Annotated in this window: 47 protein-coding genes and 1 pseudogene (2 of these 48 running past the window's edge); 12 read left to right on the top strand and 36 right to left on the bottom strand. The window is 52.0% G+C overall.

All coding sequences use genetic code 11. The features are described 5' to 3' along the window. Positions 1-1,491, top strand: the 3' portion of a protein-coding gene (locus tag B7989_RS06895) for a sodium-translocating pyrophosphatase (protein WP_088627806.1). It extends 873 nt beyond the left edge of the window; the window shows 1,491 of its 2,364 coding nt (coding positions 874-2,364); its start codon lies beyond the left edge, outside the window; it ends in the stop codon at positions 1,489-1,491. A 17-nt stretch (positions 1,492-1,508) separates the two neighbouring features. On the opposite strand, the gene B7989_RS06890 is transcribed toward B7989_RS06895, so the two are convergent. Genes B7989_RS06890 through smc form a run of 3 tightly spaced genes read right to left on the bottom strand, consistent with a single transcriptional unit; the run spans position 1,509 to position 6,272 of the window. Next, positions 1,509-1,775 carry a hypothetical protein gene (locus B7989_RS06890; protein ID WP_144264987.1) on the bottom strand — a complete coding sequence of 89 codons (267 nt, stop codon included), beginning with the start codon at positions 1,773-1,775 and terminating at the stop codon, positions 1,509-1,511. Positions 1,776-1,807: 32 nt separating this feature from the next. After that, positions 1,808-2,716 (bottom strand): DMT family transporter, encoded by a 909-nt coding sequence (locus tag B7989_RS06885; RefSeq protein ID WP_088627804.1) that lies wholly within the window; start codon positions 2,714-2,716, stop codon positions 1,808-1,810. Position 2,717: 1 nt separating this feature from the next. Then, the gene (gene smc, locus B7989_RS06880; RefSeq protein WP_088627896.1) at positions 2,718-6,272 is read right to left on the bottom strand and encodes a chromosome segregation protein SMC; all 3,555 of its coding nucleotides are present in this window, start codon (positions 6,270-6,272) and stop codon (positions 2,718-2,720) included. A gap of 171 nt (positions 6,273-6,443) precedes the next feature. On the opposite strand from smc, the gene B7989_RS06875 reads away from it, so the two are divergent. Further along, entirely contained in the window at positions 6,444-8,723 is a 2,280-nt protein-coding gene (locus B7989_RS06875) for an EAL domain-containing protein (protein WP_088627803.1), read from the top strand. A gap of 140 nt (positions 8,724-8,863) precedes the next feature. After that, a complete protein-coding gene (locus B7989_RS06870) occupies positions 8,864-10,324 on the top strand; it encodes a bifunctional diguanylate cyclase/phosphodiesterase (RefSeq protein WP_088627802.1) in 1,461 nt (486 codons plus the stop codon). Between the two features lie 3 nt (positions 10,325-10,327). On the opposite strand, the gene B7989_RS06865 is transcribed toward B7989_RS06870, so the two are convergent. Beyond that, entirely contained in the window at positions 10,328-10,687 is a 360-nt protein-coding gene (locus B7989_RS06865) for a hypothetical protein (RefSeq protein WP_144264986.1), read from the bottom strand. A gap of 11 nt (positions 10,688-10,698) precedes the next feature. Next, positions 10,699-11,928: a hypothetical protein gene (locus tag B7989_RS06860; protein WP_088627800.1), complete on the bottom strand. Its 1,230-nt coding sequence runs from the start codon at positions 11,926-11,928 to the stop codon at positions 10,699-10,701. 162 nt (positions 11,929-12,090) lie between these two features. On the opposite strand from B7989_RS06860, the gene B7989_RS06855 reads away from it, so the two are divergent. After that, positions 12,091-12,966: a hypothetical protein gene (locus tag B7989_RS06855; protein WP_088627799.1), complete on the top strand. Its 876-nt coding sequence runs from the start codon at positions 12,091-12,093 to the stop codon at positions 12,964-12,966. Positions 12,967-12,997: 31 nt separating this feature from the next. On the opposite strand, the gene B7989_RS06850 is transcribed toward B7989_RS06855, so the two are convergent. Further along, a complete protein-coding gene (locus B7989_RS06850; RefSeq protein ID WP_088627798.1) occupies positions 12,998-13,588 on the bottom strand; it encodes an inorganic diphosphatase in 591 nt (196 codons plus the stop codon). A gap of 118 nt (positions 13,589-13,706) precedes the next feature. Further along, complete coding sequence (locus B7989_RS06845; RefSeq protein WP_233144289.1) at positions 13,707-14,999, bottom strand: POTRA domain-containing protein; 1,293 nt, start codon at positions 14,997-14,999, stop codon at positions 13,707-13,709. Positions 15,000-15,173: 174 nt separating this feature from the next. On the opposite strand from B7989_RS06845, the gene B7989_RS06840 reads away from it, so the two are divergent. Continuing rightward, positions 15,174-15,638 carry a hypothetical protein gene (locus B7989_RS06840; RefSeq protein ID WP_072978211.1) on the top strand — a complete coding sequence of 155 codons (465 nt, stop codon included), beginning with the start codon at positions 15,174-15,176 and terminating at the stop codon, positions 15,636-15,638. A gap of 27 nt (positions 15,639-15,665) precedes the next feature. Continuing rightward, positions 15,666-18,203, top strand: a complete 2,538-nt coding sequence (locus B7989_RS06835) for an ATP-dependent helicase C-terminal domain-containing protein (RefSeq protein ID WP_088627796.1) — start codon at positions 15,666-15,668, stop codon at positions 18,201-18,203. On the opposite strand, the gene B7989_RS06830 is transcribed toward B7989_RS06835, so the two are convergent. The 15 genes from B7989_RS06830 to thiL all read right to left on the bottom strand — a co-directional run bounded on the left by B7989_RS06830 (position 18,196) and on the right by thiL (position 33,261). Continuing rightward, complete coding sequence (locus tag B7989_RS06830) at positions 18,196-19,746, bottom strand: choice-of-anchor I family protein (RefSeq protein ID WP_088627795.1); 1,551 nt, start codon at positions 19,744-19,746, stop codon at positions 18,196-18,198. The genes B7989_RS06835 and B7989_RS06830 overlap by 8 nt on opposite strands. 22 nt (positions 19,747-19,768) lie before the next feature. Continuing rightward, entirely contained in the window at positions 19,769-20,188 is a 420-nt protein-coding gene (locus B7989_RS06825; protein WP_088627794.1) for a hypothetical protein, read from the bottom strand. A 71-nt stretch (positions 20,189-20,259) separates the two neighbouring features. Continuing rightward, complete coding sequence (locus B7989_RS06820; RefSeq protein WP_088627793.1) at positions 20,260-21,282, bottom strand: hypothetical protein; 1,023 nt, start codon at positions 21,280-21,282, stop codon at positions 20,260-20,262. Between the two features lie 33 nt (positions 21,283-21,315). Beyond that, the gene (locus B7989_RS06815) at positions 21,316-22,278 is read right to left on the bottom strand and encodes an adenosine kinase (RefSeq protein WP_088627792.1); all 963 of its coding nucleotides are present in this window, start codon (positions 22,276-22,278) and stop codon (positions 21,316-21,318) included. Then, a complete protein-coding gene (locus B7989_RS06810; RefSeq protein ID WP_088627791.1) occupies positions 22,278-23,165 on the bottom strand; it encodes a rhomboid family intramembrane serine protease in 888 nt (295 codons plus the stop codon). Before B7989_RS06810 ends, B7989_RS06815 begins: the two co-directional genes overlap by 1 nt. Positions 23,166-23,184: 19 nt before the next feature. Then, positions 23,185-23,685 carry a pantetheine-phosphate adenylyltransferase gene (gene coaD, locus B7989_RS06805; protein ID WP_088627790.1) on the bottom strand — a complete coding sequence of 167 codons (501 nt, stop codon included), beginning with the start codon at positions 23,683-23,685 and terminating at the stop codon, positions 23,185-23,187. A 16-nt stretch (positions 23,686-23,701) separates the two neighbouring features. After that, a complete protein-coding gene (rsmD, locus tag B7989_RS06800; RefSeq protein WP_088627789.1) occupies positions 23,702-24,250 on the bottom strand; it encodes a 16S rRNA (guanine(966)-N(2))-methyltransferase RsmD in 549 nt (182 codons plus the stop codon). A 6-nt stretch (positions 24,251-24,256) separates the two neighbouring features. Next, on the bottom strand, positions 24,257-25,270 hold the full coding sequence (locus B7989_RS06795) for a hypothetical protein (protein ID WP_088627788.1): 1,014 nt from the start codon (positions 25,268-25,270) through the stop codon (positions 24,257-24,259). Further along, the gene (locus B7989_RS06790) at positions 25,267-26,181 is read right to left on the bottom strand and encodes a hypothetical protein (protein ID WP_088627787.1); all 915 of its coding nucleotides are present in this window, start codon (positions 26,179-26,181) and stop codon (positions 25,267-25,269) included. The genes B7989_RS06795 and B7989_RS06790 overlap by 4 nt, the downstream gene beginning before the upstream one ends. A gap of 37 nt (positions 26,182-26,218) precedes the next feature. Continuing rightward, positions 26,219-26,668: a helix-hairpin-helix domain-containing protein gene (locus B7989_RS06785; RefSeq protein ID WP_088627786.1), complete on the bottom strand. Its 450-nt coding sequence runs from the start codon at positions 26,666-26,668 to the stop codon at positions 26,219-26,221. 29 nt (positions 26,669-26,697) lie between these two features. Next, positions 26,698-27,396 carry a 3-deoxy-manno-octulosonate cytidylyltransferase gene (locus tag B7989_RS06780; protein WP_088627785.1) on the bottom strand — a complete coding sequence of 233 codons (699 nt, stop codon included), beginning with the start codon at positions 27,394-27,396 and terminating at the stop codon, positions 26,698-26,700. 10 nt (positions 27,397-27,406) lie between these two features. Continuing rightward, positions 27,407-27,694, bottom strand: coding sequence for an Asp-tRNA(Asn)/Glu-tRNA(Gln) amidotransferase subunit GatC (gatC, locus tag B7989_RS06775; RefSeq protein ID WP_072797429.1), 288 nt, complete (start codon positions 27,692-27,694; stop codon positions 27,407-27,409). Between the two features lie 75 nt (positions 27,695-27,769). Continuing rightward, on the bottom strand, positions 27,770-30,241 hold the full coding sequence (locus B7989_RS06770; RefSeq protein ID WP_088627784.1) for an ATP-dependent helicase: 2,472 nt from the start codon (positions 30,239-30,241) through the stop codon (positions 27,770-27,772). Between the two features lie 93 nt (positions 30,242-30,334). After that, positions 30,335-32,269: a GspE/PulE family protein gene (locus tag B7989_RS06765; RefSeq protein WP_233144288.1), complete on the bottom strand. Its 1,935-nt coding sequence runs from the start codon at positions 32,267-32,269 to the stop codon at positions 30,335-30,337. Continuing rightward, complete coding sequence (gene thiL, locus B7989_RS06760; protein WP_088627783.1) at positions 32,266-33,261, bottom strand: thiamine-phosphate kinase; 996 nt, start codon at positions 33,259-33,261, stop codon at positions 32,266-32,268. Before thiL ends, B7989_RS06765 begins: the two co-directional genes overlap by 4 nt. A 199-nt stretch (positions 33,262-33,460) precedes the next feature. On the opposite strand from thiL, the gene B7989_RS06755 reads away from it, so the two are divergent. After that, positions 33,461-33,883: a hypothetical protein gene (locus tag B7989_RS06755; RefSeq protein ID WP_072797422.1), complete on the top strand. Its 423-nt coding sequence runs from the start codon at positions 33,461-33,463 to the stop codon at positions 33,881-33,883. Between the two features lie 98 nt (positions 33,884-33,981). Further along, positions 33,982-34,959 (top strand): hypothetical protein, encoded by a 978-nt coding sequence (locus B7989_RS06750; protein ID WP_088627782.1) that lies wholly within the window; start codon positions 33,982-33,984, stop codon positions 34,957-34,959. A gap of 39 nt (positions 34,960-34,998) precedes the next feature. On the opposite strand, the gene B7989_RS06745 is transcribed toward B7989_RS06750, so the two are convergent. Beyond that, a complete protein-coding gene (locus B7989_RS06745) occupies positions 34,999-36,576 on the bottom strand; it encodes a sialate O-acetylesterase (RefSeq protein WP_088627781.1) in 1,578 nt (525 codons plus the stop codon). Positions 36,577-36,994: 418 nt separating this feature from the next. Continuing rightward, positions 36,995-37,579 (bottom strand): elongation factor P, encoded by a 585-nt coding sequence (gene efp, locus B7989_RS06740; RefSeq protein ID WP_072797414.1) that lies wholly within the window; start codon positions 37,577-37,579, stop codon positions 36,995-36,997. A 41-nt stretch (positions 37,580-37,620) separates the two neighbouring features. Between efp and B7989_RS06735 the strand changes: the two genes are divergently transcribed. Then, a complete protein-coding gene (locus B7989_RS06735; protein WP_088627780.1) occupies positions 37,621-38,595 on the top strand; it encodes a KamA family radical SAM protein in 975 nt (324 codons plus the stop codon). A gap of 128 nt (positions 38,596-38,723) precedes the next feature. On the opposite strand, the gene B7989_RS06730 is transcribed toward B7989_RS06735, so the two are convergent. The 7 genes and pseudogenes from B7989_RS06730 to rpsT form a co-directional block, all read right to left on the bottom strand. Further along, entirely contained in the window at positions 38,724-40,082 is a 1,359-nt protein-coding gene (locus B7989_RS06730) for a BamA/TamA family outer membrane protein (protein ID WP_158212878.1), read from the bottom strand. Positions 40,083-40,087: 5 nt separating this feature from the next. Then, positions 40,088-42,976 carry a hypothetical protein gene (locus B7989_RS06725; protein ID WP_088627778.1) on the bottom strand — a complete coding sequence of 963 codons (2,889 nt, stop codon included), beginning with the start codon at positions 42,974-42,976 and terminating at the stop codon, positions 40,088-40,090. Between the two features lie 5 nt (positions 42,977-42,981). After that, positions 42,982-43,443, bottom strand: a complete 462-nt coding sequence (locus B7989_RS06720; protein WP_233144287.1) for a hypothetical protein — start codon at positions 43,441-43,443, stop codon at positions 42,982-42,984. Between the two features lie 22 nt (positions 43,444-43,465). Further along, on the bottom strand, positions 43,466-43,885 hold the full coding sequence (locus B7989_RS06715; RefSeq protein WP_088627776.1) for a roadblock/LC7 domain-containing protein: 420 nt from the start codon (positions 43,883-43,885) through the stop codon (positions 43,466-43,468). A gap of 419 nt (positions 43,886-44,304) precedes the next feature. After that, positions 44,305-44,868: pseudogene (locus B7989_RS14320) on the bottom strand (ATP/GTP-binding protein); the annotation flags it as partial. A gap of 96 nt (positions 44,869-44,964) precedes the next feature. Continuing rightward, positions 44,965-45,801 (bottom strand): mechanosensitive ion channel family protein, encoded by an 837-nt coding sequence (locus B7989_RS06705; protein ID WP_233144286.1) that lies wholly within the window; start codon positions 45,799-45,801, stop codon positions 44,965-44,967. Positions 45,802-45,896: 95 nt separating this feature from the next. Then, on the bottom strand, positions 45,897-46,157 hold the full coding sequence (gene rpsT, locus B7989_RS06700; RefSeq protein ID WP_073054952.1) for a 30S ribosomal protein S20: 261 nt from the start codon (positions 46,155-46,157) through the stop codon (positions 45,897-45,899). Positions 46,158-46,259: 102 nt separating this feature from the next. On the opposite strand from rpsT, the gene B7989_RS06695 reads away from it, so the two are divergent. Next, on the top strand, positions 46,260-47,399 hold the full coding sequence (locus tag B7989_RS06695) for a DegT/DnrJ/EryC1/StrS aminotransferase family protein (protein ID WP_088627773.1): 1,140 nt from the start codon (positions 46,260-46,262) through the stop codon (positions 47,397-47,399). 12 nt (positions 47,400-47,411) lie between these two features. Here the strand turns inward: B7989_RS06695 and B7989_RS06690 are convergent, their stop codons facing one another. From B7989_RS06690 to B7989_RS06670, 5 genes are all read right to left on the bottom strand, one after another. Next, positions 47,412-48,665, bottom strand: a complete 1,254-nt coding sequence (locus B7989_RS06690) for a pyridoxal phosphate-dependent aminotransferase (protein ID WP_088627772.1) — start codon at positions 48,663-48,665, stop codon at positions 47,412-47,414. Beyond that, positions 48,665-49,024 carry a hypothetical protein gene (locus B7989_RS06685; RefSeq protein ID WP_088627771.1) on the bottom strand — a complete coding sequence of 120 codons (360 nt, stop codon included), beginning with the start codon at positions 49,022-49,024 and terminating at the stop codon, positions 48,665-48,667. Before B7989_RS06685 ends, B7989_RS06690 begins: the two co-directional genes overlap by 1 nt. A 25-nt stretch (positions 49,025-49,049) precedes the next feature. Next, positions 49,050-51,125, bottom strand: coding sequence for a hypothetical protein (locus B7989_RS06680; protein ID WP_088627770.1), 2,076 nt, complete (start codon positions 51,123-51,125; stop codon positions 49,050-49,052). A gap of 66 nt (positions 51,126-51,191) precedes the next feature. Next, positions 51,192-52,763 (bottom strand): 2-isopropylmalate synthase LeuA2, encoded by a 1,572-nt coding sequence (gene leuA2 / locus B7989_RS06675; protein ID WP_088627769.1) that lies wholly within the window; start codon positions 52,761-52,763, stop codon positions 51,192-51,194. A 382-nt stretch (positions 52,764-53,145) separates the two neighbouring features. Then, complete coding sequence (locus B7989_RS06670) at positions 53,146-55,272, bottom strand: T9SS type A sorting domain-containing protein (protein ID WP_233144285.1); 2,127 nt, start codon at positions 55,270-55,272, stop codon at positions 53,146-53,148. A gap of 439 nt (positions 55,273-55,711) precedes the next feature. Between B7989_RS06670 and B7989_RS06665 the strand changes: the two genes are divergently transcribed. After that, positions 55,712-57,265, top strand: coding sequence for a nodulation protein NfeD (locus B7989_RS06665; protein ID WP_088627767.1), 1,554 nt, complete (start codon positions 55,712-55,714; stop codon positions 57,263-57,265). A 45-nt stretch (positions 57,266-57,310) separates the two neighbouring features. Further along, positions 57,311-57,671 carry the start of a flotillin-like protein FloA gene (floA, locus tag B7989_RS06660; protein WP_072797389.1) on the top strand. The gene runs 611 nt beyond the window's last position, so 361 of the gene's 972 nt are visible here — the first part of the coding sequence; the start codon lies at positions 57,311-57,313; the stop codon falls past the right edge of the window.

Genomic DNA, 57,671 nt, shown 5'->3' with positions numbered 1-57,671 from the left:
AGCATGCACCATGTCATTGCCCCGATGCTTGTCGCGGCAATAGGCATTGTTCTTTCGATTGTCGGCATTTTCATGGTGCGCACCAAAGATGACGCCAACACCAAGTCGCTCTTGCATTCCCTTCTCGTCGGAACGCTCGGATCTTCGATTCTCATTCTCTTGGCGCTCCTTGTCTTTGTCAAGTTGGAACTCATTTCGTGGGGCATTTTCGGATCTGTCGTCGCAGGCCTTGCCGCTGGCGTCATCATAGGACAGTTTACCGAATTCTACACCTCCGACGCCTACAAGCCCACCCGCGCTATCGCTTCGCGCACGCAGATGGGCCCCGCCACGACCATCATCGAAGGCATCTCGGTCGGCATGTACTCCACCGCCCTCCCGGTGATCACTATCGTTCTCGGCATTCTCGCCTCCTTCGGTTTTGCGGGCGGTTTCGAAAACATTTCGCAGGGGCTTTACGGAGTCGGTTTCGCGGCCGTCGGTATGCTTTCGACCCTCGGCATCACGCTTTCGACAGACGCCTTCGGGCCCATTGCCGACAATGCGGGCGGTAACGCCGAAATGGCAGAACTCCCCAAGAAAGTCCGCGAACGTACCGACGAGCTCGACATGCTCGGCAACACGACCGCCGCGACAGGTAAAGGGTTCGCCATCGGGTCTGCAGCCCTTACCGCCATGGCACTACTTGCCTCCTATGTCGAAGAAATCAAGCTCTGGCTCAGCAAATTCGCCCACGACGGCGCATTCGAATTCGGCAACGTCACCTTCTTCAGCAGTTCTACCGCGCTCACCTCTGGAGCCTCTACCAGCAACACGCATTGGCAAATTCTAGAAGGCGGCATCAAGGCCATCGCAAACGACGGTTCGCTTGCAGCGCTCTCTATTGCAGACGCTTCGTTCGGCGATTTCATGAACGCATTCAACCTGAACCTGATGAACCCCATGCTTCTTGGCGGCCTCTTTATCGGTTGCATGATGGCCTTCGTCTTCTGCGCCATGACCATCAAGGCGGTCGGCCGCGCAGCCTCTTCCATGGTCAAGGAAGTCCGCCGCCAGTTCAAGGAAATTCCAGGAATCATGGAAGGCACAGGCAAGCCGGATTACGCCAAATGCGTCGAAATTTCGACTCACGGAGCCCAGCGCGAAATGCTCCTGCCGTCGCTCCTCGCTGTCATTGTTCCGGTTGTTGTTGGCCTGTTCATGGGAATCGCGGGCGTCTTCGGCCTGCTCGCCGGGGGGCTCGCTTGCGGATTCTCGCTCGCCTGCATGCTCAACAACGCAGGCGGTGCCTGGGACAACGCCAAGAAATATATCGAAAAAGGAAACTTCGGCGGAAAAGGTTCCGATTGTCACAAGGCAGGAGTCGTCGGCGATACCGTAGGCGATCCGTTCAAGGACACCGCGGGCCCCTCGCTAAACATCTTGATTAAATTGATGACAATGGTGAGTCTCGTCTTCGCAGGTGTCATTGTCGCGGTCGGCGGGCTCTAGCCAAACGAATTCAAGCTTTACAGCACATAAAGCGCGAGCACAACAATAATTCCGGCAAAGACCAAGAACACGGGCAACAGCAGCAACAAGCAAAGTAGCCCTATTTTCAGGTCATAAAAGAACATGCGCCAGCGGCCGCGCTTGGTTTTGCATGTTTCTGCGCGGCAATCCGGGCAAATATTTCCGACCTTGTTACGAACGCGGATGGCAAGATTGCTTTCCAGCGGAGCCATCCCGACTTTGTCGTTAAATTCCTTGTTGCAAACAGAACATGTGCACTGCATATCGGTAATTATAGTAAATAGTTGGCAGCGGGTTATTTCTTTACGGCAATCAAAATGGTGGAACAAAGGATCAAGATGATGCCCGCCATGATGCGTGTCGTCAAGTTTTCGGCAAAGACAGTCACGCCTATCGTCACTGCAGTCACGGGCTCCAGAGCGCCCAAAATCGCCGTCGGTGTAGAGCCCACGATGCGTACCGCCTTCACCATGAAAATGAGCGAAAGTACCGTCGGCACAAGTCCCAGCATAAAGCCCCAGCCCCAGGAACTCGCCTGCGTAAAGAGCGGCGGGAGCCCTGAACCGAGCGTCACCGAATAAAGCAACAAGAAGAACATGCAAAAACAGATGGCATAAAAAGTCATCTTGACCGAGCCCATCTGCAAGTTGATGCGGTTCGCCATCACCATATAAATGGCGTAACTTATGGACGACAAGAACACGAGCAGGCAACCCACCGAACTGAGCGTTGCGCCGTCTCCCCCACGATACAAAAGCGCAATGCCCGCCATCGAAATCACAATCGAAAGGACTGTCCAAATTTTGATTCTTTCCTTGAAGAAAATCGCCATGAGCACCGAGACTTCGAGCGGATAAAGGAACAGAAGCGTCGAGGCAAGGCCCGCGTCCATGTACTTGAACGAGGCGTAATACGTGAGCGAACTTGCGGCAAACAAGAAGCCGAACGCGACTAGCGCACGGAACTCGCGAAACGAAATTTTAAAGTGCGAACCCTTGGAAAGCATGACGATCATGAGCAACAGCGCCGCCGTAAAGAACCGGTAAAAAAGAACCGTCTCGGGCGAATAATTCTGCGCATACAAGTGAAGCGCACCCAGCGGATTCGTACCGTAACAAATCGCGGAAAGAGCTGCAAAAAAGAAGCCTTTTAATGCGGAGATCCCCGCCTTCGCGGGGATGACATTATTGCGCGTGAGAGGCATATTAAATCGCGAACTTGGTCGCATCAGCCAACTGCACGCTCGCGATGCGGGAAATACCCTTGATTTCCTGCGTCACACCGTAGAGCATGTCGGCTTCGGCCATGGTACGCTTGTTATGCGTCACCACGATGAACAAGGTCTGCTTGCTGAATTCGCGGAGCAGCGCCATGAAGCGGCCCACGTTAGCGTCATCGAGCGGGCCGTCGACTTCGTCCAGCACGCAGTACGGAGACGGCTTTTCCATGTAAATGGCAAACAGCAAGGCCGTTGCAGTCAGGGCGTGTTCACCGCCGGAAAGCGCCTTGATACCGCGCATCTTCTTACCCGTGGGGCGCACGTTGATTTCGATGTCGGCGTCGAGGATATCCATGGGCTTGCCCATTTCATCCACCTTTTCGACAAGGCTCATCTTGGTTTCGCCGTTCAGGAACAGCTTGCTGAACACGAACTGGAAGTTCTTCTGGATGCGGGCAAACGTATCGAGGTAACGGCTGCGGGCAATATCGTCGAGCTTGGTGATGGTGCGGTCCAGCGAGGCGCGAGCACGATCCAAGTCGTCGAACTGCGCTTCGACTTCCAGAAGACGCTTCTTTTCGTCTTCGTAGTCTTCCATCACGTTCACGTTGATGGGGCCCAGTTCCTTGATCTTTCCGCGGAGTTCGCGGATTTCACGGTCGGCTTCGGGCTGGCTATATTCCACGCGCTCGATGTCGTCGGGGTTCGCAAGGTCTACACTGTATTCGTTTGTAATACGTTCAGTGAGGCGGTCGATATTTGCCTGCAAGGCTTCCTGCCTGCGGCCCACATCGTTCAATTCCTTCATCTTGTCGATCATGTCGTCGCGGAGACGGTTGACTTCGCTACGCCATTCTTCGAGGTCGCCCGAAACAAGTTCATACTTTTCACGGGCCAAATCACGCTGGTTTTCGAGTTCGCGGAGAGCAGAATCCTTGCTCTGCACCTGGTCGGCAACTCCCCTGCCATCATCCTCATTCTTCTGGATGGCAGCGAGGTTCTTCTCGATTTCAGCCTTACGACCCTGAATTGCATTTTCCAGGAATTCCACCTGTTCGGCAATGTAATTCAAGCGGTTCGTATTCTGCGTGAGCTTTGCAGTCTTGTCTTGAGCGCTGCGTTCCAATTCGCGAACGTCTTCTTCTTTTTCGCGGAAGAGCGTATCCTGTTCCGAAAGTTCGTCGTTCACGCGGGAATATTCTTCTTCGATCTTTTCGAGCGCCGCCTGAGCGTCCATCAGTTCCTGGTCGCTGTTCTTGGAGGCTTCTGCCGCCTGAATCTTGGATTCGGCGTTCTGCATTTCGCCCTGCAACTGCGCAAGTCTGCGGTCGCAACCGGCGATAATGTTATTCTGGATCGAAATGCCGGCGTTACCGCCGCGCTTCATATCTTCTTTTTCGCGGATTTCGTCGACCAACGAGGCAAGCATCTGCGTGTCTTCGTTGACCAAATCCTGCAAGCGGCCAATTTCTTCTTCGGCCTGAGCCACTTCGAGGTTCACACCTTCCAACAGGCTGTTCGCCTCGGCAATTTCGTTCTTGCGGCTGAGCGTTCCAGACGTTGCCGTACCGCTACTCATGAGGCCGCTCGTACGCACAATGCCTTCTGGCGCCACAAAGCAAAGGTCGTCACCGCGCATGGCTCGCGCAAGGCGCACCGCAGTCTGCAAGGAATCTACGACAAAGTAACGAGAAAGCAGCGCCTTGAGCCAGCCTGCAATCTGTTCGTCGGCAGTCACGTAATCCTTGAGGCAACCCACAACGCCATCGCCCTGGAGCGTGCCGGAATAGGGTTCGGCACCGGCACCCACCAGCGCGAGCACCGCCTTGCCTACGTTTTCGCCCTTCATGGCATCCACCGCAGCAATCGCGGCATCGTCCGAGGCAACGACCACGGCATCCATCAGGTCACCGAGGGCGGCCTCCACCTGCGCTGCATATTCGGGAGCAGCTTCGATACGTTCCGACAGGAGCCCGCCCACCAGGTCCGCCTTATGCTCCATGAGCCAGCGGCTAGCGTCGGTGCCCTCGTTGGCAACGCTCTGTAAAACGTCAATTCGAGAGGTGAGCCTTGCCACCTCGTTCTTCAGTTCCTGCAGTTTCTTCTGGGCTTCGAGCAAGTCGGCGCGTTCGGCATCGAGCCTTTCTTCGCGCGTCGAGCGCTGTTCGGTAAGGCGTTCCAGGTCGGCATCGGCGGCTTCGAGGCCAGCGTTAATATCTGCCAGGGCCGATTCGGCGCTCGCCTTCTGCGACTGCACCTGTTCCATTTCGCCGCGCCACTTGGCGAGGTTCGCCTGCAACAGGCCCGATTCGGCATCCATACGCTCGAAACGGCTCTTGAGGGAGTTCACCTGGTTCGTCTTCTGCAGGCGTTCGTTCGAAAGATCCCTTGACTGGGTACGCAGGTCGTCCACCTTGTCGCGCATGACCTGCAAAATTTCGCGTTCACGCTCCAACAGAGCGTTCATTTCGTCCACGTCGCTATCGGAACTGAGCACCGCATTTTCTTCTTCCAAGCGGGCACGTTCCTCGAGCAATTCCTGCACCTTGCCCGTATTGCGGTCGATTTCTTCCTGGTACTTTTCGTTAGCACCTTCCAAGTTCGAAATCGTGTCGCGAATACGGCCCATGCTGTTATTCAAGTCGTTGAGTTCGATGGTCGCCTTCTGCACTTCACGTTCCAAGTCGCGGTAGGCGTTTTCGTCTTCCGAAATCAACAGCTTCTTTTCGTCAATTTTAGCCTGCAACACGGTCGCATTCGTCTTGGAATTTTCCACATCGTGGTTCAGACGGCGGGTCGCAGTGTCGAGGGTCGTCAAGCCCTCTTTCATATCGTCAAACTTATCGATACTGACCGACAGGTCCAATTCGCGCAGGCGCTTGGAAAGGCGTTTGTATTCGTTCACCTTTTCGGCCTGGGTTTCATACAGCTTTACGGAACGGCGCACGCTGCGCAGGTTGTCTTCCACGCGTTCCATATCCATCTGCACGCGTTCCAGCTGGCGACGGGTTTCCTTACGCTGCTGCTTGTACTTGCTCACGCCGGCGGCTTCTTCGAACAGCACGCGGCGGTCATCGGCCTTGTCAGAGAGAACAGCCTTGATCATGTCGGCGTTCATCTGCGAATAGGTACTGGAACCGAGGCCCGAGTCAAAAAGCAAGGCGTGCACGTCGCGCAGGCGGCATTCCTGGTTGTTGATCAGGTATTCACCCGAACCGTCACGATGCACGCGGCGGGTCACAATCACTTCGGAATATTCAGAATTCAGGGTACCATCGCTGTTATCGATCACAATGGAGACTTCAGCGAGGCTCATGGCGGCACGTTCTTCGGTACCGCTAAAAATCACGTCCTGCATCTTGCTCATACGGAGCGATGCAGCTTTCTGTTCGCCTAATACCCAGCGGATAGCATCGGTAATGTTCGACTTACCGCACCCGTTCGGCCCCACCACGGCCGTAAGACCCTTCGTGGGGAAGTTGATTTCGGTCCTCTGGGCAAAGGACTTAAAGCCAAAAATCTTTAGTTTTGTAATCTGCACTTCAATGCGAAAGATAAAATGATTTTCCCGTACAAATGGGCGAAAAAAAGCAAAAAAGGCCAAAAATCGCCTTTTCCACCAATATATTCCAACTTGGAGTAAGTTTTTCGTAAAAAAAAGAAAATTTACCTAACTAATAGATATATTATATGAAAGAAGGGCGAATTTTCCATGAGACTTACGTTTGCAATTATTTATGTCTTGCTAATAATCCTTTTAGGGGTTTTTGGAGTAATTGCGCGTAAATCGAAAAAGTCGATCGGATACGCCGTATCCCTTCTCCTGTTTTCGTTCATCGTTCCCATTATGGGAAACCTCTTCATCGTCCTTTCCACCAACCAGCTTCTTTCGACCATCGGTAGTTATATCTACTTCATCGGCATGGACTTGATGTCGTTCAGCCTGTTTGACTTTACCTTGGCCTATTGCAGCATATCTTGGCGAAAAAACAAAAAGAAATGCTATGTCATCTATGCGCTTTTAACCCTGGACATCATCCAATATTTCTTTAACCCCTTCCTAGGGCAAGCATTCGGTATGGAAGCCATCACGGTAGACGGATCCCCCTACTACAGGCTCATTCCTTACATGGGGCAATTCTTCCACCGTATTGCAGTCTATCTAGCTTTCTTCGTATCGCTTTTCATATTCTGCATCAAGGCCATACGCGTTCCCCGCATTTACGCCGAAAAGTACAACGTCATTTTCTTCACCATGGTCGTGGCCGGGGTATGGCAATCGTACTACATCTTCTCGAGAACACCCATTGACCGTTCCATGATCGCCATGGCCGTTTGCGGGATGTTCATTTTCTATTTTTCGCTATTCTTTAGGCCCTACAGGCTCCTGGACCGAATGCTTGCCAAAATCGCCTCCCAAATGCCCGAAGCCATCTACTTCTTTGATGCCAACGATCGTTGCATCTGGGCAAATAGCAACGGCTGCAAGCTCCTCGTTATCCGTAGCGATAACTACGAAAGCGTTCAGCACAGGCTTGCGGCCATGTTCAATGACTTTGGCGAAGGCATGGACAGTTGGTCGTCCAGGCAAACCGTAGGTTCCGGAAAGGACATTCGATATTTCTCACTAAAAAAACACCTTGTCTCAGACGAAAAGTACCGAAAAATCGGATCGTTCTTGACCGTTCAGGACAACACTGCCGATATCCTCAGGCAGCAAAAAGAAATGTACGAGGCAACCCATGACAAGCTCACCGGTTTGTTCACCAAGGAACACCTGTTCAATGTCATCAAGAGCCGAATCACCACCGACAAGGATACTTCTTACTCCATCGCCTACTTTGATATCAAGGACTTTAAAATGGTCAACGATATCTTCGGCAAAGACACTGGCGACAAAGTTCTTGTGAGAGTAGCAAACTGGCTCAGGGAAAGCGCCCTCGACGACTGGAGTTACGGACGCATCGGCGGCGACGCCTTCGGCGTCTGTTTCAAGACAGATACAGTCAATCTGCCTAAAGTCGAGCAAAAACTTTCAGAGTTTGTCATTTCAAACGGCGCGATCGACCAGCATATTTTGATGCATGTAGGTATATTCCGTGTAACCGACCCGAACATCGACGTATCGATCATGTTCGACCGCGCACACCTCGCCCAGACAAGCATCAAGAACGAATACAATACGCATATCGCCCTATACGACGACAAAATGCGCGACCAGGTGTTGTGGGGCCAAAAGATATCGATAGAACTTGCAGAGGCAATCAAACAGCGTCAGATTGTCCCCTACCTGCAGCCTATCGTAGACAACAAGGGTTCCATTATCGGAGCCGAAGCTTTAGTTCGCTGGCTCCACCCCACAGAAGGTTTCCTCCCGCCTTTCACGTTCATTCCCATATTCGAAAAGAACGGCATGATTGCCGACGTGGACAAGTACATTTGGCGCTGCGCCTGCGAAATACTTGCCTCATGGACCGGCGAAAAAGAAAAGCTCTTCATTTCGGTCAACATTTCGCCCAAGGACTTCTACTTCATAGATGTCTTTGCCGAAATCGACAAGCTCGTCAACGAATTCAAGATTAACCCGAACCGCCTGCGTATTGAAATTACGGAAACGGTCATGATGACCGACGCCGAAAGCCGTATGGCCATATTGAAGCGTTTCCGCGACAACGGATACATTGTCGAAATGGACGACTTCGGCAGCGGCTATTCTTCGTTGAATCAGCTCAAGGACATGCCTCTGGACGTGCTGAAAATCGACATGAAGTTCTTGAGCAACGCCGAAGACAACCAAAAGGCAGAAACAATCCTCAGGAACATCCTCAGACTTTCGAGCGACCTTGGTCTATTCTCGCTCACCGAAGGTGTCGAAACCGAAGATCAATACCAAATGTTGAACCAAATGGGCTGTAATTTGTTCCAAGGATACTACTTTGCAAAGCCCATGTCGGTAAGCGACTACGAAAAGCTTTGCGAAGCCAAAACTTGAACTTCAAAAAAGCTCTCCATGGACTCAAAAACGCCATTTTAGCTTAAAAAACAAACAAAGTAACATTTAGAACAGAAATTTGTAACAAACGATACTAGCTTATTAGGCTATATTCAATTCATAGAACAAAGTAATTATCTATGAATAAAATTGTATCGTTTGCGTTTCTTTTCTTGGCTGTCGGGCTCTTGGTGTTACAACTTTTCGTTGGAAACTATCTCCTATTGGACCTTACGGCGACCGCATTAATTATTATTGCCATTTTGCGTATCGAAAAGCTTCAGCAAGAGGCTTCTATTGCCAAAGAAAAGGTAATCAAGCGCCAGCGTGAAATCTACAACGTCACCCATGACAAATTGACCGGATTGTACACCAAGGAAGCCCTTTTCGAAAAAATTAGGGACACCATCGCCAAGCACCCCGATGTCAATTACTGGGTCGCCTACTTCGACATCAAGGATTTCAAGATCGTAAACGATATCTTCGGTAGCGACATGGGCGACAGCGTCTTGCTGAAGGTAGCCTCCTGGCTTCGCGAAAATTCTACCAAGGAATGGGTATTCGGGCGCCTTGGCGGCGACGATTTCGGCATTTGCCTACCGGCTGGAGATGCAAACCTACAACAACTGGAACGCCGTTTTTCACGATACGTCATTTCGAACGGTTCCATCGATCACCGCATTTTAATGCACATGGGTATCTACAAGATTACCGAACCCAATATCGGCATATCGATCATGTTCGACCGCGCCCAACTCGCCCTCACCTCGGTCAAGAACGAATACAATAAGCACATCGCCTTCTACGACAACAAAATGCGAAAGCAAGTGATGTGGGACCAGATGATTTCTGCCCAAATCGAAAAAGCCATCGAAGAAAAGCAAGTGCGCCCTTACTTACAGCCCATTGTTGACAACAACGGGCAGATTATCGGAGCCGAAGCGCTTATCCGCTGGGACCACCCCAAGGAAGGCTTCTTGCAGCCCGAAACCTTTATCCCGACATTCGAAAAAAACGGCATGATTGCCGACCTGGACAAGTATATTTGGCGAAGTGCCTGCGAAATCCTTTCTACCTGGACCGGAGAAAAATCGCACCTGTTCATTTCGATCAACATTTCGCCGAAGGACTTCTTGTTCATGGATGTCTTCGCCGAGATTAGCTCCTTGATCGAAGAATTCAAGATCGAGCCCACGCGCCTGCGCATCGAAATTACCGAAACCGTGATGATGACCGAAGCCGAAAACCGCATGGCCATTCTGAACCGATTCCGCGAATCCGGATTTATTGTCGAGATGGACGACTTTGGCAGCGGTTATTCTTCGCTGAACCAGCTCAAGGACATGCCGCTCGACGTTCTGAAAATCGACATGAAGTTCTTAAGCAGTTCCAAGAACAGCCAGAAGGCCGAAATCATCTTGCGCAACGTGCTCAAGCTCTCGGGCGATCTGGGACTTTCGTCGCTTACCGAAGGCGTTGAGACCGAAGCCCAGTACCACATGCTGAACAAAATGGGCTGCAACCTTTTCCAAGGTTACTTCTTTGCCAAGCCCATGACAGTAGATGAATTCGAAAAAGTCTGCGACAGCAGAGTCGCTTAAGATCTACTTGAATTCGTAGTGTAGAGAACCGTCTTCGTCATCCGAAAGAACCATATATTCACTTCCGCCGTCAAACGTCAAGTTCTGAATGTCGAAATCGGCGCCCAAAGTCCTGATACGCAAGCAGAAGGTTCCGACCCAGTCTTCTTCGTACACGCGGCTCTTTTCGCCTGTGCGGAGAGTATCTTGGATCCACGCCCTGTAAGAACCGTCTTCGGCAAGAATATCGACTTCGACAACCGTCTTAGACGATTTGTTTTCTATCTGGAGTCGAGTGGTCGAATCCAGGAACCAGTGCGTAAGGCAGCCCGAAAGCGTAATGCAGCAGGCAATCAATACCGCAAGCACCGAAATCTTTTTCATAGCACCCTTCATTAATTGCCTCCTTCAGAGCCGACCTTTTCGTAGCGGATTCCCTTGGCTTCGATAGTCTTGGGAGCGCCACCGTTCGTACCCATCGGCGTGATTTCGCTCTGTTTGGTATTCTTCTTGTCGAACTGTTTAACGACATCCGTCTGCATCGGGGCGCTACGTGCGGCACCGCGGTTGAACAGCCAGCCATCGATAGTGGCGAGGTTGAACTTGAATTCTACAAGGAACGTACCCTTCGCGCCAAAGAAGTTTTCGTAATCGTAGGCGGCGTTGTAGGCAAAGCGGGCAAACAACAAGTCGATTGCACCACCCCACAAAAAGTCGTTTTCTTCTTCAACCAAGTCGTCGGAAAGCTGTTTCTTTCTGACACGGTTCAAGCAGGTCGCTTCAAAGCCGATCATGCGAGAAGGATCCGGGTAAAACTTGAGAGCTGCGCTATGGAACCAGGAGTCGTTCAAGTCAATCGCGACTTCGGCATAAAGGCGCTGGTCATAAAGATTCTGTTCCCAATTAATGCGCATGGAATCAACGTCGTTTTCGTCATCGGTATTGTACATGGAAAGCGACACGTTCGGCAAATACGTCAGCGGGCCAGACTTTTTGCCGCCGTAAATAGCACGGCTTTCCAGGTCGAGCGAAAAACGGAACAGACGCCAGTCGGTGCGGTAGAAATTCGCCTGAGCGCTCATCTTGCTAAAGCGCAAATGAGCCCAACTGTAGGCCAGAGAATCGCTTTCTTGCGGGTAAAGCTTACCGCGGTGTTCCAGATTCTGGTGCTGCATACCGGCCGCAAGAGTCCAATTCATGCGGGCATCTGTAAAGGTCAAGCCCCAGGTAACGACCGAGCGCTGCAAGCCGAAATCGTTATACTGCGGGAAAAGGAAAAAATCTTCGCCATCCCAGCCGGAACGGTCGAACCAAAGGAGCGCACCCATGTGGCGGTCTTTAGCCACTTCGCCAGCACCAAAGGCTGCAAAATGATGATTGAAGGCAAAGCCATCGTGTTCGCCGTACTGACTTTCCAGGGGCAACTGTTCACGGCTCGGCGTGTAGTAAAATCCCAAATCGATATAGCCACCTCGCCCACCGCGCATAATATCGCTGATTTCGGACAGGTGACGGTCGCGAGTCACCGCTCCGTCGTTGGCGAGAGCGTTTGGCTTAATGCCGTCGGCCAAAGCAACCCCGACAAGCGTAAGCGCAATCAAAGCGGATTTCAATACAAACTGCATGCCGGAAAAGTAGTAAAAATGCGCAATGTGAGGTGTGAGATGTGGAATGAATTAAGGTTAATTAAGATTGCATGCCATCAAGTGAGCAGAGGAGATGTTCAAAATTTTCGCTCTAACCGCATATAGGCGCAGACTATAACTCGGATTACTATATTTGGCGGCATGAACGAACAGGAAAAAGCATTAATTGCTGCGTGGAGCAGCCACCCCCGCGAATGGGAAAACAACACCTGGGTGTACCCGGTCATTAGCCGTCGTGCAGGCGGGCTTTCTTTGGGCGTGAACCTGAACCCCGACCACCACTGTTCTTTTTCGTGCGCCTATTGCCAAAGCGGCCCGCAAGAGGGCCACAAGCGCATTCCCGTCGACATCGACGCCGTGGAACGCGAACTGCGCGACTTTCTCGACTATTACGAATCCGGCGAATTTTTCAAGTGCAAGGCATTCGAAAACGTACCCGAGCAGAACAAGCAACTCAAGGACATTTGCCTTTCGGGCGACGGCGAATCGACCATCGTCAAGGAATTCCCGGAAATTTGCCAGCGTATGCGCAAAATTCAAGAGGAATACACGCCAAGGCTAGGTGCTTTTAAGCTGCGTCTCATAACAAACGCTAGCCATCTCGAAAGCCCTGCGGTAGAACTTGGGCTTTCTCACCTGCTGGCAAGTGACGGCGAAATCTGGGCAAAGCTCGACGCCGGTACTGAAGAATGGTTCAAGAAGGTAAACCGTTCACCCCTGCACCTGACCAAGATTTTAGACAACCTAACAAAGGCGATCAAGGCCTACCCGATTTGCATTCAGACCATGCTCTGCGATTTACAAGGCGAAATTCCGAGCGATCAGGAAATTGAACGCTACATCGAAAACCTGGTCGCTATTCATTCCGCAAATCCGGACCACCTTGTCGAAATCCAGCTGTACACGGTTATCCGCGACACATTGCTCAAGGGAATCGAGCCCTTGCCCAAGGAATTCCTAGAAAGCGTCAAAACAAAAATCACCGACGCATTGCCGGTGAAAGTAAGATGCTTCTAATCAAAAATCGCCGCTAAAAAGCGGCGTTTTTTTAAATCAATTCGTCAGGCGGCAAGTGATCGACACTTTCCGGTTCCTGGTAGCAAGTTTCAGGCACCTGAACCTGCATCTGGAAGTAAGCCTTGTGAGCGGCAATCACCTTTTCGCGGGCAAAGGCGGCATTCTGCCATTCGCCAATCTGAACGTCCTTGCCTTCCAGTTCCTTGTAGTTCTGGAAGAAGTTACGCGTAATGCGCAGGAACATCTGGTCGACGTCAGTAATGTCCTTGATGGGGCGCGGGTTGAAAACCGGAACGCCCAAGACCTTATAGTCCTTGCGACCGCCATCGGTCATGTCAAGCGCACCAATCACGCGGCAGGTGCAAACCGTTCCCGTCATCATGGAGGCCGGGCTGTAAATCAGCATATCGATAGCGTCGCCGTCATCAGCCTTGGTGCTCGGGATAAAGCCGTAAGTACAGGGGTAGCTCATGGAGCTCAGCAGGCAGCGGTCCAGGCGGAACACGTGCAGGCGTTCATCATATTCGTACTTGAGGTTGGTGTCTTTACCGATTTCCACGACGCAGTCCACTTCGTAGGGGTACTTGCGACCAATCGGGAGATCCAGATAGTTAATTGCCATTTATACTCCAAAAGGCCCACTTTGAGCCATATTATCTTTTTGTTATAAATATGAGTCCTAATTTAGTATTTATCCAAAATCTGTAAAGGGTTGTTTACTTTATTTACGTCGGAATTGGTTATCTGCCACGCCAGCGAGACGTCGAGACCTTTTCAATCATGCCAAAGAAGAACTTGGGTTCTCCCCTGTCAGGGCTGTAGCCCACTTCAAATCGCAAGCGGTCTACTGCAGGAACCACCAGATGAATACCGCCATAGACGGCCGCCTCGTAATTATCCCAACCGGGGCGACCCGAATTCCAGATAAGGCTACCATCAAGACCAGCCACCAACTGGAGGCCGTAGAAGAAATTCACGCCCGCGATACTCGCCGGCTGGCGATCCAGCAGGATAAAGCGTTCTTCCAAATTCAGCAAGGCTTCGTGTACGCCCAGGCGCTTGGAATCGCCATAACGACCGCGATAAGAATTCACACCGCCGTGGGAATAGTAATCGTAAAACTTGACATCGCCCGGGCGGTAACGCACGAGCGCCGTCGCACCCGTTACAAAACGGCTGACGGTATAGTAGGCGCGGGCATCGTTCAAGAGTTCCCAGTAGTTTTCGCTGCCCATGGATTCGCAGCCACCTTCACAGGCAACTATGTATGCATCTGTTCCGCCCACATGCGTCAGCATGTATTCATAGTAAATGCCCTTGCGAGTATCAATCTTGCTATCGCGGTAATCAAAGGCAAAACCGGCACCAAATTCCGGCAAGAACGCGGCTCGTTCCAGGCGACGGCCGACAACCGTTGCCAAAATAGACATATGCGGCATGAATTTGTAATCCAAGTCCAAATCCAGAAGCCAGCTATCATCGTGATAGTCACGAATATCGTCATAGCTATCCGTATGAGAAAACTCGAAATTCCAACCCAGCGGCAGGGCAAACAGGTACGGCGAACTTGCGTAGAAGGCGTACTCGTTGTTATCGAGGAAATGTTTGGTCGATGTGCGGTACTGAACTTCGGCGCGGATATCTTCACCCAAAATATTCAGGTTGGCAAGAGCCACCCCAAGCATCAGGCCATCGCGCTCTGTCGTCTTGCTCGCCGGTGCGGGAATCCAGCGGAATATTTCAACGAATGTGTACTTCAGATTTCCACCGTTGCAATCTACCGACACATCGGTAAACAAGTCCAAGTCTTGTAGGCGGCGTTTTTCAAGATCGAACTTTTCGGCAGAGAAGGGCTCCCCCGCCTTGTTCAAGAGCTCCCGTTCCACCACGCGGTTCTTGGTATGCTCCAGTCCTTCGTACTGAATGGACGAAATGACCGTACCATCAGGACAACCGATAGACGAATCCACGCCAGCAAAGGCTGCAACAGAAATAAACGCAGTTACAGCACATGTAAAAAGACATCGTTTCAAAAAACTTAACACAAATACGAATATAGAAAAGCTTGCCTCCTTAAAAAAGCGTCGGCCAAGGAAGGGGAGGGTGCAGGGAGGGGACCGTGCGGCCTTCGCAACTCCGAGCCGGGTCCCCTCCCGCATAAATCATTTATTTTTCTATATTTTCTTTCGTAAAGAAAAGAGGTTTTTATGTTAGATTTTCTCGCCAACTATTGGCCCTTCATTGTCGCCCTTGTCCTTATCGTGCTCGGCGTGTTCGCATTCCGCGGCGTCCGCAAAGCCCTCAAGGAAGGCGGTGGCGCATTCAGCCTTGAAACCATCAAGAAGAACACCGAACCCAACTTTGCCGCCCTCAAGCAGAAGTCTCGCGCCCTTCTGGCCGACGCTGACATGATTTGCGAAGTCAAGGAAGGTTCCCACCTCGTGGTGCCCAAGAAAGAAGACCTCAAGTTCTTCCGCCGCGCCGTGTCCCAGAAGTACAAGCTTGCCATGTTCCTGGTGCCCGGCACCAACAAGGTCGCCTACTTCTTCTGCAAGACCGAACAGGGCCTGCGTCGCCGTATCGACAACCTGGTAATCAACCAGAAGTTCCACGAAGGCAAGAAGCCTTACAACGACGTTGCCACCGGCGAAAAGCTCAAGTTCCCGCGCTAGTTATTGATCTTTAATCAATAGACTTTAGTGAATTACAAAGATTTAGCACTCGCCGAAGAAGAAGGCAAACTGGAAGCCGCGATAGCGGCTTCTCGCAATTTATTGATTGAAGCGCCAACCGGTTCGGGCAAGTCGCTATTTATCCCCTACTTTTTAAGCAAGCATTGCAAAGGCCGCGTGGTCGTCTTGCAGCCCCGTCGCATTGCGGCACTTGCGCTGGCTCAGTTCTCGGCAAAACTCCATGGAGAGAGCTGCGGAAAGACAGTCGGCTACCAGTTCAGGCAAGACAGTTGCAAAAGCGCAGACACGCGCATACTCTTCCAGACCTACGGTAACTTTCTGCAAGAGTTATTGCATGGCAAGCTGGATGCCGACTGGATTGTCTTTGACGAATACCACGAACGCAAAGCTGACATGGACTTGCTGTTTGCGTTTTTTAGGGGAGCCGAACGGCCTCGTATAGCCGTGATGTCAGCAGCACTCAACCGCGACGAGCTGGAAAACGCCCTCAGTGTAAAATGCCTGAGCCTCGGCCACCCGCTCTACCCCGTCCAGATTATCAACCAGACTCCGGCCACGGGGACATCGCTTGTTTCGGGCGTTGGACTTGACGCCGAAGTGGTGCGGGCGCTCCGCACGCTCTACCGCAACAACATCTGGCAAACCACGCTGGTATTCCTGCCGGGTAAAGCCGAAATCGCCCGCTGCCACACCGCCGCCGCCGAAGCCCTCGGCCCAAACTGCGCCGAATTTCTGGAACTCTACGGCGGCCAGGACCGCGAAACGCAAGACCGCATCTTTGAAGTCACCGAACGCCCGCGTGTAATTTTCACGACGAACATCGCCGAAACCTCTATCACCGTACCGAACGTGACAGGCGTTGTCGACAGTGGCATCGAGCGCGTGAGTTTGTATGATGACAGCGAAAAGGTGAATGTACTGCGCACGCTCCCCATTTCTATGCAAAATGCCATTCAGCGCAGCGGCCGTAGCGGCCGTACGCAGAATGGTTGTGCCATACGCCTCTGGAGCGAAGAATCCGAAAAGCGCATGCCTCAAGGAATCGTGCCCGAAGTACTGCAAATCGAGCCTTCGGAATTGCTACTGCAGAAAGCGGCGTTAGAGGATCTCGGCGAGGAGAGGAGATCCCGGATCAAGTCCGGGATGACAGATGGCATAGTACTTCCGACTGCAATTCCGGAAGCACGCGAAAAGACCGCGACTGCGCTCCTCGAAAAATTCGGGATGCTCCAGGACGGCGCCATCACCGCACTCGGCCTCAAGGCAATCCGCACGCCCGTTTCCAGCATTCCGCTCGCGCTGCTCCTCGCGTCGGCCCAAAGCAAGGCAGACCTTCCCGACTTGCTCCTCGCCGCGCTCGCTTGGATTCACTCCGGCACCGAATTCCTGCAGAAAGCAAAAGTCGCCTACGACATTCTCACACTTGCAAGCGACACGTTGTCCAAGAATCGGGATGTTCCGCGAGAAGTTTCGTTCACGCTTAGACAGCTGCGCGACTATCGCGATGGATTAAAGCAAGATCCTTCGACTGCGCAACAACGTTGCTCCGCTCAGGATGACACTGTTCGCAGCCTCTTAAAAGCTTTCCCGGACAGGCTCGCGACTCCGAGCGGAAACGCCTACAAGCTCGCCAACCAGAACGTAATTCGCCTGCAAGTTGCAGAACCGCCTTACGCGATTCTCGCCCTCAGCATGCTCCGTACCGGTACAACAAAGTCCGAACTCAAGGTCAACCTTTACGCGCCCATTTCGCAAGACATGCTCGGCGGCGAAAGTGCCAAGACCCGCTACGAACTCTTGTGGCGCAGCGGACAAGAAAGATTCATCGGAGTCGAAATCAACGAATCCGAAAACGCCGACGGTTCCACCACCGAACTTTCCCGCAAAGAAATTCTCACGCAAGAAGCCTCGCCTAAAGTTCTCGAAGAACTCAAGAAACTTACCGTCGACGCCTGGCGCGAAAAAATCGAGAAAGAAAACTGGAGCGGCAAGTTCCTGACCGAAGCCGTGCAAACGCAGCTCATCAAAATGCGTCTTGCAGCCAAGCTCTATCCGGAATACGGCCTCCCTGAATTCAACGAAGAAGACATGGAACTTATCTTTGACGAATTCGCAAGCGGCAAGTTCCTGCTCCGCGACATTAACGAAGACCGTTACCGCAGTATCGTCGAAGATTATTTTGGCAAATCCATGCTGCAATGGCTCGGCAAGACATTCCCCGACCATTTCATGCTCCCCAATGGCAAGCGCGCCCGCTACAGCTACCAAGAAGTCGCCGTCAGCGACGACGGAAAATCCGTGCAAAGCATTGAAGGCGTTCTCGTCGAAATCTCGGCCCGAATCGAAGACTTGATGCAACTCCGCGGCGAGCACAAAATTGCCGACGGCAAATTAAAAGTCCGGTACGACATTCTCGCACCGAACTTCCGCACGATTCAAAAAACTTGGGACTTGACTGGATTCTGGCAGAACACCTACGCCGAGGTGCGCAAGGAATTGCGTGGCCGCTACCCCAAGCACCCCTGGCCCGAATCCGTTATTTGATTGTATAAATCGTCAGCGTCTTGCTGTATTCGTAACCAACGACCAACAAGGCTTGGCCCGCCATCGGGCTCTTGTCTGCCGGAATGAAGAGAATGCCTTCAGGGCCACGATCCAGCGGATCCAAATAGTAATCCACAAGCACAGGTGCCATCGGCTCCGTGATATCGAAAACGGCAACGCCACTGGTGCGTTCCAGGCCCGCAAAAGCGTAGCGACGGGCACCCACCTCGCCCACGGTCACGTTCTCGGGTTCGCAGCCCTTATCTGAACTGCGCTTGTCCATTTTGGCCTTGCCCTTCTTGGAATTCCAATTGAAGTATTCCGGCGCAATCTTTGCCAGAACGCGTTCAAACATTTCTCCGGAATCCCAGAGCAGTTTTCCCGTTTCGCCGTCAAAAATGCTCACGGAGCGAGAACCGAACGTATAGGCGTAAGGACACTTGCCATTATGGGTGCGGAACTTGCCCTCGTCGCAACGTTCCAACGCACTGACCGAAAGATCCTTCAAGTCCGTCGTCATCTTTTCCGTAAACACGGTTTCATCCAAACGGCCCTGTGCCACAAGTTCCTGCACGCTCGTTACATCGGTCCATGCCTTGTAATCATTTACAGGAGCACCTTCGTTTGCAGTCAGCACAAAGTGTCTGTCGCCTGCCGTAAAAGCGGCAATGCCATCAGGCTGGCGAAGTCCACGCAGCGGGTAATAATTCTTGATATCAATCTTTCCGTCGCTCACGGCATCGATTGCAAAACCATTTCTGGAATGGTCTACAAAACCCAACGGGAAAACCTTCTTGATTTTCTTGGCCGGCACATCGATGATCGCCATGGCGTTATTTTCTTGCAGGCTCACCCACGCCAGCTTGGAATCGTCAGAAACCGTAATGTATTCCGGTTCCAGCGATTTCAAAAAGCCCTGATTTCCGGGAGCACGCACGCCAGCATTCTTAAGTCTATTCGTGTCGAGATGATCAAATCCGGCCACAGCAAATTCCGCAGTTTTCCACGATTCGGCGTCCGCCTTAGCAACTGTCAAGAATCCAATACCGCCATCAGGGTCTACCGCAAAATCCGTACTCGGCGAGCCTTCGCAGGCCACCAGCAAGTTCTTGCCATCGGGCGTAAACTTGATCATGTCAGGCTGACTACAAACCGTGTACAACCCAAGCACTTCGAGATTGTCGGTGTAACGCATCACCTGCACCTGGCCATTGCGCCATTCTTCGACTTCAAGCATGCTTACCGCGACCAAGTCTCCATGAACCGTCACGCTAGAGGCATTACCCGGAATCTGTACTTCAGAAATCTTTTTGGCTTCGCTCGGATTGCTCAAGTCCACCACTTCGACGACATTAGCATCACCTACGACAAACAGTTTTTTCTTGGCAGGCATATAAGCCGAAATTTCTGCCGTAGACATTTTAGTCGTCGAAAGCGGTTTAAGCGTATGCCCCCACTGGAACGGTCCGGCGGGCACTGCATTTTTAGCAAAACAAAAGCCTGCGCACAAAAGCAGGCTTGCACTCAAAAGAATCTTATTCATTCACTCCTCAACACAAATCCAATTATTTCATGATCAGCCACATGATCAGCAGGCCGATACCGACACCGCCCAAGAACGAAGACGAAGCCGCCATGGCAGCGGACCTACGATCCTCCTGCTCCTTTTCTTGCTTCTTTTCATTTATGCCAATCGAGGTGACAAGCATTTGGGCACAAGTTTCATTATCTTTCTTGACGGTATTGTAGCTCTTTTCCCAATTTTCGCTTTTGGCTTTTTCCGATTCGATGACAGAACGCAAGGAATCCTTTTCAAGCGTACAGGCATCTCCCTGCACCTGCATCACGCTGTCGCGCACTGCAAGTTCCTGTTTCAATTCAGTTTCTGCAGTCGATGTCTGAGAAGCTACGGCAGGTTCTTCGGCTAGTGCCATTGAACCACAGAACAAAAAGGTAATCGCAAGGATTTTAATCAAACGCATCATAGCGCAAATATACAAAAATCCCCGACAGGACTATCGGGGACAAGCATTCAAGAATTCGTTACAACACTGCGTTACGGCAATTCGACTTGCTTTTTCCAGCGGCCGTCAACGCCCTTCACGTAGTAAACGCCGGGCACAAGCTGTTCGCCCGCCTTAACCACGGAACCGTCGAGCCTGCGGATCGCTCGGGCCGCGCCGAATGCGCGAGGAGTCGCCTGCAGGCGGCCAATAGCCGTAGAAGATTCCGACGATTCCGGCTCCACAGAGGAACTGGATTCAACAGAGGAACTCGACACCACATTGCTAGACGACTTCGCCTCGGACGAAGACGACTCCGCCACAGAAGAAGAACTGTTCACCGCTTTTTTGTTCGGGTCGGTCAACACCGGACGTAAAACCTGAACCTGGATTTTAGAAAGCGAGTCGGGAACATCCTCTCTCTTATTAAAAGCAGCCAAAGCAGCAGCAACCGCATCCGCGGAATCAAGCCTGAATGCCGAACCAGAATAGAGCAAAGCTCCGCCATCGCTCTTTTTCACCCTACCCAAAACAATGGCCTGCCATGAATCAAAAGCGAATTCAAAAGTTCTTGAAACCATCAAGTCATCAGCCGAGAAAGAAAGCTCCTCGGAATTGACGCCACCCTTTTTTACCACCAGGACATTATTCGAATTGGTTGAATCAAAGCCGGGAATATTATAGAGGTTGACATCTATAATCCATGAGCCGTAATCGTCATTTTCATCGTTCAGAGTCCATTTTTTGCCATTCTGGTCCCATTCCCCATACTTGAAAAGATTGTAATTGCTAGACACGCAGCCTGCATCGATAGAATAGGGAATTCTAAGGCTGGTCTTTTGCATGATAGGCATGATTGTGCTATAATCCTCATGCACATTCACCTTAACGGAATCAGTCTTCTTTAAATCGCGGGAACCATACCAGACGGTTTCCTCAACGCGTTTAAGCTTGAGTTCCACCTTCGGAGTAGCAGAAACGGATAACGTATCGCAGATATTGCGAATATAGGTCTCTTCTTGCGCAAAAGAGAACACGGTGGCCACAAGGCCGGCTAGGCAGACTTTCTTAAACATACGACTCTCCTAGCCTTAAATATATACAAAAATTTACGAAAGCGTCGCTAAAATTCGCTTCCAGCCGTCTTCCGGAATCTGGGCACCCATCACCTGGACCACTTCGTTACTCACGACACTGCCCAAATTGCCCGATTTTTCCATATCCCAGCCGTTCATGTAGCCATACAGGAATCCCGATGCCCACAAGTCGCCGGCACCCGTAGTATCGATAGCCTTGGCAGGGCCAGCCTGCACATGCACCACCTTGCCGTCCTTGGCAATCAGGGCGCCGCGCTTGCCGATTTTCACTACGGCAACCTTGGCCTTCTTGGCAAGCACATCGAGAGCGGCTTCTTCCTTGACGCCCGCATAGGCATAAGCTTCGTCTTCGTTGGCAATGATGATATCGATCATCCCTTCGGCAAAGAGTTCGTCAAAGAGCTTGCGGCAGGCTTCCACCACGCCAAAGCTGCTAAAATCGAGAGCGGTTTCTACACCCAGGCTGCGGGCCAAGGTAAAGGACTTCTTGAAACAATCTGCGTTAAAGGCACGGTAGCCTTCGGCATACAGCAAGCCAACGCCGTCGTAAAGAGCCGGCACAAAGTCGTCGCTGCCCAAGAAATCGGAGGCGCCCAGATAAGTCCACATGGAACGCTGGGCATCGGGCGTCACGGCGCTGAAAACGCAACCGGTAGCGGCATCGCTCAAGCCGAGCTTCGATTCCACACCATTGTCTTGCAAGTGCTTCTTGAAAATGTTACCGAGTTCGTCGTTGCCAATCTTCGAGATAAAGGCGGCCTTGCCACCCAGGCGAGAAAGACCCACCATTGTATTGCAAGTAGAGCCACCCGGCACACGCAGCGGATTCTTGAGGGCGCCCAGGAACTTTTCCATCTGGGGCCAATCCACCATGTTCATGCCACCCTTCTGCACACCCTGAGCTTTGATCCAAGCGTCATCCACATTGGCCAAAATATCAACGAGGGCTGCGCCCATACCTAAAACTTTCTTCATTAGAAGCCTCCTCTACGGCGGCGCAACTTTTCGCTCGCCTTAAGTAAAAATTGACGTTCGGATTCATTCAGCGAATTGATTCCTTCACGATTGACTTTCTTCAGGATTTCATCCATCCGCTTGTTTTCATCCACATAAAAAACTTCGCCTTCGATAGCGTCAGAATCATCGCTAGACTTTTCGCCGGATTCGCTTTCGGAACGGCCTCCCTGGTGCACCTTGAACTTGGGACCACGCATTTTTTCGAATGCCTTGCCAAGATTACCGAATCCGCGTTCATAAAAGTGCATGTAAAGGAATCCGCCGACGACACCACCCAAGTGGGCCAAGTGCGCAATGCCATCGCTCGAATGCGCCATAAGCACATCGACTGCAACCATGAACCACATGGCATACTTGATTCGCATCGGGAAAAAGAAGAACATCAAAAGCATGCGGTTCGGGAAGAACTTGTAGTAAGCCACAAAGATTCCCATGAGGGCACCCGAAGCACCGATAATCGGGGCGTTCGTCATACCGAGCCAGAACATGATCAGGCTGAATACCGCCGCAAAAATACCGCAGAAGAAATACATTCCCGTAAAATGCTTGGCACCCATCATGTCGGCGACTTCGCTACCGAACATCCAGAGCATGAGCATGTTGAACAAGAAATGCCAAAAGTCCACATGTACGAACATGTAGGTCACAAAGCGCCAAGCCTGTTCCGGCGCAAAAGGCCAGAAGGCGCCAAAGTAAGCGATGTATTCACGAATGGTTCCAGCGCCCACACCGGGCAAGTTCAACTGCAAACCAAGCGCACCGCCAATAAAGGCAAGTCCAAAAACAACTGCATTGGAAATCAGCAGGACTCGCAAAACTTTAGGTAAGAATCTGAACGGTCTCATAGAATTTAGTTGGTAGAACTTAGTTAATAGAGCTTAGAATTGTTATAACTTCGGCGGGGACGTATTTAGCGAGAATTTCTTTTCCGTCGGCATTCTTTGCAACACCCACTTTCAAGAGTTCGCGAACCACAGTACTCGAGACTCTCAAATGTTCCGGAGAGCTGGACAAGAAAACCGTTTCGCATTCAGGGTAAAGAACCTTGTTGTTCCAGGCGATGGACTGTTCGTAGTCCACATCGGCGGCGCCGCGGATTCCACGCACCAGGTACTTCGCCTTTACCATTTTCATATAGTCGACCGTAAGCCCGGCTGCACAGTCCACCTTCACATTCTTCAAGCCTTTGACGGCTTTCTGAATCAGCTGCATTCGGGTCCCTTCATCAAGCATATACTTCTTGGAAGCATTCTCGAAAATGACCACCCACAATTCATCGAACAGCGCGGAGGCGCGCTTTACGATATCGAGGTGACCTAGGGTGAACGGATCGAACGACCCAGCGAAAACGGCAACTTTTTTCATGCCGTAAATATAGAAATTATGCTCTATAGATAACCAGCGAGGATTCGCCGTAGCGGCGGACTTGCACCATTCCCGCTTCGTCGGCTTCTTTCACCCACGCAGGCAGATTGCGGCTCGGGGCCTCGAACACGGCGACACCACCCGGATTCAGCCACTCCCAATAGGGGCGCAGGTCTGGGTAATCCATGTCCTTGAACGGCGGGTCAGCATAAATCAGGTCAAAACCTTCGCTGGCGCAAAGGGCTTCTTTATCGAGCGTCAAGGCGTTCTTTTCTAACAAAGTAAGTTTCGATTCCAGCGACAAGGCCTTGTACGCCTGCAACACGAGTCGCGCCTGGGCATGCGCCATTTCTACGGCCACGACACTTGCAGCACCGCGACTGATTGCTTCAATGCCCATAATGCCCGTGCCCGCGAACAAGTCAAGCACGCGAAAATTTTCAACACCCTGCAGAATGTTGAAGAGAGCTTCTCTTGTTCGAGAAGCAGTCGGTCTTGTCTTGGAGGTATCCGGAGAAGGAACGTTCCTTCCCCGCATCAGTCCACCCGTAATGCGAATTGGCATCTGGTATTACTTTATCACAAACATTTCAAAAAGGATTGTCGTGAACATATCCTTTTTGGCCAGCTTCATTTCGATATTGCGAATACCGATGCGAGACGGCGAGTTCACAAACGCGGTAATGAAGGCGTTCAGCTCGGCAAAGTCCGCAGTCGAGGTAGCCTTGAGCGTATAGCGCTTGTACACACCGAATTCTTCAACAACCGGCTTTTCAAGTCCAGAGAGTTGCACCTTCTGGGTGGCAGCCAAAGCCTTCATGGACTTGACTTCGCTGTTCACTTCGGAGGCAGGAACGAACGAAGAAACGGCAGTCAGGTTCACGTTGGTCACGTTGTACATACCGAAAGCGGTAATGTCGGTGGCCGGAGCGTTTTCAGGCAGAGGCGGAGTCCTGAAGTCGGAACTGACCGCACGAATGCGATCGAGGAAAGCCTTCTGGGAATTCGGGTTACCGGCCACGCCGCGAACATAGAAGTAGTTCGGAGCCTGGTAAATGCAATCCGAGAAGCCCACGTCGTCAGGGGTTGCCGTATTCAAGAATGCGAAGAACTGGCCGACAGAAGCCTTCTGGAACGAAAGCTTTTCGAGCGGCAAGTAGCTGTTGTAATCCGTGCGCTTGTTGTTGAACAAGGCCTGCGGATTGATTTCGCCCACGACCTGCTTGACCGTCACATTGTCGCGCTGACGGATCATGGCGGCAGCGGCAGCAGCTTCTGCTTCAAGCGAACCACCAGCGGAGGTACGCTGTCCTGCACCGATTGCAAGAGCAGAACGGGTCGGGTCTTCCGCACCAATCAAATCCAGATACGGCGGCGGCAGCAAACCCTGCAACTGCTTGGGAACGCCAGCTACACTCAGGAAGCAGCTGAAGGCAACAAATACAAACAGAGCGGCAACCAGAACCGTAAGAGCCTTCTTTCGAGACTTCTTCTGCAGTTCCTTAACGCTCGTGACGTTGACCGGAGCCACAGTTTCGACTTCGACCAAGCGTTCAGCAGCGTCAATCAAGTTCAAATGAATCATACACCCTCCATCACATTCAAGGCGGCACCGATTGCACCTGCGCAAGAAAGCACGGCAGCAGAATCTGCTTCTTCAATCGGGAGCCTCAAGTTAGAGAAAGAATCCATCAAAGACAGCTGGAATTCGGGCAACTTTGCACGAATGTCTTCCACGAACAGCATGTCGCTTGCCATTTCACCGCACAGACGGATCGACTTCGTAGAGACCGAGGCGTTTTCCTGTTGGGCAATGGCGATCTGCTCGGCAATTTCCCTAGCCAAAATCTGGTAAGCTTCTTCCTTGGTATTGTTCACCAGCGAAAGCGTGGACACGCAGCGGAGCGCATGCAGGTTGTCCTTGGTGAGCCAAAGGAGCGTCACACCGGCATAGTCAGCCTTGACTATACATGTCAGTTCGGACACATTTTCGGCATAGTCCATCAGGTTCATGAGCGAGAGCACGTCCACATCCATGGCCTTAGGAGCTAAAGCCTTGTTACGGAAGCCTTTACGTAAATTATCGACCCACTGTTCACGGACCGCAATCAACATAATCGTGTATCCGAGCTCGGGGTCACCGCTCATGATTTTGTAATCAATTACATACGCATTGGATTCGGCGTTCGTAATCAGCGAAACATACCACTTTACATAGTCGTCAACGTTCTTTGTGGCTTCTGCCGGAACAAAGATTTGGCGAATAATCGACCTAAATGCAGGAATTGCCACCGAAACGGCTTCGACGGATTCAATCTGGTTGAACTCCATCCATCCCTGGAGGACGGTTTCAAAAGTATAGACATCGTCAAGGGGGGCGGTTTCCGTATCGAGAACGGCCGTCTTCAGAACACGGCGTTCGGCCGCATCCACAAGGGCAACTTTCAGAGAAGCGTCCCCTGCTTCTATACCCATGTAAATCTTCGTATCACTCATATTATCAACGACTTATGAAAAAAACTACACTCTAAAACTAATCAAAAATTACCCCAGGAAGTAGCTTTTCCAATTTTTTCTTGCCGATTCCGGGCACTTTTTGCAAATCTTCGGCCTTTTTGAAGGCTCCAAGAGCATTTCTGACCTCCAAAATCTTCTCGGCAAGCTTCGGACCGACCCCATTCAGGGCGCAAAGTTCATCCAGGGAAGCCGTATTGATATGGACCGGCAAGTTCACTTTTTTGGCCGTTTTTCGCTCTTTTTTAGGTCCGTTTTTAAATTCATTGTCAGTTTTTGACAATATAGTGTCCGCTACGGTTGCCGAGTCCCGGACGACCGCCAAGGGGGCATCGTTTGCCACGATGAACGATTCCCCCACCTCAAAATGTTCGATAGACGGAAGCCCCCACGGGAGAATCCGGACAACAATTCCAATGACCAAAAGGCATAGAGCCAATCGGACTACATTTTTTTCTGGTGCATTCATAGGATAACCTCCGTTGGTTATCCTCGACCTCAGTGCCTTTTAAGCGCCGCCTCCACCGCATTCACGTCTGAAGGGACATCTACCGAAATCGAAGGGTAAGGGCTCTGGACAATGCGAATCGGGCGTTTGCCCAAAATGCGCATCTGCTCCAGGGAGCGATCTTTTTCGACATCGGTTTGTGGCAAAGACGAAAATTCATCGCGACACACCCTGGAATAAGCGTAGATTCCCTGGTGCTGGAACCAGCGGGCAGCGTCCTCATTCGCTACCGACCGGGTAAAGTCCACCGCGTAATCGTCTTTCACCAAAACCTTGACTACCGTCTTGAGTCCCGCCTCGGCAGGATTCAAGGGACATGCGACCGTCACCCATTCATCGGGGTGCTTTTCGAGGGCCGAGGCCACATCGCACAGCACAGAAGGTTCCACCAAGGGTTCATCGCCCTGCAAGTTCACCACGAGGTCCAAATCGAGGGCCCGGGCCGCAAAGGCGACTCGGTCAGAACCGGTAGCCGCATCCGGAGTCAAGATAAATTCAAAACCCGCCCGAGAAACCACGTCTGCAATTTCTTCGGAATCGGTCGCGCATACAATGCGTTCAAAACATTCAGCCAAAAGCGCACGTTCCAGAGTGCGCACAATCATTTCTCTGCCTGCAATCTTGATCAGGGGCTTGCCCGGAAAACGGGACGACCCCATACGGGCAGGCACAACGCAATGAACAGCCATGGGCTAAGGACTAGCCGCCGATGACCTTCGGAATGGCAAAGTGGTCGTTTTCCACTGCCGGAGCGTTCATGAAGGCCTTTTCGAGCGAGAATCCCTGCACGGGCACGTCTTCGCGGAGAATCGTGGCGCCGTTTTCGACAGCGGTCATGGGTTCCACGTCGGAAAGGTTCAATGCCTTGAGAGCTTCAAGGTGATTGAGCATCTTGTCCAAGTGACCCTTCACGGATTCGATATCTTCTTCGGCGACTTCGAGCCTAGAAAGCTTCGCGAGTTTCAAAACTTCTTCACGTTCGAGCATAAAACCTCTTTTCTTACGGCAACAAAATAGCAAATTATTTCGGCGAAAAAGCAACTCTGTGTTGCTAAATGCACCCTAGCCCACTATTTGCAGCGCCGCATACTTCAAAATAATCGTACGGACCGTCGGATCGTTACCGAAACGCACGTCCACGCGGGCATTGTCACCAGTACCATAGCACTTCACAATGGTTCCGACGCCATACTTCATGTGGCGCACGCGTACGCCCGGATGGTACGGATTCTCGCTGAATTCGTCGTAGACGATGCGCGGGCCCGAAGGTTCCGCCGGTTTGACAGGGACCGGATTGCGGTAAACGATGTGCTTGTCATTCTTCTTGACCGAATTCGGAATCGAAGGACGGCTGAACCCGTGCGAACCGAAATTATTCGGTCGAGACGAACCGCCGCCAAAGCTACCCGAAGGTCTGCGCGGATAAGACGGAATGTTCGGGCGCGGCGGGCGCGAGAATCCCGACAAGCCACCGAAATCCTGATTGAAGTCGCTACCGCCAAAGCCGAAATCGGTGCAAGGCGTAAAGTCGACTACCGACGGATCCAATTCCTTAAGGAACCTGGACGGAGCGAACGGGCGGATATTTCCCTGGAAGAAGCGACGTTCCGCATGGTACAGGTACAGTTTCTTTTCGGCGCGGGTACAGCCCACGTAGAACAGACGGCGTTCTTCTTCCATCTGTTCGTTCATCTCGGCGCCAGACATGGTAGCCGAAGCACGAATGAGCGGGAAGATTTCTTCGTCGCAGCCGGCGATGTGCACGGTATTGAATTCCAAGCCCTTCGCCATGTGAATCGTCATGAGCGTCACCTGGCCCTTGGAATTGTCCACCTTCTTGTCGGCATCGGTCAAGAGCGAAATATCCTGCAAGAAGGCATCGAGCGCGGCACCCGGATGTTCTTCGTCGAATTCACGGATGGCGTTCACCATTTCGTCCAAGTTACCGATGCGTTCGTCGGCGGTGAGCTCGTCTTCTTTGCGCAGGAATTCCTTGTAGCCCACATCGTTGATGATGCGTTCGGCAAGAATCGGAAGCGGAGTCTCCCCCGCCGCCATCAAAGCCTTCCAGTTCTGCACCATGTCCGTAAAGCCCTTGAGCTTGATCGCCGAGCGGCTTCCGCTGTTGACTTCGGCGAGCAAGTTGTCCCAGAAGGAGCCTTCGCCTTGGCGTTCTCTTTCCAAGATGTTTTCGACAGTCGTCTTTCCAATGGCGCGAGGCGGCGTGTTGATCACGCGCAGGTAGGCGGCATCGTCTTTTTCGTTAGCGAGCAGTCGCAAGTATGCGAGCACGTCCTTGATTTCTTTGCGGTCCCAGAATCGCATGCCGCCAAAAATGACCGACGGTATGCGGCGGTCATTTAGCGCCTTTTCCAAGGCGCGGGACTGCGCGTTGGTGCGGTAGAATACGGCCGTCTTGGCATAAAAATCTTCGCCCGCCTTTGCAATCGTTTCTGCAATGGTAGACGCTTCGGAGCGGTCATCCATAAAGTGGCGCACGTGAATGAGTTCGCCTGCGTCTTCCTTGGAGAACACGTTCTTCTGCATTTCTTGCGGACGGATGTTGTGGGCAATCACGGAGCCCGCGCCCTTCACGATGTTTGCGGTCGAGCGGTAATTGCGTTCGAGCTTGACAATCGTCACCGGAGCAAAGTCGCGATGGAAATTGCGGATAATCTTGATGTTCGCGCCACGCCAGCCGTAAATACTCTGGTCGTCATCACCCACCACCGTCACGTTCTTGTTTTCGTTGATGAGCAACTTCAAGAGTTCGTACTGAACGTCATTCGTGTCCTGGTATTCATCGACCACCACATAACGGAAGCGCTGCGCCAACTGCGACGCCAAATTGGGAATCTTTTGCAACATGTAGACCGTGTTGAACAACAGGTCGTCAAAGTCCATGGCGTTAGATTCTTTAAGGCGCTTCTGGTATTCGGCGTAAATCTTTGCACGCAGCTCTTCGTCCGGGAAGTTCGCCAATTCCTGCGCCACATCGGGAGTCTGCAGCTGAGCGACCTTTCCACGGTACAAAATCGTGTTCTTGTACTTCGAAATCGCGCCATGCATTTTCTTGACTTCGGAGGGTTCAAAATTGTCGCCCACCTGCTCCTTCATGATTTCTTTCAGGAGTCTTTTCTGGTCGTCATCATCGTAGATCGAAAAATTGCCGTCGTACCACTTGCCGCCCAAGGCGTCAAGCACGGACTGCTTGGAAAGACAAAGCTTCAAAAGGCGCAAGCACACGGAATGAAACGTTCCCATCCAGGCAAAATTCATGTTGCAATCGAGCAACTTCTGAATACGCGACTTCATTTCGCGAGCAGCCTTGTTCGTAAAAGTCACCGCCAGAATGCGGTCCGGCTCTACGTTATACTGCGAAACAAGGTGAGCAATCTTATAGGTAATGCAACGCGTCTTTCCCGAACCGGCTCCTGCCAAAATCAGCATCGGGCCGTCAATCTTCTTGGCCGCAGCCGCCTGTTCCGGATTCAGTTCTTTATCTAAAACAACATTATCTACAATATTTGCCATGGGGGTCCCTTTTAATACACAGATGTGCAATATAGTAAAAAAAGAAAGACCCTCTAAGAGAGCCTTTCTTTAAATTCGAATCGGGAGCTTCGACTAGTCGTCCGACGTAGAAGCACCGATGGCCTGTTCAAGCGTCGTGTGACCGTCGAGGGCCTTCTGGATACCATCCATACGCAGCGTAATCATGCCGCATTCCTGCATGGCAGCGCGCTTAATCACGTCGCCCGAAGAACGTTTGATGATCAAGTTACGCACGGTTTCGTTCGGCACCAGGAATTCGTAAATACCGCAACGGCCCTTGTAGCCCGAACCATCGCACTTTTCGCAACCCTTACCATGGTAGAACTGCATGTCGGGGGTCAAGTGGAATTCGTCGCGCATTTCCTGTGAAATTTCGACAGGTTCCTTACAATACTTACAAATGCGGCGCACAAGACGCTGTGCAAGCACGCCCTTGATAGCGGTAGACACAAGGAACGGTTCCAGACCCATTTCGAGCAAACGCGGGAATGCACCGGCGGCGTCGTTGGTATGGAGCGTACTGAAGACCAAGTGACCCGTCAAAGCAGCTTCGATAGCCATGGACGAAGTTTCTTGGTCACGCATTTCACCGATCATAATCACATCCGGGTCCTGACGCAGCAGGGCGCGAATGCCCGCCGCAAAGGTAAAGCCTGCGGCGTTGTTGATCTGTCCTTGGTTCACACCATCAATATTCAATTCTACCGGGTCTTCCATCGTAGAGATGTTGATCGTGGAATCCAAAATTTCTCGAATAGAAGCATAAAGCGTGGTAGACTTACCGGAACCGGTAGGACCGGTCACCAGCACAATACCGTTAGGAGCATTAATCGCATCGATAAATTGCTTGAGCACACGCGGGTCGAAACCCATATCCTTCAGCGGGAACTGACCGGAGTTCGGGTTCAAGATACGCATAACGATCTTTTCGCAAACGCCGCGCTTACGCAGAGAAATCGGGAACGAGCTCACACGAAGGTCCACTTCGGAACCCTTGTAACGCACGGTAAAACGGCCGTCCAACGGTTTACGTTTTTCGGCAATATCCATCTTAGAAAGGAGCTTAATACGCGAAAGAATCTGCGGCATCAAACGTGCCGGAATCGGGGACATCACCTGCAGGTCACCGTCAATACGGTAACGGAGCTTGAGGAACGTTTCTTGCGGTTCCAGGTGAATATCAGATGCCTTACGGGCAATGGCTTCGTGAATCAGCGTGGTCACGATCTTCACCACCTGGCGACCTTCTTCGTCACTCAGTTCGGGTTCGTCATTACCGCCCTGACCGCGTTCCACGGTTTCAAGTTCTTCGCCGTCCTTAGATTCACTGATAAGTTCGGCGAGGGATTCTTCGGCAGGACCGTGGCCGGCAAACACGCGTTCAATGGCCTTCATCACGTCCGCTTCGGAGGCCATCACGATGTCCACGTCCATACGGACCTTGAACTTCACGATGCTAATCGTGCGCATGTTCGTCGGGTCCGTCATGGCAATCGTCATCACAGAGCGGACCTGACGACGATCATCTTCACCCTTCTGAACAAACAGCGGGACCACCTTATACTGCTTACACATGTCTTCGGGCAAGAAGGTATAGGCGTTCGGATCGATATTGAAGTTGTCTAGCTTTACATAAGGAACTTCGAACTGTCTCGAAAGAATTTCAATCAAACGCTCTTCGGGCATGTAGCCCAAATCCACCAATGTACGGCCCAAGCGTTTGCCCGAAGTCTTTTGCGTTTCGAGAGCCTTGTCCAACTGCTCTTGGGTAATGTAACCCTGAGCCAGGAGCATTTCACCGATACGCATCTTGGTCGAAGACTGCATTTGCGAACCGAGAATGTTCGTCAAAGTTTCTTCGCTCACCATTCCCAAGCGCACCAGAATCTTACTGAGCATAAGCCCGGTACGTTTGTGTTCGGCCATGGCATGAGCCAACTGGTCTTCGTCCAATACACCTTGACGAAGCAGCAACTGGCCCAAGTTCATCTTATTGCTATTTATCATAAATGCGACCACGCCCGAGGTTGAACGGGCATTTTTTCTCCATTTTTGCAAAGCATGTTCACTGGGTCGCCAACGGATTTTTCCGCAGCATATCCAATTTCGCACACCTCGCCCAATTGGGTATTTTTCATAAATATACTTTTTGGGCTAGAATTTGCAAATAGAAGTTCGTATTCTTCTCCGCCATTTAATGCAAAATTTAGCGGATTTTCGCCATATTTTTCGCACATTCGTAAAACTTCGGAATCAATCGGGAGTTTTTGCTCGTCAATTTGCAAGATCACGCCCGAAGAAAGTGCCAAATGGTTCAGCTCCGACGAAAGTCCATCGCTAATATCCATGCAAGCACCATAGGCTCCCAGGCGCAAAAGTTCCGCGCCCGCACGCTCGCAAATCTTGGGCGAAAGGTGGTATTCCACCAACGTCGGGAATTCGTCTTTTGCTTCGGGGTGGTTCATCAACAGCCAAAGGCCAGCATCCGATTTACCAAGCGTCCCGTTCACGTACAACTTATCGCCCGGTTTTACCGCCGAGCGCAACAGCGGCTTCGAATTTTCACCTTCGAGCGAGCCCAAGAGCGTTGTCGAAAACATGCCCACATCGCCCACCACCGTATCGCCGCCAATCAAGGCAATTCCGCGCCCCGCAAAGCCTTGCGAAAGAGCAGCCTGTACTCGGCTGCGGGTTTCTACAGACCAATTCTTGTTAATGCAAAGCCCGAGAACCGCAAAGCGCGGGATTCCGCCCATGGCGGAAATGTCGGACACGTTCGAAACGATATGCTTTTCGACAGCCTGTTCCGGCGTCGACCAGTCCAGTCTGAAATGCGTATTTTCGACCGACAAATCCTTGGTCACGAGCCAGCCGTCAAATTGGGCGCAATCGTCGCCCACGCCGAGCCAGCCTCTTGTCGCGGGAGGTTCTTTTTTAAAGTCGGCGGAGTCCTTCAAAAGGGCCTGAATAAAATTGAATTCGCCTAGGTTAGGAAACATATTCCAAATTTATAAATCTTCAAAAAAGCTCGTTTATTATCAACATCGCGCGCCCGCATCCACAATTCAAAAATTTTCAAATTAACAGTTTGGTAGTAAATTGTTGATAAGTAGAGCGTATCTATTTGGCAAAAAATATTTTTTGAAAAAGGCGAAAAAATCTATCCACAATTTGGGAGAATTACCTATCTTTTAGGCCATGGGACACATTTTCTTCATCGCTCCGTCCTCCCCCGGTAGCTTAGACCGCCTCAGTCAATGGACTTTCCGTTGGCTTTTGGAGCACGGCGATTTGGCAGAAGATTCCACCATGTACACTTGCAATTCAATCGAAGACGCAACGAACCTTTTGGAATCTGCCCTGATTATCGGACAGTCCCCCGCACTTATCATTCTCGACCACGCTGACCGCCCGCACGAACAGAACCTCAAGTTCAGCAAGCTCTTGCACGACGGCATTCCTGAATCGTGGATTGTGGAATTGGTGCCCGACAACATGCCGCTCCCCCAGTGCGACGAAAATTATTACTGGGTCCGCAAACCCGTGAGTGAAGACGAATGGTATAGCACGCTCGAACAGGTGTTGCTCAAGAGCGGATCGCCCCAATGGGCAAATAACTAGTGCCTGCGGCACAGTTGGTAGAGCTTAGTTGGTAGAACTTAGACATTTTCTAAGTTCTAAGCTCTAAGTTCTAAATTCTAAATACTACATTACCCATTATGATTAAGGGTGTAAGTTATTTTGGCGTGCGGTCGCCTAAGCATGTTCTTGCCGATATGCAAGACATCAAGGCGGCGGGTTTTAACGCGGTGCTCCACACCTGGAGCGAAGAAGACCAACAATATTACTACGGTACCATGAAAGACATCGTGGACCAGTCTGCAGAGCTCGGTCTGACTGTCTACGTGAACCCGTGGGGTGTCGGCCGCGTGTTTGGCGGCGAGGCGTATTCGGAACTCACCGCAAGGAACCATGACTTATGCCAGGTAGCGCTCGACGGCAAGCCCAAGGTGGCCGCCTGCCCGAACCATCCGGAATTCCGCGCCTACATGCACAAGTGGATTGAATCCGTTTGCGCCACGAAGGTGAGCACGATTTTCTGGGACGAGCCGCATTTCTATTTCGAGAAGGGCGGTCTTAGCAACTGGAGTTGTCGTTGCGAAAAATGCCAGGCCAAGTTCCGCAAGCAATTCGGGTACAACATGCCCGCCGAACTCACCGAAGACGTTTTGAAATTCCGCGAAGACAGCCTGATTGATTTTCTGAAAGAAATGACGGTCGACGTTCACGCCCGCGGCAAACGCAACTGCGTGTGCATGCTTCCGCCCTGGTTCCCCGCAGGCCTCGACGACTGGGGCCGCGTGGCAAGCCTCGAAAGCGTCGATGAAGTCGCATCTGACCCGTACTGGGAAAAGGGCGCGACCGAAGAATGGGTCCGCGAAAAATACGCCGAGACAGCTCGCAAGCTGACAGAAGTTGCCACCAAGTACGGCAAAGCCGTGCAGATGTGGATCAAGGCATACCAGATTGAAGCGGGCCGCGAAAATGATCTCGCTATTGCAGTTTCCGAGAGCCGCAAGGCAGGCATCGACAACATCTTCGCCTGGAGTTACCGCGGCACCGAGACCCTCAGCTGGCTCAAAAGCGACAACCCGGACGAAGTCGCCCGGGTGTTCAGGAAATCTTTAAACGACTAGGAAGGGCTACGCCCTCCCTAAGACCAGCCCTCGCTCACGTTATTTTATCTGTATCATCATGGAACCCGCGCGGGATTTTGCGATGAACATGCCGCCATTTTTCACGAGGGTTTTCGCGCTGGCGCGGAGTTCCTGCAATCCAGAGGCTCGCACCTTTCCCAAATAGTTGCCGTTCATGTCGAAGATGCGGTAGCTTTCGGTTCCGGCCGCATGCGATAGCGCGGGCTTTACAAAGGCTGTGCATTCATCAACGCAAACGGTTTCATCCTCTCCGAACTGGAAGTAATCCACGTCCATCCAGGAACCGGTTACCGTAAAGCGCAATATGTGTTCGCCCGCGGGAAGGTTTACCGTCGAGCGCACCTTGCTATAATCGTCATAGTTGTCTTCGCCATCGTTTTTCGGGACAGAGATTACGTCCGTGATGTTCTTGCCGTCAAGCGACATTTGGAAGCCCGAAGTCTCGTTTGCGGATGCGACCGACGCGTAGAAGGAATATTCGCCCGCTTCCTTCACGTTCACGCTGTATTCGAGCCATTCGCCTTCCTGGTTGTAGCCCACGATGTAGCCCGTCGCCTTCTTGTAAATGTCGACGCCCGTCCCTTCGCGGTAATTGGTACCGCCATGGTCTTCGGAATCGTTTTCCTTGTAGGAGTCGTTGCCCGAGCCGACACCCGGAATGTCGAAGTCTTCGGCCTCGATCTTGCCGGGAATTTCAAACGATTTGCCCTTGAACGGCTTCTGCGGTTCAGGTACCACCGGAGCGCGGTTCACCGCCTTGAGCATCTGTTCGGCATAGCGCTTGCCAAACGTCACGTAGGCATCGTGATTGAAGTGGTAGCGGTCCACGCCGTTGCCGCCCAGGCCTTCGGAAGATGCGTAATAGGTATTGTCCATCGTATTCGGGAGTTTCGACACGCGGTCGGAATAGCAGCAGCCCGAACGCAGGAGTTCGCCCGCCACGAACGGAACCGTGTCGGAACTCATGTCGAGCGCCTTCAGAATATCGTCACGGGTTTTCTTCACGATTTTCGGCCAGTCCGGGTAGCCGCCGTCCGTTTCGCCCTGGTGGAAAATGAATCCCTTAATGACCCCCACCTGTTGCGCCTTCTTCGCGATATCGATAATCGTCTTGGTGACGTTGCCGTCGCTGGCGTATTCCTTCGCGTAATTCTGGAGCCAGCTTTCAGCGCTCGAAAGGTAACTGGCATACTGGTCTTGGTCAAAGAGCTTGATGCTAGCGCCACCCACCGCGACCGGGATAATTCCGACTGTTACATCGGGCATGCTGTCGGCCATCGTACGCCCGAACCAGTCGGCAATGGAAATCGTGTTGCCGCAGTTAAAGAGCGAAGGCACCGCCGGGTATACCTCGCCCAGCGTGTTGCGGCCCTTGCCCGAGCACTTTTGCGTCGCAAAAATCTTGAAGCGCGGGTTTTCGGCCTTGTCGGCGCTCTGGGCATCGGCAGTGCCGCCCATATTAGACTGGCCATAAGCGATGTAAATGTGGAAATTCGGATCCGGAGCTGCATTCGCCTGAATTGCACCGAATGACATTAAGCCCGCAGCAATACATGCTGCCGGCACGAAACCTGAGAATTTATTTAAAAATCTCATGACAACCCTTCTTTTTCAAACATCCTTCTTAAAGATATCTTGAAAAAAACACAAAAGGCGCCCCCGGCGCCCTTATTTTATAGACAGATTGTCAATGCATACAAAGAACGAGAATTCAATAAAGTAATTGCCACACGGATTGGGAATCACTAACGTGATTCCTGTTATGATAAAACAAAAAAATGGAAATGCCGTTAGGCATTTCGAATCAGTGTGGCACCATTAGGGGTCTTAGGGGGCGGAGCCCCTTAGGAGAGGGGGGAGCAGAAAACGCCAAGGGCGGTTGCAGCGAGGGGGACTCTTCCCCCTACATACAAAGAAAGCTCCCAGCCAAAGCCAGGAGCATTTCTAAAAGCGTTTTGCAAAACAATGGATTGCTTCGCCTTCGGCTCGCAATTACGTTTTGCGAACGGCCATATTACTTTGCGCGTTCGAGGTAAGAACCGTCGCGGGTATCCACGCGGATCTTGGTGTTGTTTTCGATGAAGAGCGGGATCATCACCTTGGCGCCGGTTTCGACGGTGCATTCACGCATCACGTTACCGCTGGTGTTGCCCTGGACTGCCGGAGGAGCGTCGATGATCATGAGGTCAACGAAGGTAGGCGGAATCACTTCGATCGGAAGCGTAGCCTGAGTCTTCGGGTCCTTCCACCAAGTGACTTCGACAGTAGCGCCATCGAGGAGCCAAACTTCGCAGCCATTGAGGGCTTCCTTAGCGATTTCTTCGGTTTCCTGAGTTTCGTTGTTCAGGAAGTACCAGGTAGAACCGTCGTTGTAGAGGTAAGTCATTTCGGTGAAGGTCACGTCGGCTTCTTCAACCGTATCGCCACTCTTCCAGGTGCGTTCGAGGGTGCGGCCAGTCACCAAGTTCTTGATGCGAACGCGGTTAAAGGCCTGACCCTTACCCGGCTTCACGAACTGGTTTTCAATGATTTCGTACGGCTGACCATCAACCATGATTTTAAGTTTCTTGCGGAATTCGTTGGTGCTTACAGTACCCATATTATCCTCTTGTTGATTTTGATTCTAAATTTAGCAATATAATGGAAAGCCCCGTTACCGTTTTTACGCAAATCCCTGACTTTTTGGACTATTTGGGATCCGATTTGGCGACAACTATCGCCAAAACGACCGCACTTGCCGATCTTGACCTGAATCCGAAGTTTCCGTTCCTTTGTTCTAGGCATTATGCCGACCTAATCAAGAAGGCGAGCGACCCCGCCGCCCTGTTGCGCGAAATTTTGCCAACCAAAGACGAACTCAAAAAGGTCGATGGATTTGTAGATGACCCCGTGGGCGATTTACCGGCCGGAAAATCCGACTGCGTGATTCAGAAATACGACCAACGAGCCCTGATTGTCTCGACCGCCACCTGCGGTGCCCGTTGCCGCTTCTGTTTCCGCAAGAACTACCCTTTCCAGAACACACCCGACGTTGCACGCCAGGTGAGCCACTGGCTCGATACCCACACCGACGTTTGGGAAGTGATTCTTTCGGGCGGCGACCCGCTGACTCTCGGTCCCGGCGCCTTCCGCGAACTGATTGAAGCGATTGCGATGCACCCCTCGGTCACTACGCTTAGAATCCATACGCGCCTCCCCGTGATGCGTCCGGACTTGGTGATGCAGCATTTTGAACTGTTGCGCGAACTGCCGGCAAGATTTAGCTGCGTGCTGGTGTCGCATGTGGACCACGCCGACGAACTCGACGAGGAATCGGCTACTGTATTTGCACAGTTGCGCTTTAGCGGCTGGACGCTCTTGAACCAGAGCGTGTTGCTGCGGGGAATCAGCGATGACGCCACCAAGCTCAACGCCTTGTGCCGCAAGCTTTTTGAACAGGGCGTACTCCCCTACTACTTGCACCAGCTGGACCATGCAAACGGGGTAGCCCACTTTGAAGTGAGCGATGAAGAAGCCCGCAAGCTGATTGCAGAAATTCGCACCAAGCTCCCTGGCTATCTGGTGCCGAAACTCGTCCGCGAAATCGCCGGCGAAAAGAGCAAGACTCCCGTTTAATTCGGGCAATAAACTCTATTGGTGTCACACGGATTGTACAGTCACTTCGTTCCTGTACCAAATCTGATTTTACGTTAGTAAAATCGAATCAGTGTGACAATCTTTAAGAACTTGATCGTCAACCTTTTTTAGAACAAGGTCTTGAGACCAAAGCCGATGATGCCGTCGAGGTAATTCTCGCCGTTGCGGAGGGCGTAGTACAGGTTCACGCTCCAGTTGCCGCGGTACTGCGTAAAGGCAACGCCATAATCATGTTCGCGTTTCCAGCCATGATCAGGGCGACTGAAGGCCCGGTAAAGTCCCGGCTGGTAGAAAGCCTCAATGCTCAAGTCGTAGCCGTCTTGCCACAGGAGTGCGAATTCGGAATAGCCATAAGCACGGCTCCGCATAAAGCGTACGTCCATACCCTTGAAGCTATCCATGCCGCCCAGCGCAAAATAGTCGAAGCGGTCCAAGTCCGCATCGGTCGGGAAGATTCCGCCGGCGGCTCCGCTAAAGCGCGTAATCCAGTTGCCGAGCAAAGGAATGTACCGCGAGAATTTGGCAGAGGCCTTCAGGTAATTGTCCAAGGAATCGGGGCGGTCCATATTCCAAACGACAGCGCCGTTGAATCGCGTGCCTGAGCGCGGCAAAACAAACCGATCCAGCGACACGTAGGAGAGTTCAAAGGTCGAAGTCTTGCGGTTACTCCCCACGCCGAGGAACACGCCTATGGTAAAATCAAAACCGATATCGCGAGAAATTCCGAGCTCGCCGTAGGCATCGCGTTCCGAAGAATCTTCGTCAAAATAACCGCGGGCAATCACATTCCATTCAGAACCAAAAATCCACGGTTCCTTGTACGAACCTTCTAGCCTGCGGGCATTATCTGCGGTATAGCCTTCCAGAGTCAAGTCGCGGGCGGTTCCGCGAATGTTATAGAGAGCCACATTCACGTTGCCCTCCCACTCGTCGGTTTCGCTGGAATAGGTCAGGAGCGCATACGCCTCGGACACCGAGGCCGCCTGCATGTGGTACACCGGAATAATACGGTTGCGGACCGGGTCGCGGAACATTTGCGCCGGAGCCGCGCGATTGTAATAGCCCAAGCTCGCCATTTTCATGTCGGAGCGTTCCAGTTCAAGCGGAGACACAAGTTTGCCCGGCTCAATTTTCGTTTGCCGGCGGAACACTTCGGTATCGCTTCCCGAAGAATCCATGTTTTCGGGATCCGCCCACACCCAAGGAATGCCGCGGTCTAATTGAACGGTCAGCACGCCGGCCGAATCCAGTTCGCCCGAAAGCTTTGCCGACAGGAATCCCCGGTTTTCATAATAGCTTACGATGCGGTCTCGCGTCAGCGGCCAGCTTTCGCAAGATTTACCCACCAGCGCTTGCACTTGGGATTCCTCGTACGATTCGCGCTCGCCCACCCACTGCACCGCCGTAATACGGCAATCCGCCGCAAGCACATGCGCACAAAGCAGAAGCAAAATTACAAGAATCATTCTCATCAGAAGTACGCCCTCGCTTCGGTGCTAAGCTTCTGGAAGATATTCTCTTCGGCATCGCCAAACCGCAAAATGTAACTGCAACCCATGGACAAAAAGTCATTCAAATCGACCGAGAGCGAAAATTCAAAACGATACGTGCGGCCATCGCTGTAGCCATCCATCACTTGGTACGGGATTATGTCGCCGTGGCTCTCGACCTGCACCACCGAGAAGTTCGCATAGGAATTCACCTTCTTCTGGCGATTGTAACCGACGCGCAAGGCTCCTTCCCAAAGATCGGCATCAAACAGGCCTTCTTCGCGATCAGAGCCATCGCTCCCTTCGCCCGTGCGGTAACGCCCGAGCGGCTGCACAAAGAATCCCTGCAAAAAGTCAAAGCGGTAACGCAGCGTTCCGTCATAAATATCCCAGTCCCATTCCTGCATTGCCGAAAGTTCATTCTCTTGAATCAGGAGCGTGGCACCCACAAAGTGGTCCAGGTTAATGCGGTAGCCCGCTTCGAATTCATGCGAATAAGAGGTTTCGTAATACGAGATTGAAGAAAGCTTTTTATCAAACGAGGCGCCCGGTTTATACGCAAGCGATACACCCGAGGGGTGTTGCCAATCGACCAAGCCCTCGACCGCCATGCGGCCCGATGTCATGCGGTGCAGTTGCGAAGTCGTAACCGGCGGAAAGTAGATTTTTTTGCCCGTGGTATCGCACCCTTCGCCCTCGTAGGAACCGCCAAAGGTTACATCGCGCAGGAATCCGTCGCGCACGCCAAAGACAAGTCCCGGATTAAAACGAAGCTCAATATCGAATGCAGCGTCTGACGAAAGGACGGCGCCCACGGAATCGTTACGGCCCATGCCTTCGTACACAAAGTCGCCGTTATCCACGCCCTCAATATAGCTCGCCGTCAAGCTATCGTAGCGCACATCGCCTGTACCCGGCGCCACCGCCTTGTAGACCGCAGTATAAATCTGTTCTTCGGTCAGGCCCAATTTATACGACACATTGCCCTGCCAGCCAAGTTCTTCACCGCCAAAGCGAGAATTCAAATTGGCCAGCCAGCTGTTTTCGCTTTCCGAAGAATCCGTGCGCATGCGTTCATACTGCAGCAAGTGCGACAGCGTAAAGTAGCGGCTGTTGTAATTTGCCTCTTGCACCCAAGTGGCCGCCCACAAGGAATCGGCCCATTCATCGCCATAGGTATCGCCACGGCGCTTGGCCATGCGCCCGCCTACGCTTTCACGTATCTCGCCGCGGTCAAAATAAATTCCCAAGCCACTCGAAGACTTGCCGTAAATCACCTCATCTTCCACGTCGTCCAGATTGATTTTCGTAAAGCGCAAGTCGCCGGCACCAAACGGGCGAACCATCCCCTGCAAGAATTCGGCATTCGCCGTTCCCTGGTAGCGTTCCATTTCGCGCTCTTGCAGGCTCGCCACGCGAATCAACGCGAGCTCTCCCAAGGCATTCCGATTGCGGTGCTGCACGCCCAACTGCACGCGAGAAGAATTCCAGTCTTCGTCGGCGTTGCGACGGTAGCCCCACTGCGCAGACCCGAACCATTCTTTGGCAAACCGCGTACGCATCGTGAATTCATCGTGCAACAAGTCATCGTTCAAGAAAGCCGAATCGCTATACGCTAAATCCCAGCTATCACGCAGGCCGTATAGGTTCCAGTCCAGATCTGAGCCCGGATATTTCAGAATGTCAAAGCCTTGTTGCACGCGGTTTCCGTACACCGACATTGCAATCGGGAAATGCACCAGGTCGCGGGTAGAATCGCTCGACACATACCAACGGAAGGCCTTGCCCTCGTTACCGCCAACATGTTTCGACACAATATTTGTGTCAGTACGGTTCATCGCCATTTCAAAGTCTGCATAGAACTGGCGATTCTGTTGCAAACGAATGCGGGCATTCATGCGTTCCGTTCTGTCGGGCCTATTCAAGGGCGGCAACGTATCGTCGCGCACAAAATCGTCACCGCGGTCTGCCTTGAGCATGGCGTAATCGTCGTCGGTCCACACGCCGCGCTTAAGGCGATCCACATCATTTTCAAGCCTGAAGCCCGAAACATCCAAATACAAGTTCGGATGCCTATAGCTGGCCGCAGCCCCTTTTAGCATATAGATATTGTCGTTTTCGTAGGCATCGTATTCCACGCGGATTTCGTCATCGAAACTCGGCAACACCGAGCCCTTAAAATCGAGCATACCACCCGCGTAATTCACCAAGTAATCTTTACCGCGGGTTAGCTTTGCTCCATTCAGCCAAACGGTTTCGGACTGCGGCACCACCGCAATAAAGCTACCGTAACCATCCAGCGAATAACCCAACTGCTGGCCACTCACGCCATTGAACGTTCGCGCAAAATGTTGCACCTCGTCGGTACCGATCACGCCACGCACCTGCGCATAGCCACCGCCAAAATCACCACGCACACCGCCCATGGCTCCAAGCGAAGCACGCGACATTCCGGTGAATCCCATGGTCGAATCCACCCAGGTCAAGTCTCCCAAGTGCAAAAAGTAATGCGGCGATTCCACGCGGAAATAAATCTGGTCCACCTCGCGGAGTGTCGCTGTCGTCTGGTCACCTGCGCGCCTCCCCACATCAGAGAGCAAGGCGTCAATGTACACGCTGTCTGTCAGGCGCCCCGTAATCGAAAGTCGCAATTCCTGATCCACTTGCGTACCGCCATCGCCAACAGTCACTTGGACCATTTTGTAGCCATGCGTTTCAAGGGAATCCTTGCGGGCCGACGTATCCGCAATTTGGGCAAAAGAATTTCCGCGAACAAGTAAAGCAGGGTCCCATACCGGCAAGGAATCCGTATCCATACCCCACGCGAGTACAGAAAGCAAAAAGAGTCCCAACCAGAACTGCCGGGACATGGGGCCTACCTTTCGTTAGGTTCTACGATAAACTGGCGGGTAGCAAGCAATTTGCGCCCAGCCACCAAGTCCACGCTCCACTCGCCCGGTTTCAAAAGATTCGGCACAATGGTCGTAAGGCAAACATCTTGCGTCATATCGCAAGCAAGCTTTTGCACCGTGTCGGCTCCGTTAAACCAAATGTGCATCAAGGTGTCATCACCCAGTTGCAGCGCCGACGAGACCGTGGAGTAGTAGTAAAGACGCATGCCCTCTTCGAACACGCTATCGACACCGAACGGAGACCCGTTCACAATATGGCTACAGACAACGCTTTGCGCCATGGAAAGTTCCGTGTCAGCAGAATTCCAAATCGTTTCGGTGCCATGCATGGCAACCACGATTCGGTGAATCAAAAATCCAAGAAAGACCACCATCACGACAATTGTCGTTTTCCGCAAATTGCGAAGCGGAGGTAACTTTGTCACGAGGCAGTCCTAAATCAAAAGTTTAACGAACCAGGCGGCTGGTATTCTGCGTAAAGGCAGGAACAGCGTCGACCAACTTTTCAACCAGCAAGCGGTTAAAGTCTTCGATACGGTTCGGGAGCTTGGAGCCCGGGAAAATCTGGACCAACAAGAGCGCCTGGTCTACAGGAGCAATGTAGATGGAACGGCTTTCGCCCGTAAAGGATACCGCCTGGAAGTTTTCGCCACCGAGCATCATGCCCACCTGGCGTGCAGAGTCAAACGATGCAGTGCTAAGCACGGCAAGCGGAGTTGCATCGATTCCCAAGGAGCCGACTTCTGCAATAATGGATCCGTCACGATGGCAAAGAACAATATATTCGGCCTTGACGCTCGCCTGGTAGGCTGTCATTAAACGCTGGACCTTGGCGGCATCATCAGAATAAATGGTAAAATCGCTCATTATGCACCCTCGTTAAATTACTTCTTCTTAGGTACGTACGGACGCAATTCAATTTCGTCATCGGCATCGGCTGCGGGCTTGGCCACATCGCGACCGAAAGTCGGCATACGAGGTACTGCAGTTGCTGCACGCGGGCGACCGAACGGTGACGACGTAGCTCCCTTTTGGAACAGACCGGCGCCGGCAGTCGAAGGCTGGGCAGGAGCTGCAGAAGGCGGTTTTGCCGCAAACGAAGGCATGCGGAACGGGGATGCCGGCTGTGCAGGGGCGGCAGGCTGGGCAGCATGCGGAGCCGGAGCAGCGGGCTGAGTTGCCTGGACCGAAACACCTTCCTTGGTGAGCGACACATCGTGAACGCCGGTATTACCGACATTGGCAGCCGCCTGACGGAGAAATCCCTGCTTAACGTTAAACTTTTCAATCACGAGCATGGCGATCGTCTTAAGAGTCGTAACGACACCTTTACCGTTATGGGCGGTAGCCGGGAAGAAAGGCACATTGCGCGGGTTGAGTTCGGCATTCAGTTCGTCAAGCGTGAACACATTGTCCATATCGCGCTTGTTATACTGGAGCACAAAAGGCATATCGTCCAGATCCATGCCATAGTCTTGCAAGTTCTGGCGCAGGTTCTGCAAACTTTCCAGGTTTTCGGCCTGACGGGACCTCTGGGAGTCTGCCACAAAAACAATGCCGTCTACACCACGAAGCACAAGCTTACGGGTACTGTTATAATAAACCTGACCGGGAACCGTATAAAGCTGGAATCTAGTTTTGAACCCCTTGATATCCCCCAAGTTCAGCGGCAAAAAGTCAAAAAAGAGCGTACGGTCGCCTTCAGTCGCAAGGGACACCATATCAGTACGCTTGTCCTGGGGCATCTTCTGGTGGATCACCTGCAAATTGGTGGTCTTACCACTAAGGCCCGGTCCGTAGTAAACGACTTTACAACTAATTTCTCGTGTAGCAAAGTTTATCGAAGACATTACACATCCTTGATATATCTGCCTCTAAATCTAATAAAAAAATAAAATCGCAGACCACAAAATCTGCGATTTTTGCATTCTAACCGAGAATACCGGTTAAACTGGACCTTGAGGGCGATCTACGAAATGGACGACACGCTGCGGGAACGGAATTGTAATTTTTTCTTCAACAAAGCGTTTCTTGATTTCGGCAGTGTATTTCCAACGCAAATTAAAATAGTCCTGGGTGCGGGTCCAGGCCCTAAAGGTCACGTTCACGGCGCTGTCTTCGAGGCCCGAGACAAAGAACTGAGGTTCAGGCTTGCGCATGAACAGGGGCTCGCCCGCCACTACGTCGCGCATGATGTCGAGCGCCTTTTCCGGAGAATCACCGTAGTCGATTCCGACCGTGATTTCGAGCCTGCGGAGCGGATTCTTGCTAAAGTTCACAATGGGTTGACCCCACAGGGCTGTATTCGGCGAAGAAACGTACAGGCCATCCAGCGTGCGGAGCGTGGTATTAAAGAGACCGATTCCGATGATGTTGCCCTTGATATTGCCGCATTCAATGTAGTCGCCCGCCTTAAAGGGGCGAAGGAACAATAAGAGCAAGCCAGAGGCGATGTTTGCCAGGGCATCTTTCAAGGCGAGGCCCACGGCCAAGCTCGCCGCACCAACTAGCGCCACAATGCCTGCGGTATTCACGCCCAACACATGCAGCACTAACAACAAAGTAACGATGTAGATGCAGTACGAGAATAGCGAATAGACCAGCGGTTTGGCCGAGGAATCCAAGCCCCGACTTTCGGCATGGCTAATGACATACTTCAAGAAAATCAAGAGCAAGCGAGCCGCCACCAAAAGCAGCATCGCGACAAACAGCCGCTGGATCACGGAGTGGTCCAGGACTCCACCAAAACGGGTTTCAAGAAAAAGCCTAATCGAATCTATCATTATAGACAAATATAGAAAATTGAATATACACGAACAGCCGACACACATTGTGTATCGGCTTATTCAAATTCGCACTAAATCGACTTAACGATTAATTAGGCGAGACCGTTAATGACCTTAGCGGCCTTGGCCTTGTAGTTAGCGACGCGGTTAGCGCAGAAACCGGCACGACCCTTGGCAGCAGCCTTGTCGAGCATGCTGAACAGAGCCGGCATGGCCTTGAGGGCTTCTTCCTTAGAAGTTGCGCTACGGACAGCCTTGAGGGCGGTGCGGATAGCGGAACGGGTAGAACGGTTCATGGCATTGGCCTTTTCGGCCTGAAGCAGACGCTTTTTGCAAGATTTGTGTTGAGGCACCTTATTATCTCCGGGTGAAAACCTACTTAAAAATGTTGGTTCAAAGTTAGTAAATAATGGAAATTTTTCAAGGGGTGGGCAAAAATTTATATCTTTGGGCGCATGATTTCCTTTGTAAATTTAACTGCACAACGCGAAAAATACCGTTTTGAACTGGAAAAAGCCGAACGAGAGGTGTTGAACAGCGGTTGTTACATAGGAGGTCCCCAGGTACAAGCGCTCGAAAAGGAACTTTCGGAGTATTTGGGTGGAAACACCCACACGATCACCTGCGCAAGCGGCACAGATGCCCTCACTATCGCCCTGATGACCATGGATTTACACCCTGGCGACGAGGTGATTGTCCCCGACTTTACCTTTATTGCCCCCGCAGAATGCGTTGCACTTCTCGGCGGCATTCCCAAATTTGCCGATATTGACCGAGAAACCCTGCAAATTGCCCCAAAAAGCGTCAAAGAACTGATTGGACCGCGCACCAAGGGCATTATCGCAGTAAACCTGTTCGGCCAGTGCGCCCCTTTTAAGGAACTGCGCGAAATCGCAACGGAACATAAGCTCTGGATAATCGAGGACAGCGCCCAGGCATTCGGGGCCAGGACTAACCAGATGGCATGCACCTTCGGAGATATCGCCATTACCAGCTTTTACCCGAGCAAGCCCCTCGGCTGCTACGGAGATGGCGGAGCACTCTTTACCGCCAACGAAGACTACGCCCAAAAAATCCGCATGATCGCAAACCATGGGAGCGCCGGGCGTTACCAGCACGAAATTGCCGGTATGAACAGCCGACTCGACGCACTGCAGGCGGCAGTTCTCCGAGTCAAGCTCAAGCACCTCGACGAAGAACTCGTGGTAAGGCGCCAAAATGCGGCCAAGTACGACGCCTTTTTTGCCGAATACAACCGCACCGCAACCGCCGACGAAAAGATTGTTCCGCAAAAAATCGAAACCGGATGCAAGTGCACCTACGCCCAGTATACGGTTTTGGCCGAGAATCGCGAAGGGTTCATCCAAAAACTGAAAGCAGCCGAAATTCCCTACTGCATTCACTACCCCAGCGCCCTGCGGAACCAGCCTTGCTTTAGGCAATTTTACCAGGAGCCCCTGGGCGGCATCATTTGGATCGAAGAAGACCACCCTGATCCGAATTCGGTTAAGGTCTCCAGGAAGGCTATCAGCCTGCCTGTTTGCGCCTTCACCGATGTTGCGGAAATTATCGAAAAGCTAAAGGCTCACCTGTAGCCCTAAAGCCTGCTATTGCAGTTCTTTCATTCGCTGCACCGCTTCCTTGAAGGTTGCGGGTTCTTGCAGCAAGCTAATCACCACCCAGCCGTCTTCGTCAAAATCGAAGAAGAATCCGGGCTGCACCAGTACATGCTTTTCTTTGAGCAAGCGAAGCGTGAGTTCCTCGTCGTCTTCGCCGAGGCGCACGACTGCATACCAGCCGCCCAAAACCTCGGGGCAGTACTTGGCCGGGAATGCATCGCGGAGCGTCTGCCAGTTGGCAAGCAAGCGTTCCTTGACTTGAGCTTCGTAAGCTGCGGCCTTGGGCAATAGCGACGTACCCAGCGCCTGCGCCGGAGCGGACACACTCAGGTAGGCATCTTCCACAAATTCAAGAGCCGCGCGGATTTCTTCGAAGCGTTCACGCGGGGCGTAGAAAGCCATCCAGCCGAGCTTGAGCTGCGGCGAGCCTACGGCCTTGCTTAAGCCGTTCAGCCAGAATATCGGACACTTGGGACCATTCTCCGGCAGATTGATGAGGTCGTTTCCGCCCGCATCCCAGAGATGTTCGGAGTTTACCCCGAACTTGTTTCGGGGCCCAGGATGACACGCTCCGAAAACATATTGCCAAGTCCGCGAAACTTTATTTGAAAAGCCGTAATCACCGAAGACTTCGTCGACCACGAGAATCATGCCGTTTTCTTCGCAGAAGCGGACCGCAATATTCCATTCTTCGCGGGAGACGCAATGGCCCGTCGGGTTATGCGGCGAAACCAGCAACAAAATCTTAGCTTTCTCCGGAGCCGCAAGCAAACTGTCGGAATCGAGAACGAATCTAAAAGAAGACTTCTCTCGCTTCAGTTGCAGAAAATACGGTGCACATTCCAAGTGTTCAAGTTGCGCAAGCGTATCCAAGAGCGGATAGCCCGGCATCGGCGTCAGAATCACGTCACCCGGGTCGCAGAACGTCTTGAACAGCACCGAGTAGGCTTCGCTCGTACTCGCCGTCAGAATAATCTGCCCCGCCGTAAAGTCGCCGCCACGTTCACGGTAGTACTCCACCACCGCCTCTCGTGCAGACTTCCAGCCTGCTGCATCCGGATTCCAGCAACCGAAGCCGCTTCGAGCCGACTCCACCGCCGCATCCAAATCAATCGGCAGCCCTGCCTTCACAGGCGAAGAAACCGTCATGTCAATAAACGGCGCTGACCCAGCCTTCGCACGCTCCAGTTCGGCAAAGAACGGAGACGGAGATAGATCTTTAGGAAGTCGAGAAGAAAGCATTATTTTCTATGTCTATGCAAAATGCCGGCGAGCACCACGGCAATAAAAATACCCGCGGGAAGCACCACTGCAATCGTAAGGAGAATCAGCTTTTGAAAATCCGTGAGCCCCTTGAGAGAGGCCTTGAATTCCTTGAGTTTCGCTTTCAGGCCGGGTTTTACGGTCCCCTCAGTACCTTCAACGACGGCTCCTTCAGCCGGAGCTTCAGCACGGTCTTCTAAACCAGCAAAGGCTTCCAGTTTCGGGAACAACGCGAACAACTTGGACGCAGATTCCTTTACAGGCCCGACAAAGTTTCCCGCATAAGAGCGAACCTTGTCGTAGCGTTTCTTAAAAGGACGTTTCAGTTGTTCAAGCATCGGTCACCTCTAGGCATTTGTTCGTTTAAGGAACAAAGACCCTGTAACTTGTTCCCATATACTTCAAAATATACATTCCTCGGTGTTCAAGCGCAATAGACAAATCACTTCCCGAGGAAATTTCTCGCTTTACCAGATTCCCCTGCACATCAAACAGAGCAACCGGTTCTGCAAAAGTCAAACCTCTAAGATAGATTCGACCTCTTTCCACTGAATATCTCAACGAAGCACTTGCCAAAGGCACCTGAACCGAAATCGTTCCCGACGAAGACCCCGATTCCGCAGAACTCGACGAACTTTCTACCAGCGAGGAACTGGAGCTCTTTTCTTTCAAGAGCCAGTCGGCATTTTCTACAGATGTGTATATGCTCGTATCACGAGAGAACACGTACTGCGGTCCAACATTCTGGGTCTTGTCACCATTTTTGAGGAGCCAGTTACCAATCTTCTTTCCCGTATTGGGGTCAGAAATACTATCGCCCCAAACCGCAAGGCCACTACAATCGGTAAAGACCGTATCGAGCACAAGATCATTCACATAGCGCACAATGCCGTATGTAGATTTGCGGCCATCAAGGGCAAGCACCGGGAAACGCCCGTTGTGGCACCAAATATTCCGGTTAGATACCGTTTGATACTTCGTATTCAACATCCACGCAAATTGCGGAGACTCCATCAGGGACTCTTCAAGCCCAGTCGTATCGCCTGGAAAAGCTTTTTCCAGCATCACGGAATCATAATGATTGCCTACATGCTCACCACCTAGGATTACATTGTAAAGCGGAGCCTTGTTCCCAACATCCGAGATTTTATAAAACACTGCGTACGAATTATAGACGCTACCCGAATCGGCTCCGACAAGGCCACCCGTATATACGCCAACATTGTTAGAAACATTGGATCTAAGAGTAATCCATGAAGCGCGAACACCACAATCCTCTACAACACCGTCATTAGATTGTTTCGCCACAATGCCACCTGCATAGGCTGCGGGGCTAATCCCCATATCCGAAGGGTCCGTAAGACTTGCAGACAATCGAAGCGCTTTGGAGTCATCGATAGAACCGTAGTAGGATTTAGAAATCTTTCCCAAATTATAGGCTGCAATACCGCCAATCGTCACGCCACCATCACCGGCACGTCCCAAAGAGCCCGTATATTCCGCCCACTCTACAAGGCCACGATTTTCGCCGACAATGCCCGCAACAAGTCCAGTAACAGTCTCCATGTCGCCGACCATCTTGACATGGTCAAGCGTACCCTTGTTAAAGCCACAAATGCCTCCCAGCACCAAAGGAGAATCATCCTTCAGGTCGCCTTCAACACGAGATTCCGAAACGGTTCCTTCGTTTGCACCCACGACGCCCCCCATGAACAACGAAATCATCGAACCATGAGGGGGCACAATCAAATCTTTCACGTAAGCATGAGTCACCGAACCACGATTGTGTCCAACAACTCCGCCCACATATAAATACATCGTATAAGCATTCACCATTATCGAGGCTGCCGTAGAACCGGAGTTCACCACTCTCGAAGAAAAGGTTCCTATGGCAACAGCCTCACAATCAATCACACGGACACTATCGACAAGGCCTCGGTTTTCCCCAACCACGTTCCCGACAAAAGGATAGAAGAGCGGCATATTCGCAATTTCATCAAAAGAGTAGACCGTATCAGAGCCAAGGTGTTCCACCTGAAGGACACTCTTTTCTAGCGTGAAATTCTTGACGACGCCGTTTTCGCCGACAAACCTGAAGAACCCGTTAAAGACGGAATCCACATTTTCTTGCGAATACTCGGAATGCGCCCCCAAAATCGTCTTGCCCGCGCCATCGAAGATACCTTCGAACGCAAGAGAATCAGACGGACCGATAGGGTTCCAATAATTGGTATCGCCCGACACCGAATCCCAAAGGACGATATCGTTTTTCAGGACAGCATTAATTGCGGTTTTGCCCGAAGCGACCTGTTTCGAGAACCAGGCCAGTTCCTTAGCCGAAGAAATCTCGTAATAAGATTTCCCGCCTAAAGAAACTTCTGCCGGTTGAGCGGCAAAATCAGTCCACTCTGCAGCAAAGACCCCCACGGCTACTGCCATAATAGATAGTATTACTCGTAGCACAAATCCTCCTTCTTTTCATTGCCCTAGAGTTTTTAAAGACTGCTACTGCTTTTTATACAGCAGGTTCACGCCACCGAAGAGGGCACGCATGTTTGCCTTGAGCGTATCGCTCGACACACCGCGGCCTTCGACTTCGACGTTGTTCGCCTTCAGCACTATGCGACTGAGGCCTCGGCCTGCCCAGACCTTGTCCTTTTCAGGCACCACGAGCTGACGGTATTTGACGAGTTCCACCGGCATGCCGATTTCACGCATGAGCATGAGGGCCGCCTCGATCGGACCTTCGGCCGTCACGGACTTCACCAAAGATTCGCCATCCTTCTTGAAGTGGAAGATAAAGCGGTTTTCGTCGGGCACGACTTCGATGTTGTTGAAAATCAGGCGACCGTTCACATTCACGAAATGTTCGCGGAACACATCCAGCACGCGTTCGGCAGACAGTTCACCTTCTTTTTCGCTGCAAGCCTTCAGAATCGGCTGCAGTTCGGCGGCTTCGGCAAGAGACATCTTGTAGCCGAACTTCGTGATGATTTCGTACACGGCGGTACGGCCACTCTGGCTCGTAAAGCTGAGCGAATCGTTCTGGTGACGACCGATAATCGAGTAGTCAATCGGGCGGTATGCGCCCTTCTTCATGTCCTTCGTCTTAGAGGCGCCATCCTGGTGGATGCCGCTACGGTGCACGATCGCTTCGGCACCGATCAACGGGGCGCGGCTGTAAATGCTGATGCCGGACCACTGAGAAATCAAGATTGCCGTTTCATAAATGCGTTCCATGTGCAGGCCCGTATTCACGCCGGAGTTATGCAGCGCGACTGCGACTTCGTAGAAGTTCGTGTTGCCGCAACGTTCACCGAGACCGTTCAGGGCAACTTCCAGCTGGGTCGCACCCACGAAGAAACTTTCGACGGTCGCAGCCGTTGCCATACCCAAGTCGTTGTGGCAGTGGACTGAAATCGTGATATTCTTCGGCAGGGCTTCGTACACCTGCTTGATTTGATTCACGTACAGGAACGGACGATAACGTTCGACCGTATTCGGCAGGTTGATGGTCGTCGCACCGGCTTCGACCACGGCCTTCAGCACGTCAATCACAAAATCCATGTTTTCGAGGCAGTCACCGAAATGTTCGGCACTGAATTCCACATCGCCCTTGCTACCCACGAGCGACTTGGCAAACTTCACACAATGAACGGCCTTTTCCTTCACCTGTTCCGGAGTCATGTGCAGCACATGTTCCATAGAGAGCGGGCTTGTGGCAAGGAAGGTGTGGATACGCGGATGCGGAGCATACTGCACCGCTTCCCAGCAGCGCTGGATATCGCTTTCCACGCAGCGGGCCAAGCCAGAGACCACGATGCGCTTGGCGACTTCGTCGCCTTCTTCAGCCATCTTGGCGGTCAGCTGGGCAAGTTCCTTACACGATTCGAAATCCATCTCGGACGAAGCCGGGAAACCAACTTCGGCACCCTGCACGCCGAGTTTCAAGAGTTGCAGGTACACGTCCTTTTTCTGGGCATTGTTCCAGGGCTTCGGAAGAGCCTGGTTACCGTCACGCAGCGTGACGTCGTAAAAGAAGGGTTGTCTTTCAATCGTGTTCTTATTTTCGCTCATTTTTTATCTCCTTGCCGGTCCAACAAGGCGGCAAGCTCATTTTTCGTCTAAAAAATAGAAATTTGACTCAAAAACGAAAGCCCGCGTCCTTATTGGAGCGGGCCTTATGGTTTAAATCCTTGGGTTAAAACTCTAAAATCGTCTTGAACCTATGCTTAAAAACCGGCTTGCGCTCCAGCGCAATGTCCTAGTAGGTTAATAAGTCGTAGATCCAGAATCTTGTTCATATGCAGAAAGGTAATAAAAGTAGGGATTTTTGGCAAGAGTAATTGAAAACTCCCGGGCGTGCACGCCCGGGAGCTACTCCACACAAAGTTCTCGCCGTCCCGAACACCTCAGAAAACGCGGCAAGAACTATGCGACTCTTTAGCGAAACGGGGTTTTACCGTTTCACAATTTTCTGCTGGTAGGCCTTGCCGCCCGCCACTAGACGAACCAGGTAAATTCCCGGCTTAAGGCTACTCAAATCAACACTCGACTGCGATACCGCCTCGGTCGACACCTTTACGACATGGCCATTCACATCGAAAATGTTCAGGCGGCGCACATCCACATTGATTTCAAGACGGCTTTCGCTAGCAATGTAGCGCATCGGAGAAGCAACCTGCATCTTAACGGCAATCGCCTGGGATTGTTCGCTCGAAGAACTATCCACTTCTTCCTGAGAGCTGGAGGACTTTGCCTCGGAACTAGACGAAACCTCTTCGGAGCTAGAGGACTTGGCTTCGGAACTTGAAGACTTCGCCTCAGAGCTGGAAGACTGCACCGACGAGCTGGATTCCACGGAACTGCTGGATGCCGGCGCCACAGAACTGGAGCTTGCATATTCCATAACTTCGCCGTTGCTTCCCTTGTAAGCCATCAGGGCATCTTTCAACTTCTGGTTCACTTCGTAGGCGGCATCGTCCACCGAGTTGTCGAACGCCCACTTGAAATCGCCACCCTGCACGCGGCCCGCATAGGCACGCACATTCGCCATGGCCTGCGCCGGAGAATCCGCCGTGTAGCTGTACATCACGGAATTGTCGGTATCAAAGTTGTTGTAGGTATTCGCACCGGCATAAGACTTGACCGTATTCGGAACCTTGTCGTTGCGGCTAGAAACCACGTAGGCGTCAAAGTCGGCCTTGGTATCGATGGAGCCAGCAGCCGTTTCAGAGCCCTTGAGCACATACTTGCTTGCACCATACGGAATGAACGTGTAAGAACCTTCCATGTGGTTGTTATAAGCCTTGATCGTACCGCCATCTTCGCTGCTGAATGTCGGATTGTTCTTGGTATCGCGAGTGGTGCCGCCAGCATACACGTCGCTTCCCTGCATAGACGTCATCATCGGGTACTTGCAATTACGGAAGTAGTTCGCTTCCATAAACACGGAAGAGCCCTTCGTAGAACCAGCGCCGTATTTGGCCACGCCATCGTAGTAGTTATTGTACACATGGGCGCTGTAGAAGCGCACGCGCGGGTGGCGGCTATCGGAATGGTCGTACCAGTTGTGGTGATAAGTGATGTAGAGACCGTCAGTCGTACCTTCGGAAAGGCCGAGCAAGTTCGACTTGCCGTTATCCCAGAAATGGTTGTAGCTGAAGGTCACGTAGGTGGACTTTTTGCAGTCCAAGGCACCATCGCCCTTGACCTGGTCCTTATCGCTACCCGCATGGCCGTAGAAGAAGTCGCAGTTGTGCACCCAAATGTACTGGTTATCCTGCTGCAGGCCAATGTTGTCGCCTTCGTCGGAATCGACATTCATAACACCGATGTTGCGGATTTCAACATCGAAAGCGTTCTTGATACGAATGCCCCAGCCGTTTGCCGTAGCGTCGTTACCGATACCTTCGATCGTCATGGCGCCACCTTCCTTTTTGCCCATGTCAATCAGAATGTCACCCTTGTCGGTCACTTCGGGGTCGGTCACGTTGCCAATCAAGCGAATGGCGAGCGGACGCGTATCGTAGCCCTTCTTGAATGCCGTCAAGATATTCTGGAGGCCCACGCATTCCGTTACAGCACCCTTGCTGCTCGTCACCACATCAAGCTTGATGGTATTCTTGGTCGATTCGGTCACATAGAGAACCACGGCGCCGCTCTTGAGCGTACCATCGGTCTTGTAAGCACCCGGAACATGGCCGTTGCTAAAAGCGAAGCCCGCGCGATCATGGGCCTTAACGGTCAGGGACTTCGAAGTGGTGGAAGCACCTTCTTTGCCGCCCTTGACAGAGGCCACCTTGAGCGTGTAGCTACCGGCCTTGAGGCCGACCACGTCAACACGGTACTTGGAGCCGTACTTGCGAATGAGCTGACCGTCTACCTTGACGTTGCTTGCGCCAGCGCCCGAATAGTAAACATTGTAGCTGTCCGAACCATCGGAAGCCCATTCGGCAAAAGCCGATTCGAGCCAGCCTTCGGCCTTGTTGATCGACACCTGGGCATAAGCCCCGGCAAATCCGAGAAGCGCCACACCGAGCGCCACTCTAGAAACCATTTTGGAACCTGTTGAAACCATATTCATCCATCCCTTTTTGAAAATGTTCTCAAATTTCTTCTCAAAATATACACTTAAAATTTGACAAAAGCAATACAAAAATCAATATTTATTTGATATTTTTAAAGATTTTACAATTTAAAATGTTCTCAAAAATATAAAAATCCTTAATTTTTTGACAATACAAGCGATCTACAGACTTTTTCGATCTGAAAAAGAAAACTTGACTGTCACACTGATTCGAAATGCCTAACGGCATTTTTATCTCTTTTGGGTTATCATAACAGGAATCACGTTAGTGATTCCCAATCCGTGTGACAATTGGGGTTTTAGGGGCGAAGCCCCTAGGCGAGGGAGTGGAGAGCAACGTAGTGCGAACCAGGGGGAAACCTCCCCCTCACTCATTTTAAAGAGTTTTTCGCGAAATTTTGCACTTTTTAGGCTAAAATCTTCATATATTGAAGGTATGAAGTTGTTTGAGCGTATTTTTTCTACCCTTTTGGTGCTTGCGGCGTTCTGTCTTGCCGACACCACATCGATCGCCCCCGTCGATTCCGCAAAAACGGCAACCGATTCGGTCATTACACAAGAAACTAAAAAGCATGCAGTCTGGATTAAGCTGGAAGGTGACGTAGAACCGTCGATGTACGATTTCTGCGCCCGCGCCATCGATGACGCGCTCCAGGAAAATCCGGACTACATCGTCTTCGAAATCAACACCTTCGGCGGACGCCTCGACGCAGCCTTCGACCTGGTGGACACCATTATGGCCGTCAAGGGCCCAACCACTATCGCGCTCGTGAAAAAGAAAGCGATCAGTGCGGGCAGTCTTATCGCGCTCGCCTGCCAAAAGCTTTACATGCTCGAAGCCACCACGATCGGCGACTGCGCCCCCATCGTGCAGGGCGGCGACGGCACTCCGCAAATCGTCGGCGAAAAAATCCAGTCTCCGCTCCGTGCCAAATTCAGGAACCTTGCCCAGCGTAACGGTTACCCGGAACTTCTGAGTTCCGCCTTCGTTACGCCGGAACTCGAAATTCTCGAACTCACCGCCACGCTCGACAAGGGTAAAAAGTCTCAGCGCGACACCACGCTCATTATCGAAGGCTCCAAGTACAGCGTCCTCGACAGCGCCGCCAAGGCATTCTGGGGCGCCCCGAAGATTCTCGTGAAAGAAGGCGAACTCCTGACCATGACCGACAAGGAAGCGCAGGAACTCGGATTCTCGCAGGGAACCTTCAAAAGCCGCGACGAATTTGAAACCAAGCTCGCTATCGAAAGCAGGAGCGAAGTCGAAACGACCCTCGGCGAAGACATCGCCTCCGCAATTGCCGCTATTTCGGGCATTCTCCTGATTCTCGGCTTCGGCGCGCTCTACATCGAATTCAAGACGCCGGGATTTGGCTTATTCGGAATCATCGGCCTCATCCTGATTGGCATCGTGTTCCTCGGACAGTTCGCCCCGCAGCTTGATGGCTACATTCCGGCGATTCTGCTGGTGGCCGGCGTGGTGCTGTTCCTGGTCGAAATCTTCGTGATGCCGGGAACGTTCCTGTTCGGCATCGGCGGCATCGTGTGCATGATTCTTGCACTCGCGCTTTCGTTCGAGCCCTCGGAAATGCCCGAATACGTGCCCGAAACCATCGAAACGACTTTTGACGCCACGCCCTGGCTACTCGGGTTACTCTACATGTTAAGCTGCGCGGCAATCGCGCTCGTATTCCCGATCGCCGCAAGCAAGTACCTGATTCCGCTTTTGCCCGAAGGTTGGACGCCTATGCTCAAGACCGATTTGGAAACCGCTGCCTCGCCCACCGAAGCTGTTCAAGAAGTTTCTGTCGGCGACGAAGGTATCGCCAAGACGTTCCTGCGCCCTGTGGGCCAAGCGCTCATTAACGGCAAGCTATTTGACGTGCAGACCCACGGCGAAATCATCGAAGCAAGCACCCGCATCAAGGTGACCGCCGTACAAGAAGGCCACATCTGGGTGACGGTTGCTAAAACTGAAATGGAAGGCTAGTTTCGTCAAACAAGAATTTTAAAACAAAAAAAACGGAGACAAATAATGGATACACTCCTTATCGTTGGAATCATCATCGCGGCGATTGCCGTTATCATCTTGCTCGCCTTTATTGGCAAGTTCTTCAGCCTATGGCTGCAGGCCTTGTTCTCCAAGGCAAACGTGAGCATTTTCCAGCTTATCGGTATGCGCCTGCGTAAGGTGCCGCCGCAGGTGATTGTGGAAGCCCGCATTCTTAGCTGCAAGGCTGGCCTCCCGGTTGATACCAACTTACTCGAAGCCCACTACCTTTCCCGCGGTAACGTGCTCCGCGTGATCCAGGCTTTGATTGCCGCCAACAAGGCAAACATCAAGCTCGACTTCAAGGAAGCCGCCGCCATCGACCTTGCCGGCCGTAACGTGCTCG

Source organism: Fibrobacter sp. UWB5, from assembly GCF_002210295.1.
GTDB lineage: Bacteria > Fibrobacterota > Fibrobacteria > Fibrobacterales > Fibrobacteraceae > Fibrobacter.
Note: the sequence above shows the minus strand (reverse complement) of the source record. Positions and strands in the feature narration are given on the sequence as shown.

Coding starts and splice junctions, on each gene's coding strand:
- B7989_RS06885 (WP_088627804.1), bottom strand. CDS start 2,716: ATGCCTCTCACGCGCAATAATGTCATCCCCGCGAAGGCGGGGATCTCC.
- B7989_RS06725 (WP_088627778.1), bottom strand. CDS start 42,976: ATGTCCCGGCAGTTCTGGTTGGGACTCTTTTTGCTTTCTGTACTCGCG.
- leuA2 (WP_088627769.1), bottom strand. CDS start 52,763: ATGAGCGAAAATAAGAACACGATTGAAAGACAACCCTTCTTTTACGAC.
- B7989_RS06750 (WP_088627782.1), top strand. CDS start 33,982: ATGATTAAGGGTGTAAGTTATTTTGGCGTGCGGTCGCCTAAGCATGTT.
- B7989_RS06855 (WP_088627799.1), top strand. CDS start 12,091: ATGAACGAACAGGAAAAAGCATTAATTGCTGCGTGGAGCAGCCACCCC.
- B7989_RS06770 (WP_088627784.1), bottom strand. CDS start 30,241: ATGGCAAATATTGTAGATAATGTTGTTTTAGATAAAGAACTGAATCCG.
- B7989_RS06735 (WP_088627780.1), top strand. CDS start 37,621: ATGGAAAGCCCCGTTACCGTTTTTACGCAAATCCCTGACTTTTTGGAC.
- efp (WP_072797414.1), bottom strand. CDS start 37,579: ATGGGTACTGTAAGCACCAACGAATTCCGCAAGAAACTTAAAATCATG.
- B7989_RS06755 (WP_072797422.1), top strand. CDS start 33,461: ATGGGACACATTTTCTTCATCGCTCCGTCCTCCCCCGGTAGCTTAGAC.
- B7989_RS06730 (WP_158212878.1), bottom strand. CDS start 40,082: ATGATTCTTGTAATTTTGCTTCTGCTTTGTGCGCATGTGCTTGCGGCG.
- coaD (WP_088627790.1), bottom strand. CDS start 23,685: ATGAAAAAAGTTGCCGTTTTCGCTGGGTCGTTCGATCCGTTCACCCTA.
- B7989_RS06690 (WP_088627772.1), bottom strand. CDS start 48,665: ATGCTTTCTTCTCGACTTCCTAAAGATCTATCTCCGTCTCCGTTCTTT.
- B7989_RS06850 (WP_088627798.1), bottom strand. CDS start 13,588: ATGGCAATTAACTATCTGGATCTCCCGATTGGTCGCAAGTACCCCTAC.
- B7989_RS06765 (WP_233144288.1), bottom strand. CDS start 32,269: ATGATAAATAGCAATAAGATGAACTTGGGCCAGTTGCTGCTTCGTCAA.
- B7989_RS06685 (WP_088627771.1), bottom strand. CDS start 49,024: ATGCTTGAACAACTGAAACGTCCTTTTAAGAAACGCTACGACAAGGTT.
- B7989_RS06840 (WP_072978211.1), top strand. CDS start 15,174: ATGTTAGATTTTCTCGCCAACTATTGGCCCTTCATTGTCGCCCTTGTC.
- B7989_RS06715 (WP_088627776.1), bottom strand. CDS start 43,885: ATGAGCGATTTTACCATTTATTCTGATGATGCCGCCAAGGTCCAGCGT.
- gatC (WP_072797429.1), bottom strand. CDS start 27,694: ATGCTCGAACGTGAAGAAGTTTTGAAACTCGCGAAGCTTTCTAGGCTC.
- B7989_RS06680 (WP_088627770.1), bottom strand. CDS start 51,125: ATGGCAGTAGCCGTGGGGGTCTTTGCTGCAGAGTGGACTGATTTTGCC.
- B7989_RS06815 (WP_088627792.1), bottom strand. CDS start 22,278: ATGAAGAAAGTTTTAGGTATGGGCGCAGCCCTCGTTGATATTTTGGCC.
- B7989_RS06825 (WP_088627794.1), bottom strand. CDS start 20,188: ATGATGCGTTTGATTAAAATCCTTGCGATTACCTTTTTGTTCTGTGGT.
- B7989_RS06810 (WP_088627791.1), bottom strand. CDS start 23,165: ATGAGACCGTTCAGATTCTTACCTAAAGTTTTGCGAGTCCTGCTGATT.
- B7989_RS06820 (WP_088627793.1), bottom strand. CDS start 21,282: ATGTTTAAGAAAGTCTGCCTAGCCGGCCTTGTGGCCACCGTGTTCTCT.
- B7989_RS06830 (WP_088627795.1), bottom strand. CDS start 19,746: ATGAATAAGATTCTTTTGAGTGCAAGCCTGCTTTTGTGCGCAGGCTTT.
- B7989_RS06865 (WP_144264986.1), bottom strand. CDS start 10,687: ATGAAAAAGATTTCGGTGCTTGCGGTATTGATTGCCTGCTGCATTACG.
- B7989_RS06785 (WP_088627786.1), bottom strand. CDS start 26,668: ATGAATGCACCAGAAAAAAATGTAGTCCGATTGGCTCTATGCCTTTTG.
- thiL (WP_088627783.1), bottom strand. CDS start 33,261: ATGTTTCCTAACCTAGGCGAATTCAATTTTATTCAGGCCCTTTTGAAG.
- B7989_RS06705 (WP_233144286.1), bottom strand. CDS start 45,801: ATGATAGATTCGATTAGGCTTTTTCTTGAAACCCGTTTTGGTGGAGTC.
- B7989_RS06875 (WP_088627803.1), top strand. CDS start 6,444: ATGAGACTTACGTTTGCAATTATTTATGTCTTGCTAATAATCCTTTTA.
- B7989_RS06665 (WP_088627767.1), top strand. CDS start 55,712: ATGAAGTTGTTTGAGCGTATTTTTTCTACCCTTTTGGTGCTTGCGGCG.
- B7989_RS06745 (WP_088627781.1), bottom strand. CDS start 36,576: ATGAGATTTTTAAATAAATTCTCAGGTTTCGTGCCGGCAGCATGTATT.
- B7989_RS06695 (WP_088627773.1), top strand. CDS start 46,260: ATGATTTCCTTTGTAAATTTAACTGCACAACGCGAAAAATACCGTTTT.
- B7989_RS06790 (WP_088627787.1), bottom strand. CDS start 26,181: ATGAGTGATACGAAGATTTACATGGGTATAGAAGCAGGGGACGCTTCT.
- rsmD (WP_088627789.1), bottom strand. CDS start 24,250: ATGCCAATTCGCATTACGGGTGGACTGATGCGGGGAAGGAACGTTCCT.
- B7989_RS06860 (WP_088627800.1), bottom strand. CDS start 11,928: ATGCAGTTTGTATTGAAATCCGCTTTGATTGCGCTTACGCTTGTCGGG.
- B7989_RS06870 (WP_088627802.1), top strand. CDS start 8,864: ATGAATAAAATTGTATCGTTTGCGTTTCTTTTCTTGGCTGTCGGGCTC.
- B7989_RS06890 (WP_144264987.1), bottom strand. CDS start 1,775: ATGCAGTGCACATGTTCTGTTTGCAACAAGGAATTTAACGACAAAGTC.
- B7989_RS06670 (WP_233144285.1), bottom strand. CDS start 55,272: ATGAATATGGTTTCAACAGGTTCCAAAATGGTTTCTAGAGTGGCGCTC.
- B7989_RS06795 (WP_088627788.1), bottom strand. CDS start 25,270: ATGATTCATTTGAACTTGATTGACGCTGCTGAACGCTTGGTCGAAGTC.
- B7989_RS06780 (WP_088627785.1), bottom strand. CDS start 27,396: ATGGCTGTTCATTGCGTTGTGCCTGCCCGTATGGGGTCGTCCCGTTTT.